This window comes from Lederbergia lenta NBRC 16444 (genome assembly GCF_001591545.1).
Taxonomy (GTDB): domain Bacteria; phylum Bacillota; class Bacilli; order Bacillales; family Bacillaceae_C; genus Lederbergia; species Lederbergia lenta.
Genome location: NZ_BCVC01000001.1, coordinates 692,054 through 749,724, shown reverse-complemented (window position 1 = coordinate 749,724; position 57,671 = coordinate 692,054). Strand labels below are relative to the sequence as shown.

At 37.6% G+C, this 57,671-nt stretch carries 56 protein-coding genes, 1 other RNA gene, 1 pseudogene and 3 other annotated features (2 of these 61 running past the window's edge); of the genes and pseudogenes, 7 read left to right on the top strand and 51 right to left on the bottom strand.

The annotated features are described in order from the left end of the window. The 7 genes and pseudogenes from recD2 to BLE01S_RS03315 form a co-directional block, all read right to left on the bottom strand. A protein-coding gene (gene recD2, locus BLE01S_RS03345) for an SF1B family DNA helicase RecD2 (RefSeq protein WP_066137283.1) crosses the window boundary here: on the bottom strand, window positions 1-1,496 show its 5' portion. Its footprint begins 904 nt before the window's first position; 1,496 of the gene's 2,400 nt are visible here — the first part of the coding sequence; its start codon is at window positions 1,494-1,496; the stop codon falls past the left edge of the window. 67 nt (window positions 1,497-1,563) lie between these two features. Continuing rightward, window positions 1,564-2,018 (bottom strand): annotated as a pseudogene (locus tag BLE01S_RS03340) (Imm30 family immunity protein). 51 nt (window positions 2,019-2,069) lie between these two features. Then, window positions 2,070-2,741: a tetratricopeptide repeat protein gene (locus tag BLE01S_RS03335; RefSeq protein WP_066137281.1), complete on the bottom strand. Its 672-nt coding sequence runs from the start codon at window positions 2,739-2,741 to the stop codon at window positions 2,070-2,072. Window positions 2,742-2,905: 164 nt separating this feature from the next. Continuing rightward, window positions 2,906-4,021 (bottom strand): tRNA 2-thiouridine(34) synthase MnmA, encoded by a 1,116-nt coding sequence (gene mnmA, locus BLE01S_RS03330; protein ID WP_066137279.1) that lies wholly within the window; start codon window positions 4,019-4,021, stop codon window positions 2,906-2,908. A gap of 16 nt (window positions 4,022-4,037) precedes the next feature. After that, complete coding sequence (locus tag BLE01S_RS03325; RefSeq protein WP_066137276.1) at window positions 4,038-5,180, bottom strand: cysteine desulfurase family protein; 1,143 nt, start codon at window positions 5,178-5,180, stop codon at window positions 4,038-4,040. Window positions 5,181-5,202: 22 nt separating this feature from the next. Beyond that, window positions 5,203-5,622 carry a cysteine metabolism transcriptional regulator CymR gene (cymR, locus tag BLE01S_RS03320; RefSeq protein WP_066137274.1) on the bottom strand — a complete coding sequence of 140 codons (420 nt, stop codon included), beginning with the start codon at window positions 5,620-5,622 and terminating at the stop codon, window positions 5,203-5,205. After that, complete coding sequence (locus tag BLE01S_RS03315; RefSeq protein WP_066137272.1) at window positions 5,619-6,278, bottom strand: YczE/YyaS/YitT family protein; 660 nt, start codon at window positions 6,276-6,278, stop codon at window positions 5,619-5,621. Before BLE01S_RS03315 ends, cymR begins: the two co-directional genes overlap by 4 nt. Window positions 6,279-6,399: 121 nt before the next feature. Between BLE01S_RS03315 and BLE01S_RS03310 the strand changes: the two genes are divergently transcribed. Further along, window positions 6,400-7,668 carry a replication-associated recombination protein A gene (locus BLE01S_RS03310; RefSeq protein ID WP_066137269.1) on the top strand — a complete coding sequence of 423 codons (1,269 nt, stop codon included), beginning with the start codon at window positions 6,400-6,402 and terminating at the stop codon, window positions 7,666-7,668. Between the two features lie 241 nt (window positions 7,669-7,909). Here the strand turns inward: BLE01S_RS03310 and BLE01S_RS03305 are convergent, their stop codons facing one another. The 5 genes from BLE01S_RS03305 to BLE01S_RS20680 all read right to left on the bottom strand — a co-directional run bounded on the left by BLE01S_RS03305 (window position 7,910) and on the right by BLE01S_RS20680 (window position 12,754). Further along, entirely contained in the window at window positions 7,910-8,677 is a 768-nt protein-coding gene (locus tag BLE01S_RS03305) for a tRNA threonylcarbamoyladenosine dehydratase (RefSeq protein ID WP_066137267.1), read from the bottom strand. Between the two features lie 183 nt (window positions 8,678-8,860). Further along, window positions 8,861-9,048, bottom strand: a non-coding RNA gene (ssrS, locus tag BLE01S_RS03300) — 6S RNA. Between the two features lie 80 nt (window positions 9,049-9,128). Beyond that, window positions 9,129-10,919, bottom strand: coding sequence for an aspartate--tRNA ligase (gene aspS, locus BLE01S_RS03295; protein WP_066137265.1), 1,791 nt, complete (start codon window positions 10,917-10,919; stop codon window positions 9,129-9,131). 14 nt (window positions 10,920-10,933) lie between these two features. After that, a complete protein-coding gene (hisS, locus tag BLE01S_RS03290) occupies window positions 10,934-12,205 on the bottom strand; it encodes a histidine--tRNA ligase (RefSeq protein ID WP_066137263.1) in 1,272 nt (423 codons plus the stop codon). A 70-nt stretch (window positions 12,206-12,275) separates the two neighbouring features. Then, window positions 12,276-12,509 (bottom strand) — a binding site (T-box leader). Between the two features lie 68 nt (window positions 12,510-12,577). Continuing rightward, window positions 12,578-12,754, bottom strand: a complete 177-nt coding sequence (locus BLE01S_RS20680) for a hypothetical protein (RefSeq protein ID WP_157419480.1) — start codon at window positions 12,752-12,754, stop codon at window positions 12,578-12,580. Between the two features lie 174 nt (window positions 12,755-12,928). Here BLE01S_RS20680 and BLE01S_RS03285 point away from each other — a divergent pair, with 174 nt between their 5' ends. Continuing rightward, window positions 12,929-14,197 (top strand): N-acetylmuramoyl-L-alanine amidase family protein, encoded by a 1,269-nt coding sequence (locus BLE01S_RS03285; protein WP_066137261.1) that lies wholly within the window; start codon window positions 12,929-12,931, stop codon window positions 14,195-14,197. Between the two features lie 399 nt (window positions 14,198-14,596). Here BLE01S_RS03285 and dtd read toward each other — a convergent pair whose 3' ends face one another. From dtd to BLE01S_RS03250, 7 genes are all read right to left on the bottom strand, one after another. Further along, window positions 14,597-15,034: a D-aminoacyl-tRNA deacylase gene (dtd, locus tag BLE01S_RS03280; protein WP_066137259.1), complete on the bottom strand. Its 438-nt coding sequence runs from the start codon at window positions 15,032-15,034 to the stop codon at window positions 14,597-14,599. Window positions 15,035-15,051: 17 nt separating this feature from the next. Beyond that, window positions 15,052-17,241, bottom strand: coding sequence for a RelA/SpoT family protein (locus BLE01S_RS03275; protein WP_066137256.1), 2,190 nt, complete (start codon window positions 17,239-17,241; stop codon window positions 15,052-15,054). Between the two features lie 394 nt (window positions 17,242-17,635). Beyond that, entirely contained in the window at window positions 17,636-18,148 is a 513-nt protein-coding gene (locus BLE01S_RS03270; protein ID WP_066137254.1) for an adenine phosphoribosyltransferase, read from the bottom strand. Continuing rightward, a complete protein-coding gene (recJ, locus tag BLE01S_RS03265; protein ID WP_066137252.1) occupies window positions 18,139-20,505 on the bottom strand; it encodes a single-stranded-DNA-specific exonuclease RecJ in 2,367 nt (788 codons plus the stop codon). Before recJ ends, BLE01S_RS03270 begins: the two co-directional genes overlap by 10 nt. A 94-nt stretch (window positions 20,506-20,599) precedes the next feature. Then, the gene (locus BLE01S_RS03260; protein ID WP_066137250.1) at window positions 20,600-20,890 is read right to left on the bottom strand and encodes a LapA family protein; all 291 of its coding nucleotides are present in this window, start codon (window positions 20,888-20,890) and stop codon (window positions 20,600-20,602) included. A gap of 111 nt (window positions 20,891-21,001) precedes the next feature. After that, window positions 21,002-23,272: a protein translocase subunit SecDF gene (secDF, locus tag BLE01S_RS03255; RefSeq protein WP_066137247.1), complete on the bottom strand. Its 2,271-nt coding sequence runs from the start codon at window positions 23,270-23,272 to the stop codon at window positions 21,002-21,004. A 136-nt stretch (window positions 23,273-23,408) separates the two neighbouring features. After that, window positions 23,409-23,723 carry a post-transcriptional regulator gene (locus BLE01S_RS03250; protein WP_066137245.1) on the bottom strand — a complete coding sequence of 105 codons (315 nt, stop codon included), beginning with the start codon at window positions 23,721-23,723 and terminating at the stop codon, window positions 23,409-23,411. Between the two features lie 121 nt (window positions 23,724-23,844). On the opposite strand from BLE01S_RS03250, the gene spoVB reads away from it, so the two are divergent. Then, entirely contained in the window at window positions 23,845-25,392 is a 1,548-nt protein-coding gene (gene spoVB, locus BLE01S_RS03245) for a stage V sporulation protein B (protein ID WP_066137242.1), read from the top strand. Window positions 25,393-25,395: 3 nt separating this feature from the next. Here spoVB and BLE01S_RS03240 read toward each other — a convergent pair whose 3' ends face one another. After that, complete coding sequence (locus BLE01S_RS03240) at window positions 25,396-26,046, bottom strand: DUF421 domain-containing protein (protein WP_066137240.1); 651 nt, start codon at window positions 26,044-26,046, stop codon at window positions 25,396-25,398. Window positions 26,047-26,212: 166 nt separating this feature from the next. On the opposite strand from BLE01S_RS03240, the gene BLE01S_RS03235 reads away from it, so the two are divergent. Beyond that, window positions 26,213-26,602: a TIGR04086 family membrane protein gene (locus BLE01S_RS03235; RefSeq protein ID WP_111703436.1), complete on the top strand. Its 390-nt coding sequence runs from the start codon at window positions 26,213-26,215 to the stop codon at window positions 26,600-26,602. 101 nt (window positions 26,603-26,703) lie between these two features. Here the strand turns inward: BLE01S_RS03235 and yajC are convergent, their stop codons facing one another. The 6 genes from yajC to ruvA form a co-directional block, all read right to left on the bottom strand. Further along, window positions 26,704-26,979 (bottom strand): preprotein translocase subunit YajC, encoded by a 276-nt coding sequence (gene yajC, locus BLE01S_RS03230; protein WP_066137236.1) that lies wholly within the window; start codon window positions 26,977-26,979, stop codon window positions 26,704-26,706. 32 nt (window positions 26,980-27,011) lie between these two features. Next, the gene (tgt, locus tag BLE01S_RS03225) at window positions 27,012-28,151 is read right to left on the bottom strand and encodes a tRNA guanosine(34) transglycosylase Tgt (RefSeq protein ID WP_066137233.1); all 1,140 of its coding nucleotides are present in this window, start codon (window positions 28,149-28,151) and stop codon (window positions 27,012-27,014) included. Window positions 28,152-28,171: 20 nt separating this feature from the next. Then, window positions 28,172-29,200, bottom strand: coding sequence for a tRNA preQ1(34) S-adenosylmethionine ribosyltransferase-isomerase QueA (gene queA, locus BLE01S_RS03220; RefSeq protein WP_066137230.1), 1,029 nt, complete (start codon window positions 29,198-29,200; stop codon window positions 28,172-28,174). 2 nt (window positions 29,201-29,202) lie between these two features. Continuing rightward, window positions 29,203-29,409, bottom strand: a complete 207-nt coding sequence (locus BLE01S_RS03215) for a DUF2905 domain-containing protein (protein ID WP_082788567.1) — start codon at window positions 29,407-29,409, stop codon at window positions 29,203-29,205. Continuing rightward, complete coding sequence (gene ruvB / locus BLE01S_RS03210) at window positions 29,406-30,407, bottom strand: Holliday junction branch migration DNA helicase RuvB (RefSeq protein ID WP_066137228.1); 1,002 nt, start codon at window positions 30,405-30,407, stop codon at window positions 29,406-29,408. Before ruvB ends, BLE01S_RS03215 begins: the two co-directional genes overlap by 4 nt. A gap of 96 nt (window positions 30,408-30,503) precedes the next feature. Continuing rightward, window positions 30,504-31,121, bottom strand: coding sequence for a Holliday junction branch migration protein RuvA (gene ruvA / locus BLE01S_RS03205; RefSeq protein WP_066137226.1), 618 nt, complete (start codon window positions 31,119-31,121; stop codon window positions 30,504-30,506). A gap of 325 nt (window positions 31,122-31,446) precedes the next feature. On the opposite strand from ruvA, the gene BLE01S_RS03200 reads away from it, so the two are divergent. After that, window positions 31,447-32,082, top strand: a complete 636-nt coding sequence (locus BLE01S_RS03200) for a YflT domain-containing protein (protein WP_066137222.1) — start codon at window positions 31,447-31,449, stop codon at window positions 32,080-32,082. Between the two features lie 54 nt (window positions 32,083-32,136). Here BLE01S_RS03200 and BLE01S_RS03195 read toward each other — a convergent pair whose 3' ends face one another. The 4 genes from BLE01S_RS03195 to safA all read right to left on the bottom strand — a co-directional run bounded on the left by BLE01S_RS03195 (window position 32,137) and on the right by safA (window position 36,017). Next, window positions 32,137-32,685 (bottom strand): intercompartmental signaling factor BofC, encoded by a 549-nt coding sequence (locus tag BLE01S_RS03195; protein ID WP_231955941.1) that lies wholly within the window; start codon window positions 32,683-32,685, stop codon window positions 32,137-32,139. A 455-nt stretch (window positions 32,686-33,140) separates the two neighbouring features. Then, window positions 33,141-33,869, bottom strand: a complete 729-nt coding sequence (locus BLE01S_RS03190; protein WP_066137216.1) for a YebC/PmpR family DNA-binding transcriptional regulator — start codon at window positions 33,867-33,869, stop codon at window positions 33,141-33,143. Between the two features lie 95 nt (window positions 33,870-33,964). Further along, window positions 33,965-34,984, bottom strand: coding sequence for a hypothetical protein (locus BLE01S_RS03185; protein ID WP_145981923.1), 1,020 nt, complete (start codon window positions 34,982-34,984; stop codon window positions 33,965-33,967). After that, window positions 34,932-36,017 carry a SafA/ExsA family spore coat assembly protein gene (gene safA, locus BLE01S_RS21250; RefSeq protein ID WP_066137212.1) on the bottom strand — a complete coding sequence of 362 codons (1,086 nt, stop codon included), beginning with the start codon at window positions 36,015-36,017 and terminating at the stop codon, window positions 34,932-34,934. The genes BLE01S_RS03185 and safA overlap by 53 nt, the downstream gene beginning before the upstream one ends. A gap of 205 nt (window positions 36,018-36,222) precedes the next feature. Between safA and BLE01S_RS03175 the strand changes: the two genes are divergently transcribed. Then, window positions 36,223-36,771, top strand: coding sequence for a transcription repressor NadR (locus tag BLE01S_RS03175; protein WP_066140823.1), 549 nt, complete (start codon window positions 36,223-36,225; stop codon window positions 36,769-36,771). A gap of 54 nt (window positions 36,772-36,825) precedes the next feature. On the opposite strand, the gene thrR is transcribed toward BLE01S_RS03175, so the two are convergent. The 20 genes from thrR to BLE01S_RS03075 form a co-directional block, all read right to left on the bottom strand. Then, a complete protein-coding gene (gene thrR / locus BLE01S_RS03170) occupies window positions 36,826-37,281 on the bottom strand; it encodes a transcriptional regulator ThrR (protein WP_066137211.1) in 456 nt (151 codons plus the stop codon). A 191-nt stretch (window positions 37,282-37,472) separates the two neighbouring features. Further along, window positions 37,473-38,765 (bottom strand): GTPase ObgE, encoded by a 1,293-nt coding sequence (gene obgE, locus BLE01S_RS03165; protein WP_066137209.1) that lies wholly within the window; start codon window positions 38,763-38,765, stop codon window positions 37,473-37,475. Between the two features lie 34 nt (window positions 38,766-38,799). Continuing rightward, window positions 38,800-39,354 (bottom strand): Spo0B C-terminal domain-containing protein, encoded by a 555-nt coding sequence (locus BLE01S_RS03160; RefSeq protein ID WP_082788564.1) that lies wholly within the window; start codon window positions 39,352-39,354, stop codon window positions 38,800-38,802. A 179-nt stretch (window positions 39,355-39,533) separates the two neighbouring features. Further along, the gene (gene rpmA / locus BLE01S_RS03155) at window positions 39,534-39,824 is read right to left on the bottom strand and encodes a 50S ribosomal protein L27 (protein ID WP_066137207.1); all 291 of its coding nucleotides are present in this window, start codon (window positions 39,822-39,824) and stop codon (window positions 39,534-39,536) included. 12 nt (window positions 39,825-39,836) lie between these two features. Next, window positions 39,837-40,169 carry a ribosomal-processing cysteine protease Prp gene (locus BLE01S_RS03150; RefSeq protein WP_066137205.1) on the bottom strand — a complete coding sequence of 111 codons (333 nt, stop codon included), beginning with the start codon at window positions 40,167-40,169 and terminating at the stop codon, window positions 39,837-39,839. Window positions 40,170-40,180: 11 nt separating this feature from the next. Further along, complete coding sequence (gene rplU / locus BLE01S_RS03145) at window positions 40,181-40,489, bottom strand: 50S ribosomal protein L21 (RefSeq protein WP_066137203.1); 309 nt, start codon at window positions 40,487-40,489, stop codon at window positions 40,181-40,183. A gap of 14 nt (window positions 40,490-40,503) precedes the next feature. Next, window positions 40,504-40,586: a sequence feature (ribosomal protein L21 leader region), on the bottom strand. Between the two features lie 46 nt (window positions 40,587-40,632). Further along, window positions 40,633-42,108 carry an Rne/Rng family ribonuclease gene (locus tag BLE01S_RS03140; RefSeq protein ID WP_066137201.1) on the bottom strand — a complete coding sequence of 492 codons (1,476 nt, stop codon included), beginning with the start codon at window positions 42,106-42,108 and terminating at the stop codon, window positions 40,633-40,635. Window positions 42,109-42,250: 142 nt separating this feature from the next. Then, a complete protein-coding gene (locus tag BLE01S_RS03135; protein WP_231955940.1) occupies window positions 42,251-43,042 on the bottom strand; it encodes a M50 family metallopeptidase in 792 nt (263 codons plus the stop codon). Window positions 43,043-43,109: 67 nt separating this feature from the next. After that, the gene (locus tag BLE01S_RS03130) at window positions 43,110-43,871 is read right to left on the bottom strand and encodes a M23 family metallopeptidase (protein WP_066137197.1); all 762 of its coding nucleotides are present in this window, start codon (window positions 43,869-43,871) and stop codon (window positions 43,110-43,112) included. Between the two features lie 159 nt (window positions 43,872-44,030). Then, window positions 44,031-44,837 (bottom strand): septum site-determining protein MinD, encoded by an 807-nt coding sequence (gene minD / locus BLE01S_RS03125; protein ID WP_066137195.1) that lies wholly within the window; start codon window positions 44,835-44,837, stop codon window positions 44,031-44,033. Then, the gene (minC, locus tag BLE01S_RS03120) at window positions 44,830-45,519 is read right to left on the bottom strand and encodes a septum site-determining protein MinC (protein ID WP_066137193.1); all 690 of its coding nucleotides are present in this window, start codon (window positions 45,517-45,519) and stop codon (window positions 44,830-44,832) included. Before minC ends, minD begins: the two co-directional genes overlap by 8 nt. Before the next feature lie 212 nt (window positions 45,520-45,731). After that, window positions 45,732-46,253 (bottom strand): rod shape-determining protein MreD, encoded by a 522-nt coding sequence (gene mreD, locus BLE01S_RS03115; protein WP_066137191.1) that lies wholly within the window; start codon window positions 46,251-46,253, stop codon window positions 45,732-45,734. Beyond that, window positions 46,250-47,101 (bottom strand): rod shape-determining protein MreC, encoded by an 852-nt coding sequence (gene mreC, locus BLE01S_RS03110; RefSeq protein ID WP_066137189.1) that lies wholly within the window; start codon window positions 47,099-47,101, stop codon window positions 46,250-46,252. The genes mreD and mreC overlap by 4 nt, the downstream gene beginning before the upstream one ends. Window positions 47,102-47,194: 93 nt before the next feature. Further along, window positions 47,195-48,217: a rod shape-determining protein gene (locus BLE01S_RS03105; protein WP_066137187.1), complete on the bottom strand. Its 1,023-nt coding sequence runs from the start codon at window positions 48,215-48,217 to the stop codon at window positions 47,195-47,197. A 170-nt stretch (window positions 48,218-48,387) separates the two neighbouring features. Next, window positions 48,388-49,077, bottom strand: a complete 690-nt coding sequence (gene radC, locus BLE01S_RS03100; protein ID WP_066137185.1) for a RadC family protein — start codon at window positions 49,075-49,077, stop codon at window positions 48,388-48,390. Window positions 49,078-49,107: 30 nt separating this feature from the next. Further along, the gene (locus BLE01S_RS03095) at window positions 49,108-49,677 is read right to left on the bottom strand and encodes a Maf family protein (RefSeq protein ID WP_066137184.1); all 570 of its coding nucleotides are present in this window, start codon (window positions 49,675-49,677) and stop codon (window positions 49,108-49,110) included. A gap of 183 nt (window positions 49,678-49,860) precedes the next feature. Continuing rightward, a complete protein-coding gene (locus tag BLE01S_RS03090; RefSeq protein ID WP_066137182.1) occupies window positions 49,861-50,886 on the bottom strand; it encodes a hypothetical protein in 1,026 nt (341 codons plus the stop codon). A gap of 139 nt (window positions 50,887-51,025) precedes the next feature. After that, window positions 51,026-51,772: a prepilin peptidase gene (locus BLE01S_RS03085; RefSeq protein WP_066137180.1), complete on the bottom strand. Its 747-nt coding sequence runs from the start codon at window positions 51,770-51,772 to the stop codon at window positions 51,026-51,028. A gap of 128 nt (window positions 51,773-51,900) precedes the next feature. After that, window positions 51,901-53,220, bottom strand: a complete 1,320-nt coding sequence (locus tag BLE01S_RS03080) for a bifunctional folylpolyglutamate synthase/dihydrofolate synthase (RefSeq protein ID WP_066137178.1) — start codon at window positions 53,218-53,220, stop codon at window positions 51,901-51,903. Window positions 53,221-53,304: 84 nt separating this feature from the next. Beyond that, window positions 53,305-55,950: a valine--tRNA ligase gene (locus BLE01S_RS03075; RefSeq protein ID WP_066137176.1), complete on the bottom strand. Its 2,646-nt coding sequence runs from the start codon at window positions 55,948-55,950 to the stop codon at window positions 53,305-53,307. Window positions 55,951-56,098: 148 nt separating this feature from the next. Then, window positions 56,099-56,331 (bottom strand) — a binding site (T-box leader). A 164-nt stretch (window positions 56,332-56,495) separates the two neighbouring features. Between BLE01S_RS03075 and BLE01S_RS03070 the strand changes: the two genes are divergently transcribed. Continuing rightward, on the top strand, window positions 56,496-56,687 hold the full coding sequence (locus BLE01S_RS03070; RefSeq protein WP_066137175.1) for a YszA family small membrane protein: 192 nt from the start codon (window positions 56,496-56,498) through the stop codon (window positions 56,685-56,687). Between the two features lie 40 nt (window positions 56,688-56,727). Here BLE01S_RS03070 and ysxE read toward each other — a convergent pair whose 3' ends face one another. After that, window positions 56,728-57,671, bottom strand: the 3' portion of a protein-coding gene (ysxE, locus tag BLE01S_RS03065; RefSeq protein WP_066137172.1) for a spore coat protein YsxE. Its footprint extends 97 nt past the window's final position; only the last 944 of its 1,041 coding nucleotides appear in the window; its start codon lies off the right edge, out of view; the stop codon is at window positions 56,728-56,730.

Below are 57,671 nucleotides of genomic sequence, written 5' to 3'. Positions count from 1 at the left end.
TCTTTTAGAACTTGTCCTGGACCCACGGATGGCAACTGATCTTCATCCCCAACAAAAATCACTTGAATTTGTACGGGGAGTGCTTTTAAAAGCTGATGTGCAAGCCATGTATCAACCATCGACATTTCATCGACGATGATAAGCTTTCCTTCAATTTCCCGTTCGTCTTCATTATCAAGGTTTTCCTGTCCAGTCATTCCAAGTAGACGGTGAATGGTCATCGCCGGTAAACCAGTGGATTCGGACATCCTTTTCGCCGCGCGACCAGTAGGAGCTGTTAATAGGATCGGGAAGGGTTCTTCTTTTTTATACGCATGTGGGTCAAGAGAACATCCGTGCAGTTCAGCGTAGAGTTCTACAATCCCTTTAATAACAGTTGTTTTTCCAGTCCCTGGTCCACCTGTTAATATCATCATTGGACTCATTAATGCGGTTTGAATCGCTTCCTTTTGGGATGGAGCATATTGCACATCTAAGCGCTCCTCTAACTCACCAAGCGCCATTAAAAACTCGGATTCTGGGAATTGTTCAGCATATTCCTTTTGTTCCAAAACTTGCTGAATATTCGTGACAATCCCTTTTTCAGAAAAGTAAAGAGATGGCATATATACCCGTTTGTTTTCACCAACGATTTTGCTTTCTTCCTCAAGTTTAATTAGCTCCGAAGAAATATCTTGATATGAAATTTCATTAGGTTGACTATCCTCCAACAATCTTTTTACTTCTTCTAGTAAATCAGCTGCATCGCAATACACGTGACCATTTTGTAAACATTCCTGTTCAAGTACGTATAGACAGCCTGCTTTTATCCGGTCTGGATGGTTTCCTTTTATACCCAATTGAGAGCCAAGTTCATCCGCTCTGCCGAAACCAATTCCCTCTACAGCTTCAATTAACTGATAAGGATTTTCTTGAATAATCTTCAATGTTTCTTCTTTATAAGCTTGATAAATTTTCATGGAGATTTGTGGACCAAAACCGTATTGGTTTAGTCCAATCATTACTTGTTCTAATCCTTGATGTTCAAGTAAAGAATCATATAATTCCTTCGCTTTTTCGGGAGCTAGCTTTGGTATGCTATCGAGAAGAGATGGTTGTTGAAGAATTTGGCTAATGGCATTTTCTCCTAGTGTTTCAACAATCCTTTCTGCTGTTTTTTTACCGATACCTTTAAACAGACCACTTGATAAGTATGTAGCAACCCCTTGTTTTGTCTGCGGCATTTCCTTTTTAAAATGAGTTGCATGAAACTGTGTCCCAAACTTGGGATGTTCTTTATATTGACCATAAAAAACATATGTTTCTTCCTCATGTATTTTCGGAAAATATCCTGTGACTACCGCTTCCTTATCTTTGTTTTCTTCATTCGTATCTTCCACCCTGACACGAATGACAGAATACAAATTTTGCTCATTATGAAAAATAGTCACCAAATGGCGACCTTTTATGTATTTTTCATTTTCTGAAAACAAATCAAGAGAATTTTGCTGTTCCATCACTGGAACCCCCTCTCATAGGAAAGGTATTGACCTCATTCGATACCTTTCCGTAAGACATTTTTAATCATTCTAATATTTCATTTACAGACTGCCCAAATCTCTCCAGATTCTCTCTTTTTATATCAATGAACAAATCTGAAATTACTGCTTTGGTTTGCGTATCAATTTTGTTAATTAGTTTTCCGTAGGATGACCGTGCTTGTTGATCATTTAATATCCTATAATGTAAGATTTCCATCCATTCTCTAGCTCTGTTGATAACTTTTGGACACTATACGCTATTATTTCAAGCCCTTCTATCAACTGCTCTTCGTATAGATGCTCTATTCCATGCACTAAACCAAACATTACTTCATGTATTTCTGTGCTGTCATCAAAGCTATTGCATAAATCACTTATTAGAGCAACATCACCAATGGAATTAATATTTTCTAGTGCTTGTTCAAATTCAATAAAGGCTTGTTCGGTTTGCAACAACCGATTTTGATAGACCTTATTCACTACATGCAATAGGTTCATATTCTACCTCATCATCAGGTTTAGCAAATATCCCATCCCATAAAACATCTTTTATTGAATGTCTTCTGCCAATGCCGATTCCATTAGTTTTTTTCCATTTCCAGCAAGTACATGATCAGGCTGAATGGCTAATGCTTTATTAAATGCTTCTAGTGCTTTTTCTGCATCCTCAAAATGGGCGGCATATGCAACGCCTAGATTATAATAGGCATCCGTATGTTCAGGCACCAATGCTATCACTCTTTCCAATTGTTTGATCGCTTCCTCATACACGCCATTTCGAGCTAGAGCTAGTCCGAATTGGAATGTCGCTTCTGTATCATTCTTATTAAGTTCTACGCTTCTTTGTAAATAAGGAAGTGCAAGCTCCATCTGTCCCAGATTCACCATAGACATTCCTAACATATAAAGTAAGTCATTTGATTCTGGTCCATTTAAAAGAGCCTTCCCAAACATGCTTGCAGCCTCTTCATATTTTTCTTGATTAAAATAAAGGTTGCCATAGCTATAATAAGCCGCAGATGCTTTATCATCTATTTCAATCGCACGCTTTAAAAATTCCTCTGCCCGCAATGGGTCACCAACAGATATTAGCACATTGGCAAAATTAACATATCCAACTGGATCTGTTGGATTTTCCTCGATTGCTTCTGTAAATAATTGAATTGCCTTTTCATAATTACCTTGCTGCAAATATTCGATACCTTGTAAATTCTTGTCCATTTGTCACACTCCGAGCAGTATTTGATAAGGGAATTATAGCATATAATTCATCCTTATATGTATCTTGAGTAAAGAGGTTAAAAAAGGGGCGTGATTATTTCATGATCGAATCACAATATACAAAAAGCCGTTCCCCGTTTTTCGGTGAACAGCTTTTTCATATTTTACCCTACAAAAGTCAATCTTTTGTCATCTTTATAAACTTCGTCGATTGTCCCTCCACCAAGACAGTCATCGCCATCATAGAAAACAACTGCTTGTCCTGGGGTAACTGCTCTTACCGGTCTTGCAAATAGGACATTTACTTCCCCATTTGGCAATACTTTTACAGTTACTTCTTCATCTGGCTGACGATAGCGGAATTTTGCTGTACATGTAAATTCTTGTGACTTTGCTTCGTTTGACACCCAACTAATATTCACTGCTTTTATCGAATCAGAGTATAGAGAGGGATGATCAAACCCTTGTTCAACATATAGGACATTCTTCTTTAAATCTTTTCCTACTACAAACCATGGGTCTCCTGCACCACCAATACCTAGACCGTGCCGTTGGCCAATTGTATAATACATAAGTCCATCATGATTGCCCATTTTTTCTCCTGCCAAGGTTTCCATTTTTCCTTTTTGCGCAGGTAAATAACCACTCAGAAATTCTTTAAAGTTCCGTTCTCCAATAAAGCAAATTCCTGTACTATCTTTTTTCGCTGCTGTAGCTAATCCTGCTTCTTTTGCGATTTCTCGTACTTGTGTTTTATCGATCGCACCAAGGGGAAACATCACTTTTTCAAGTTGCGTTTCTGTTAATTGATTCAAAAAGTATGTTTGGTCCTTGTTATTATCGACGCCTCTAAGCATTTTCACGCCATCCTCACGATGCTCCACACGCGCATAATGACCTGTTGCCAAGTAATCAGCACCAAGTTTTAATGCATGTTCAAGAAAAGCTTTAAATTTTATCTCCTTATTACACATCACGTCTGGATTTGGTGTTCTACCTGCTTTATATTCATCAAGAAAATAAGTAAAAACCTTATCCCAATATTGTTTTTCAAAATTAACCGCATAATATGGAATACCAATTTGATTGCAAACTCGAATGACATCGTTATAGTCCTCTGTTGCAGTACAAACGCCGTTTTCGTCGGTATCATCCCAATTTTTCATAAAAATACCGATAACATCATAACCTTGCTCTTTTAATAATAAAGCAGCTACAGAAGAATCAACTCCTCCAGACATACCTACTACTACCCTTGTATCTTTGGGTGCTTTTTTCATATTGCTCCTCTTCCTTTCAACGCCTCAGCCTATGAACAATTTTTGCTGTTTCTTTTGCTGCTTCCGCAATCTCTTCCTCCATATTTCCTAGACCGAAACTAAAACGTACAGAATTCCTCACTCGTTCTGAATTAGGCCCAAACATTGCTACTAACACATGCGATGGTTCAATGGATCCCGCGGTACACGCTGATCCACTTGAAACTGCAATACCCGCCATATCCAAGTTGACAAGCAGTGCCTCTACATCTGTCCCAGGAAAACTCAAATTTAAAACATGGGCTAGACTATTCTCTTGCGTACCATTTACTAGATAATCAATTTTTTCATTCGTCAATACTTGTATTAATTGATCTTTATACTGCAAGTACTTTTGATTTTTTTCATCCCGCGTTTTAAGCATCAATTGAACTGCTTCTGCAAACCCAGCAATGGAAGCTAAGTTTTCAGTACCCGCACGTCTTTTTAATTCTTGCTCACCACCGAATGCACTTGGAGTGATCTTCGAACCTGTTTTAATATATAAAAAGCCAATACCTTTTGGTCCATTAATTTTATGAGCAGAAGCAGACAGTAAATCAACTCCTAATTCCTTCACATCTATCTGTAAACTACCGTAGGCTTGGACAGCATCGGTATGAAATAACGTTTGATGACTGCCTAATAATTCTCCAATTTCTTTTATCGGCTGAAGCGTTCCGACTTCATTATTCCCATACATAACCGATACCAAAATCGTATCTTCTCGCAATGCCTTTTTTACGGCATCTGCGCTAATGACACCTGATTCATCTGGGGCTAAATATGTGACATCGAACCCTTCTTGTTCTAAATATTTACAGGCATGGAGAACGGCGTGATGCTCGATTTTTGTTGTAATAATATGCTTTCCTTTTTGCTTATTCGCATGTGCAGACCCAATGATCGCTAAATTATCCGCTTCTGTACCCCCACTAGTAAAAGTAATTTCAGCATATTGCGCATGAATACTATCGGCGATAATCGATCTTGCTTCATCTAAAACATGGCGTGCAGCACGACCAAATGAATGAATGCTTGATGGGTTACCAAATGTAGCGCACATTACTGAAGTTATTTTTTCTGCAACGATCGGATGTACGGGGGTAGTTGCTGCGTGATCTAAATAAATTCTATTCATGTTTTCCACCTGTCTTTAAATATTAAATATAGAACATATATGGTTCTGAACTTCCATCATCAGTGTGATTAGCTAAATCTTCAATTGTTGTGCTATCGAGGACATCTCTAACAGCATCACGAATTCTCATCCATAATTCTCTTTTTGCTGGCTCCTCGTCTTCAATTCCTTCAACAGGGCTAATTGGTCCTTCTAATACACGAATAATATCCCCTGCTGTAATGTTTGCTGGTTCATCAGCAAGTACATAGCCACCATACGCTCCTCTAATACTGCGAACAAGCCCAGCGTTACGAAGCGGCCCCGCTAGCTGTTCAAGATAGTGTTCTGATAGATTATGCGTTTGAGCAATTAACTTTAATGACGTAGGACCTTGACCATGTCTTTTACTCAACTCAATCATAATTGTTAGTCCGTATCTTCCTTTTGTAGATATTTTCATATATTTGCACTCCGATCTATTTCTTTATCTAATGTCCGTTTTTTCAATATCTTATCTGTAATCTTCCGGCACTGGGGTAATGCTAAGCCGATAAAAGAACCTGCTGCAATGCTAAATATGATCGTACCAATGAAAACTGGCCCCCCGAGTAACCATCCAATAATTAGCACTGTTACTTCCATCATTCGACGCGCATTGGAGACTTTCCAGCCCATTTTCTCCTGCAATGCTAGCATAAAACTATCACGTGGGCCCGCACCGAGTTGTGCCGAGAGATAAATCCCCATCCCATATGCATATATAACCATTCCTATAGTAAACATCATTATTTTCCCAAGCCAACTTACTGGCTCCGTGAAAAATGGTAGCAACATATACATATCGATAAATAGTCCAATCAGTATCATATTTAAATATGCACCAAATTGTGGCCACTCTTTCATCATAATTGCAGAACTTCCTAAAATGGTAAAACCAACAAGGATAGACCATGTTCCTATTGTCAATCCAAATTGATAATAAAGACCCACATGTAGTACATCCCAAGGTGATGCACCGAAGTCGGAAATAATCATCAGGACAATCCCCAATGACATAATAAGCAAGCCAACTGTAAATATAGCAAGCCTGGCAAATAAATTATCTGTTTTTCTCATTATAATATACCCCTTTGCATTGCTTTATTATAGCATAACGACCTAGTTATATGCATATAAGCGCCTGATTTGATATGATAGGTTTAATGAGATGATAGAACGTTAGTTTGGAGTGATAATTATGAAGAATCAACCGTTAGCATATAGGATGCGCCCAACATCAATTGAAGAGGTTTCTGGGCAACAACATTTAGTTGGCGAAGGAAAAATAATAGCTAGAATGGTCAAAGCTCGCCAGCTAGCATCAATGATTTTGTATGGTCCTCCCGGAATCGGAAAAACATCCATTGCTAGTGCAATCGCTGGCAGTACAAAATATGCCTTTAGAACATTGAATGCTGTCACAAATAATAAAAAAGATATGGAAATTGTTGCTGCTGAAGGAAAAATGAGTGGAAAAGTCATCCTTTTACTTGATGAGGTACATCGTCTGGATAAAGCTAAGCAAGATTTCCTATTACCTTATTTAGAAAATGGCACGATCATACTTATTGGTGCTACAACAAGTAACCCTTATCACGCGATTAATCCAGCCATTCGAAGCAGGTGTCAAATATTCGAGCTCTTTCCTTTGACCGAAGATGATATGAAGCTAACGATTAGAAGAGCGTTGTCTGACGAAATTCGCGGTCTTGGTAAGTACAATATTAATCTTGACAATGAAGCTTTCGAACACTTAGCAACAGCTAGTAATGGTGATGCAAGAAGCGCTTTGAATGCACTAGAACTGGCTATACTGTCAACTGAACCTGATAACGAAGGAATCGTTCATATTACGACGGCCATTGCGGAAGAGTGTTTGCAAATGAAAAGCCTTGCCCATGATAAAGATGGGGATGCTCACTATGATGTATTAAGTGGATTTCAAAAGTCCATAAGGGGAAGTGATACGAATGCAGCACTTCATTATTTAGGTCGATTAATTGAAGCTGGCGACCTGCCAAGCATATCAAGACGTCTACTCGTTATAGCTTATGAGGATATTGGACTTGCCAACCCACAAGCAGGGCCACGTACGCTTGCTGCCATCCAAACTGCTGAGAAGATTGGATTTCCTGAAGCCCGAATACCTTTAGCAAATGCGATTATTGAACTTTGTTTATCACCAAAATCGAATTCGGCGATTAGCGCTATAGATGCCGCACTTGCAGATATCCGCTCCGGCAGAAGTGGTGAAATACCTATGCATTTAAAAGATGCCCATTATAAAGGTGCAAAAGACCTTGGTAGAGGTATTGGGTATAAATATCCTCATGATTATGATACTGGTTGGGTAAAACAACAGTATTTACCTGACAAACTTAAAAATAAGCAATACTACCAACCGAAACAAACGGGTAAATTTGAACAAGCATTGGCAACAGTATATGAAAAAATTTTAAAAAGTTAAAAGACAAAGGAGACATCTTGGCATCTTGGACGTCTCCTTTGTCTTTTCTTAAAATGTAAGAAGGTTTAGAAACTATGTTAGTTATCGATTAGCACCAGTACCTAGCGCCTAGCAAACTTTAGGGCTCATCTTACAATAAGTCAACATCGGTGTGCCTTGCAGACTTACCGTGTTTTCTTTATCTCAGTTTCTCCGCCTATGCGTGGCCAGTTTGTACGTGGCTAAACGGGAGCTTTTGCTTTTATTTCTCATCTTTTACACGTTGAATATGAATATCCTTTAATATTTCCCTTACAACATAGCTAGCCATAATAAGCCCTGCTGTTGATGGTACAAACGCATTCGATGAAGGTGGCATCTGCGCCTTTCTAATTTCAGAGTCTTTTTTTCCAACCTCTTCTTTTACATCTTCCCTAATAACAATCGGACTTTCATCAGAAAAAACAACAGGTACGCCTTTTTTATATCCTTCTTTACGAAGTCTCGTTCTGATGACTTTTGCAATAGGATCCGTATGTGTCTTGAATATGTCCTTAATCATAAACCGTGTCGGGTCCATTTTATTTGCAGCACCCATACTGGAGATCATAGGAATTTCTCTCTTCAAACATTCTTTAATTAAATGAATTTTGTAAGCTATCGTATCTGATGCATCCACAACAAAATCAGGTTTATGCTCAAAAAACTTTTCATACGTTTCTTCTGTATAAAACATTTTCAATGTAACGACTTCACATTCAGGATTAATATCTTTAATACGCTCTTTCATTAAATCAACTTTCGGTTGCCCAACTGTTGATAACAGAGCAATCAGCTGTCTATTTACATTTGTAATATCGACGTCATCTTTATCAACTAAAATTAACTTACCAACGCCAGATCTTGCTAGCGCTTCGGCTGCAAATGTTCCTACTCCCCCAACCCCAAGAATAGCAACAGAAGTACCTTTCATTAAATCAAGACCTTTTTGGCCGATCGCCAATTCATTTCTAGAAAATTGGTGTAACATCCTATCAACTCCAAAGTTAAGTTAGTTCTATTCTTTTTCTACACTGACTAAGAATATAAGAAACATAAGCCGATATGCAACTTTTTTGATGAAATTTCATCTTCCCATTTCAGCCTTCAGCACTTATCACATAACAAAAAGCAACTAGCTTTTCAGCTAGTTGCATAATCATTTTAATAAATGAAAAGTCCCAATCGTGCCGTTCTTTAAATCCTTTGTTTTGAACCCGCTCTCGGCAGGTGGGTGCCCTGCTTCAGGCCTCATGCGTCCTCTCAAGGAGGCTTGCATTCAGTCTGAAAACTCCAGACTCCCGTATCAAAAAACTTGTCGGTCAAAACTAATAGGTACTAAAACGAACACATCAGGACTTTTCTTCTTGATTAAATATTAACATATCAAAAAAAATATATCAATCATTAACCTTAAAAAAATGAATCATTCTAAATATTCATTAAGCATTTTCCGGCTGCGCTTTTTTTACCTGCTCGATAGATAAATGCAATTCCTTTAATTGCGAATCGCTAACAGAATCAGGTGCCTTCATCAATAAATCACTCGCGCTAGCTGTTTTCGGGAATGCAATTGTGTCTCGTAAACTTGCTCTTCCTGCAAGGAGCATTACCATTCGGTCAAGACCCAAGGCAATACCGCCATGTGGAGGTGTCCCATATTCGAATGCTTCCAACAAGAAACCGAATTGCTCTCTCGCTTCTTCTTTTGTAAAACCAAGAGTAGCAAACATTTTCTCTTGAATATCTCGTTCAAATATACGTAACGAACCGCCACCAAGCTCAAATCCATTTAATACTAGGTCATATGCTTGTGCTCGAACATTCGCCGGATCAGTCTCCAACTTTCCAATATCTTCCCTAACTGGCATGGTGAATGGATGATGTGCTGCAAAATACCTGTTTGACTCTTCATCAAACTCTAATAGTGGCCACTCCGTAATCCATAAAAAATGGAATTTATTTTCATCAATTAAGCCAAGATCTTTACCTAACTTTAAGCGCAATGCACCAAGTGCGCTCGCGACAACTTTTTGACTATCAGCTACGAAAAGGATGAGGTCTTCATTTTTCGCATCTAGTACTTCACATAGTTGTTCTTGATCTTCTGCACTGAAAAATTTAGCAATTGGTCCTTTGATACCTTCCTCATCTACTTTCAACCAAGCTAATCCTTTTGCACCGTGACGAGAGGCAAACTCCCCTAATGCATCTATATCTTTTCTGGAATATTTAGCAGCATTCCCTTTAACAACAATTGCTTTTACTTGCCCACCTGACGCAACCGCATTTGTAAATACTTTAAAATCTGAATGCTCCACAAGATGTGAAATATCTTTCAGTTCCATCTCAAAACGAGTATCAGGTTTATCAGAACCAAATCTAGCCATCGCATCGTCATAAGTCATAATTGGAAATGATGTTTCAATTTCTAGCCCTTTAGCAACCAACATCACTTGCTTCATCATACGTTCTGTCATACTTCTAATATCTTCTTGACTCATAAAGCTAGTTTCAATATCGACTTGAGTAAATTCAGGTTGTCTGTCTGCTCTTAAATCTTCGTCCCTAAAACAGCGTGCAATTTGATAATATTTATCAAATCCTCCAACCATTAAAAGCTGTTTGAAGATTTGAGGTGATTGAGGTAAAGCAAAAAATTCACCAGGATGCACCCTGCTTGGTACTAAATAATCACGTGCCCCTTCGGGTGTACTTTTCGTTAACATTGGAGTTTCAATATCTAAAAAGCCTTCCCCATCCAAAAAGTTACGAATTGTTTTCGAAACGTCATGACGCATTTTAAACACGTCAAACATTTCCGGCCTACGTAAATCTAGGTAACGATACTTTAATCGAATTTCTTCTGCTGCTTCAGAGTTATTTTCAATCATAAATGGTGGTGTTTTTGCTTCATTTATAATTGACACTTCTTCAACCATAACCTCTATTTTTCCTGTCTTCAAATTCTCATTAAAAGTCTTAGGGTTTCTAGCAATTACCTTCCCCCGAACATCCAGCACAAATTCATTACGGACTTTTTCAGCATTTTCTAGCGCTTCTTTTGATGTCTCAGGGTTGAAAACAATTTGAACTATCCCTGTCCGATCCCGTAAATCAATAAAAATCAAGCCGCCTAAATCCCGTCTTCTTTGTACCCAACCTTTTAATACTACAGACTCTCCTATCGCCTGCTCTGATATTTCTCCACAGTAATATGTTCTTCCAAACATGAGTGTCCACTCCCTTATCGGTTTAAACTATTAAATTTTTCTATAAAATGATCAAGTGATAATTCTCTTTGTTCACCATCTTCTAACCTTTTTACTACAACTGTACCTGTCTCCAGTTCATTTTCACCAATAATAACGGTATATTTAGCACCTAGACGTTCAGCTGCTTTAAATTGAGCTTTCATTTTTCTGTCCATATAATCTCTTTCAGCAGAATATCCAGCCCTTCTTAACTCTTGAAGGAGTGTAACCGAGTAATCTCTTGATTCATCTCCTAGGGCAATAATATAACAGTCTATTTCCTCTGTTTTCGTTATATCGATACCCTCCGCTGTTAATGCGCTCAGCAAACGCTCGATACTTAAAGCAAAACCGATTCCTGGTGTGTTTGGTCCACCCATGTTTTCCACAAGCCCATTATATCGGCCACCACCACAAAGTGTCGTGATTGCCCCGAAACCTTCTGCTTCACTCATAATTTCAAAAGCTGTGTGGTTATAATAATCGAGTCCTCTTACTAGCGTTGGATCAATCACATAGTCAATTCCCATACCATCCAAATGTTGTTTTACCTTATCAAAATATTTTTTTGATTCGTCATTCAGGTAATCTAATACGGATGGAGCATTTTTCATTAATTCGTGATTAGAATCTTTTTTACAATCAAGAATCCGAAGTGGATTTTTAACTAATCTTTTTTGACAATCCTCGCAAAATTCTTCTATCCTCGGAGAGAAGTGATTAATCAATGATTCCCTGTGTGCAATACGACTCTCGGTGTCACCAAGACTATTCACTACCAGGCGAAGTTTTTTCAACCCTAGTTCTTGATACATTTCCATTGCTATCGAGATAACTTCAGCATCTATTGCCGGATCATTACTTCCAAGCGCTTCAATTCCAAATTGGACAAATTGCCGAAATCTTCCCGCTTGCGGTCGCTCATAACGAAACATCGGTCCTAGATAATATAGCTTTACTGGTTGATTTGCATATCCATACATCTTATTTTCAGCAAATGAACGCACAACTGAAGCAGTACCTTCTGGTCTTAGCGTTAGGTTTCTACCGCCTCGATCATCAAATGTATACATTTCCTTTTGAACGATATCCGTTGTATCACCTACTCCACGTTGGAAAAGTTCGGTATGTTCAAAAATCGGTGTTCTAATTTCTTTGTATTGATATTTACGGCAAATCACTTTTGCAGTCTCTTCAATCAACTGCCACTTTTCAACTTCTCCTGGAAGAATATCTTGCGTTCCTCTTGGTATTTGAATCGCCATATCCATAACCCCCTCTTTCATCAAAAGTAAAATAAAAAAATAAAAAACCCTCAGTCCCTTGTTCCGAAAAACAAGGGACGAGAGTTTTTCCCGCGGTGCCACCCTTTTTGAAGCTGAAATCCGTCAGCTTCCACTTAACCAGTTAACGCCTGGATTCGTCCGTCCTCTACTAAGCAATTACTGTTCGAAGCGGAAGCCTTCGGAGTGTGTTTCACTGAGTTTTTTTAAAGAAATGCTTTCAGCCACGGCATTTCATCTCTTTTTAAATTCCAAGCTCAATTACTTTCTCCATCATAAGCAACATATTCCATTTATATATTCATTAATCATACGTACCTATTCGAATTTTGTCAAATATGTTTTATCAATTATTTATGACTTTTCCAATTGTTTTTTTAACGCTTGTACATTATTTAACGATACACCTATTTCGCTAACAGCTTGGCCCGTCATCATATCATTTTCACCTTCCAAAGGTTGGCGAAAGTCCAAAGTAGAAAACTGGACAGCATTAGATGATGTTATTCGACTGTGGTCATTCACTCTCATTAAATATAAACCTCCTGAATTATCGTTACCTTCATTATGTCCATCAATAAATTTTTTATTGAATATGTTAAAGGATTATTGATATTTATCCCGAATATAGTACACTTGATTATTATTGCCTAAATTATATTTCGCATCCCCGTTGGCTAGAATGAAGAGAAAGGCGGTGCTAAGTTGCGAAAAAAAAGATATTTTGTAATTGCAATATTTATTCTTCTTTTAACTGGTAGTATGTATTATTTCCCTGCACTTGCAGCGGATGCAAATAAAGTGGTTATTACTGGAGATGTAGTTAATGTCCGCGAATTGCCAGGAACATCCTACTCTGTTATTACCCAAGTTCGTAAAGGCGAAACGTATACGATTAAAAGTCAGGAAAATGGATGGTTTGAAATTAAGCTCCCATCCGGTGAAAGTGGTTGGATCGCTGATTGGTTAGCTCAAAAGGTAATTACGGAGGATGACTCTAATCAGAAGGCTGTTGTTACTGTCGATGATTTAAATGTTCGAACAGATGCTAGTCTGTCTGGTTCTATCATTGGCAAGTTACATACAGGTGATCTAGTCCATGTAATGGAAGAAATGCAAGATTGGAGTCGTATTAATTTTAATGATAGTACTGCCTGGGTTAGCAGTAAATACCTAAAATCGGAACAGGCTAAGGCTAAATCTATCTCTAAAGATACAAACCAATCACAAATAAGCATACTTTACGATGGGACAAACATTCGCAAAAAACCGTCCATGCAATCAAAAGTTGTAAGCACTGCTTCTTCCGGAGAAGTCTTTACTGTAATAAAAAAAGACGGTGATTGGTATCAGATAGACTATGGAACTGGTAAAACCGGGTATGTTGCTAATTGGATTGTTTCCTACCCTAATCAGCATAAGTCTGGCTCTAAAGGCTTAGCGGGTAAAACAATTGTACTTGATCCAGGCCACGGAGGTCGAGATCAAGGAACAGAAGGTGCTAGAGGAACTTTGGAAAAAGAATTGACATTAAAAACAGCAAAGCTTCTCGCAAAGAAACTTCAAGCTAAAGGGGTAAATGTCGTTTTAACAAGAAATGCTGATGATTATATCGACTTAAGCAATCGAACCAACACTGCTTCACAGTATAACGCAGATGCATTTATTAGCCTTCATTACGATAGTATTAACGACAGCACAATACACGGCCATACTTCATATTATTATTATTTTTATGAAAAAGAGTTGGCAGATACGCTTCACAGTCATATATCCAATTCAATCGACATGAAAGACCGAGGAGTTCGCTATGGCAACTACTATGTCACTAGAGAAAATCCACAACCATCCGTTCTTCTGGAACTTGGCTATTTAAGTAATCCACGTGAAGAAGATCTAGTAAAAAGAAATAAATTTCAAGAAAGCGTAACACAAGCAATCGTAAGTGGCCTTAACGAATACTTTTCTAATTGATAAAGAAAAGCGGAATCGTCCGTTTAGCAACGTACAAACTGCGCCCACAGGATGTGGGTGCTTCGACGTTGCCACAGGACGTGGTGACCTTAGTCGAGGGACCTTTTTTATATGACGAGATAAAGGAAACACGGTAAGCCTGTAAGGCGAATCGATGTTGACTTATCGTAGGAAGAATCCTGAAGTTTGCTAGTCGCTGAGCGATAGAGCTAGACAATACAGAAAAGCGAAATCGACCGTTTAGTGACGTACAAACCGGGCCCTCGTTATGCGGTCCCCCTCGACGTGGCGGTTTTAGTCGGAGGAACATTATTGGTGAAAGTCACGAAGAACAGTGAAGAGAGCTGTTTGAGGATCAGGCTAGAAAAAAGCATCAGGAGAGACTCCCTGATGCTTTTTTTATTTTTCCAATATTAGTGTGACCGGCCCATCATTAATGAGTGATACGTCCATCATAGCGCCAAATATACCTGTTTGAACAGTTATATTTTTCTCCCGTAAAATTTCATTAAACCGCTGATAAAGCAGCTCTGCATGATCTGGTTTTGCTGCGTTCATAAAGTTTGGTCTACGGCCTTTATTGCAATCACCATATAATGTGAATTGAGAAACAGAAAGTATTTCACCTTTTTCCTCTAGTAATGATCGGTTCATTTTTCCTTGTCCATCTTCAAAAATTCTTAAATTAACAATTTTATCTGCAAGCCAAGAACATGCCTCTTCCGTATCATTATGAGTGATACCAACGAGAAGAACGAGGCCGGCACCAATTGAACCGACTTCCTTACCTCCCACTTTTACATTTGCTTCTTTGCATCTTTGCAAAACTACTTTCATTTTATTGCTTATCCCCTTTAGTTCATAATTCGGCGGACCGCATATATATCTGGAATCTGTTTAATTTTATCCACTACCTTATGAAGGTGACTCGTGTTTTCAATCGTAATGGACATCATAATTGTCGCCATTTTATTACGATCCGTGCGTCCAGACACAGCACTAATGTTTGTCTTTGTTCCACTCACCATTTGCATTACCTCATTAAGGAGACCTCTACGATCATATCCATTGATTTCAATATCAACATTATATTCCTTACGATAATTTGTTCCTAGTTCCCATTCCACAGGAATTAGTCTATCCTGTGTTTCATCAGATTTTAAATTAGGACAATCTGTTCTATGAACCGATACTCCGCGTCCTTTCGTAATAAACCCAACAATTTCATCGCCAGGAACTGGACTACAACAACGCGACAACCGAATAAGAAGATTATCAGCTCCTGTTACCTTTACACCTGCTTCATAACGTCCAGATCGATTCTCACTTTTGTGTTCAGTCGGGATCTCTTTTATTATCTCTTCCTCGTCACGTTTTTTCCTCCACTTTTCAGTGAGTCGATTGGCAACTTGAAGGGCTGAAATCCCATTGTAACCAACAGCAGCATACATATCATCTTCGTGAGAAAAATTAAATTTTTCCGCTACTTTATTTATATTTTCGGCAGTAAGGATCTCTTTAAGGTCAAATTCCATATCTTTAATTTCTTTTTCAATCAGCTCTTTACCTTTAACAATATTCTCTTCTTTACGCTGACGTTTAAAAAACTGTCTAATTTTGTTTTTTGCTTGTGATGTTTGTGCTAAATTCACCCAATCTTGACTTGGTCCATATGAGTGCTTAGATGTTAAGACCTCAACAATGTCACCTGTTTTCAATTTATAATCTAATGTGACCATTTTCCCGTTTATTTTTGCCCCAATCGTCTTATTACCAATTTCAGAGTGAATGCGATAAGCAAAGTCAATTGGAACGGAGCCAGAAGGAAGCTCAATTACATCCCCTTTAGGTGTAAAAACAAACACCATGTCAGAAAATAGGTCTATCTTTAGTGACTCCATAAATTCTTCAGCGTTTTCTGCTTCTTGTTGAAATTCAAGAATTTCACGAAACCAAGAGAGTTTTTTCTCAAAAGAAGCTTGCTGCCCCATGGACTTGCCTTCCTTATACGCCCAATGTGCTGCAACACCATATTCAGAAATCTTATGCATGTCAAGGGTTCTAATTTGCACTTCCAAAGGATCGCCCTTTGGCCCAATAACAGTCGTATGAAGAGATTGATACATATTTGTTTTAGGCATTGCAATATAATCTTTAAATCTCCCAGGCATTGGTTTCCAACATGTATGAATAATACCCAATACTGCATAACAATCTTTTATACTATTTACAACAATTCTCACTGCCAATAAATCATATATTTCATTGAATTGCTTGTGTTGAAGTACCATTTTTCTATAAATAGAATATATATGTTTTGGTCTACCTGAAACCTCTGCCTTTATATCTACTTCACCAAGACGCTTTTTCATTTCAAGCATCACATCTTCAAGATACTGTTCTCGCTCATTTCGCTTTCTCTTCATTAAATTTACAATACGGTAATATTGTTGAGGGTTCAAATAACGAAGGGATGTATCTTCCAATTCCCATTTAATTTTTGAAATCCCAAGTCGATGAGCCAGTGGAGCAAATATTTCTAGGGTTTCATTTGCTATTCTTCGTTGCTTTTCTGGTGGTAAATGCTTAAGTGTACGCATATTATGAAGTCTATCGGCCAATTTAATTAGGATTACTCTAATATCCTGTGCCATTGCAATAAACATTTTCCGATGATTTTCAGCTTGGAGCTCTTCATGGGATTTGTATTTTATTTTTCCGAGTTTTGTAACTCCATCGACTAGCATTGCAACTTCGCTACCAAATTCGCTCACCAAATCAGCAATTGTTACGGGTGTATCTTCCACTACATCATGGAGGAAACCCGATGCTACAGTGGCGGGATCCATCGTCAAATCAGCAAGTATTCCTGCTACTTGAATTGGATGAATAATATATGGTTCGCCTGATTTACGGAATTGTTCCTTATGGGCTTCATATGCATATTCGTACGCTTTTCGCACAAAGGATACATGCTCTTCATTTAAATATTCACTTGTTTTATCGATCACTTCTTCAGCTGTTAGTATTCGATCTTTTGCCATAAGGATCACCTTTTTAAAATTTATCTTTCTTATCACAAGAAATGCGCAAACAGTTTTAACTCATGATGTATCTAAATTACGCTGCACTCTCTGTAACAGCACATATGCCCTGCAACATGCAGACCAAACCTAAATTTCTATTCATCATTCCTCAAAACTTAGTTGGAAAACCTATTTTTAAACTGCATCTATAAAAAGCATATTTCTTATCTCTAAAAATGGAGTATGTTATCTATTATCAAGAATGAAACCAATCTTGTAAAGAAATAGACAATATTTTTCCATAAAAAGATCAAATAAAGTCATTTTTTAAGAAAAAATGTTTTAATTAACAGAATTTACTGTATGTAAAAAGCACTCTTTCATGAGTGCTCTACTTTTTATAAAGGGGTTATCAATATTTCATTAAGGACAGTAAATCATAATTATCGATTTTTTCACGGCCATTTAAATACGTTAACTCAATAAGGAAAGCAATACCAGCTACTACCCCACCTAACTTTTCCACGAGTTCAATAGTCGCTTGGATTGTACCACCTGTTGCTAATAAATCATCTGTTATTAAAACTCTTTGTCCCGGTTTAATTGCATCTTTATGAATCGTTAATAAATCCTTACCATATTCTTTACCATATTCAGCTTTAATGGTTTCACGGGGCAATTTCCCTTCTTTTCTAACTGGCGCGAAACCTATTCCAAGAGCATATGCAACAGGACATCCAATGATAAATCCTCTTGCTTCTGGTCCAACGATAAGATCAATTTCTTTTTCTCTAGCATATTCTACTATTTGATCGGTAGCATAATGAAATGCTTCACCATTGTCCATTAGAGTTGTAATATCTTTAAATTTAATACCTTCTTTTGGCCAGTTATCTACGATTGTTATATATTGTTTTAAATCCATGCTTCCATTTCCTCCTCGTCAAGCGCTTTTTGCGCAAGCCTATCATTAAACCATAGCTTTAATTGTTCGTATGATGAATAAAGTAATATATTTTCAATTTCTAATTGCTCTTGCTTTTGTTGATACGTTGGTGAAGCTGTCAAATCTTGTTTCGTTTTTACTGGATTTATTATTATTAAGCCATCCTTTATTGTAACAAAGTTTAGTTCAAAAAACACTTTTGACATAAAATTAATTGTTTCTTTCGTCCAACCACGATAAGAAGCAAGGTCAGCGCCATGCTTGATCACATCAAAGGTCTGTCGCTTTAATAAGAACGCATAAAACCATTTAAAATGGTCCCTCGTTGGCAATGTATCAAAGAATTCGCCTTGATCATGAATAAAACAGGCATAGATACGTGCGGGATTTTTACCATCGACTAGTTTTTTCAAAACATTAATATTAGATGGTAAATCTAGTAGCACAAGACTCTTATCATCAATATCCATTTTTTTTGCTTGGTCTACATCTGTTATTAAGACAGTATTCGTCTGTGTTGCCGGAAGTGACTTAAGATGACCTTCGTCAAAAACAATATTTAAACAATTTAATTTCGGTAAATGAGATAATCGTTGTTTCAACTGATTATTTCCGCGCATATCAAACAATTGCCATTCTTTCACAGCTATATCTTTTAAGAAAATCTGCGGTTTCCTCATATTATTCCACTCATTAATGGAGAGTTCACCAATCACGGAAACTTTTGATCCTGGGGATATTTCATCTGCTACATTTCCAAGATTAAAGCCAACACCGTCAAGGGCATGACCTTCCTTTTCTAAAGTTAGCTTTAAATGGTTTTTATTACTGCCAATTTTACGGACTCCAGAAATGGCTGTGTCTGCAATTAATACTTTTGGCTTAGGGTTTTTCATACCATATGGAGCAAGCATATCCAATTGATGAATTGTATCAATACTTACCTCATTGAGGGCAATGGAGGCATCTAGTTCTGTAACTGGTATAAAATCATTTGAAGAAAGTTGCTGTGTTGCTGCATCGTTTAATTTAATACGAAACTCATTCACATTTTTAATATCTAATGTCATTCCCGCAGCCATCGGATGTCCACCAAAGTGTGGAAGTAAATTAGATAAAGTAGATAGATTTTTAAATAAATCAAATCCCTTTATACTCCGAGCCGACCCTTTTGCTAGCCCCGCTTCATAATCGTAACTTAACATAATGATCGGTCGATAATAACGTTCTACTAACCTCGAAGCAACAATCCCGATAACACCAGCATTCCACCCTTCCTTACCGATCACAAGAACACTATTTTCATCGGCTGGGTATTCGGCCTCAACTATGTTAATTGCTTCTTTCTCTATTTCTTCCACAATCGCTTTCCGTTCTTTATTAATCAGATCTATTTCTTCAGATAATTGCTCTGCGATTGTGATATCTTGAGTCATCAATAATTCTACCGCTGGTCCTGCATGTTCTAACCTTCCAACTGCATTTAAGCGAGGAGCTATCGCAAAACCTACTGTTTCTTCATTCACTTCAGAAAGATTTGCCCCAGCGACTTTACAAAGTGCTTTCAATCCTGGTCTTGTAGATAAAGATAAATTTTTCAAACCTTTTTTGGCAATTAGGCGGTTTTCACCATGTAGTGGTACAAGGTCTGCAATCGTGCCGATTGTAGCCAAATCCAACAGATGGGTGGGTACATCATCACCAAGTAAAGCATGAGCAAGCTTAAACGCTACACCAGCACCTGCAAGGTCTGAGAATGGATATTTTGTACCTGGCAACTTTGGATGAATAATTGCATAAGCATCAGGTAGTTCAGGACCGGGTTCATGATGATCTGTAATGATCAAATCCATTCCAAGTTCTTTGGCCACTTTCGCTTCATGTAAAGCAGCTATACCATTATCAACTGTGATAATTAATTTAATCCCTTCATCAGCAACTTTACGAAAGGCCTTTTCATTTGGCCCATATCCTTCAGTAAACCGATTTGGTATGTAATAACTAACATTTGCACCTAGTTCTTGCAAAGTTGTCATTAAGATGGATGTACTAGTAACACCGTCCGCATCATAATCTCCGAAAATTAATATAGGTTCTTCCTTTTCTATTGCTTTTTTTATTCTGCTCGTACTTATACTCATATCTTCAAATAGAAACGGATCATGAAATGCTTCCTTTTCTGGAAATAAAAATTCCTTTGCTGTATCTATATTGTCCATTCCACGATTGACTAATAATGTAGCGACAAGTGGAGCAATATTTAATTGTTTTGCAAGTTCTTTACTGGTCTGATCATTCGTCTCCCGAATGCTCCACCGTGTTTTTGAATATAACATTCACTCACTCCTCTAGACTTATTAATTATACAAAAGTGTACCTCTCCTTTCAATGAATATAAAAACAGCAGCTAACATCGCTGCTGTTTTTATATTATTCCATACTTTTTTTCTTTTCTTTTCTTCCCTTTTCCAATGATTGTTTGTCTTTCGTTTCCGCTTGTAATCTTTTCACTTGTTTTTGCAAAGAATAGATACGAAATAAACCTACCGATCCTGTAATTACGCCCCCCATTAAAACAGAACCTAATATAAGTAAAATAAGAGGCCATTCTGCATTTCCAAATAAATAATTTACCGTTACTGGCTCGACATTAATAACAGCAAAAATAGCTACAATAAGTGCAAAAACTATTGCTAAAATTAATGTCCACTGAAATTTCAATAACTTCCCCTCCTTACCTTTACAGTAATACCCTTAATTTGAAGCATAAATCAGAATAGTAGAACAAAAAACCGTTATTTATACGGTTTTTTGTTCATACATTTTAACTTTTTATACTTGTGGTTCATCCGATGACCATTTCTTTTTCTCTTTTACAGTATCAATCGGTCCGTTTTTCCTTAATTCCTTTACTTTCAAATCATACCAAAGCTGAGCAGAAATAAAGACAGATGAATATGTCCCAGCCAGGAGTCCTACAAGCAATGCAATTGAAAAGTTTTGGATAGACTCACTGCCAAATATGAGTAATGCAACAACTGTTACGATGACAGTTAAAACTGTATTAACTGAACGAGTCAATGTTTGCTGCAACCCTTTATTTACGACTTCAGCAATATCTTCCTCCGTTTTAAAGCGTTTTTTCGCCACCATATTTTCCCTAATTCGATCGAATGTTACAATCGTATCATTGATCGAATAGCCTATGATCGTAAGCACTGCTGCAATAAAAGTTAAGTCTATCTCTAGCCTTGTTAGACTAAAGAAGGCTATGATGAAAAATGCATCATGGACAAGACCAAGGATAGACGATAATCCCATTGCAAATTCGAAGCGGAATGACACGTATATAACGATACCAATTGCCGCTATTAACAAGGCATAAAATGCATTCTTCAGTAATTCTTTACCTACAGTTGGAGAAACTGTACTTACGTTTGGTTCAGCTCCATACTTTTCATTAAAATGCGTTTTTAACGATGCGATTTCTTCAGCAGAAAGCACCCCTTTATAACGAGCTACTCCAATTTCATGATTTGTCCCCGATAACACTATATCATCCGTATCTAAATTGATCACTTTAAGTTCCTTCGTTACTTCCTGCGCAGTAAGCGGCTTCCCTGCATCAATTTCCACACGCGTCCCACTTGAAAAGTCAATCCCTAGATTAAAACGGAAAATCGATAAGATAATTAAACCACTTACTAATAATACACTAGAAATAATATAAAACTTTTTTCTGTGCTTCACGAAATCAAAGCGATCAAATCGTGTTTTTAAATCTTTCGCGGTCACATTTTCAGATAATTGATGAATAACCGAACGTTTGACTCCAAACCATCCAGGTTTATTTTTCATGAGCCCGCTGTTAATCAATAACCCTAATAACAATCTTGAGCCGAACACAGCCGTAACAAAACTTAAAAGAATACTAACAATCAATACCGTTGCAAAACCTTTGACTGAGCTATTCCCAAAGTAAAAAAGAACTCCTCCAGCAAGTAAGGTTGTAATATTAGCATCTAAAATAGCAACGAAGGAAGACTTATTGCCCGCTTGAAAAGCAGATTTTAAAGATCGACCAATTTTTATTTCTTCCTTCAAACGTTCATAAGTGAGAATATTCGCGTCTACTGCCATCCCGACCCCTAGGATTAACGCTGCTATACCTGGTAATGTTAAAACACCATTCATTAAATCAAAAATTAGCAGAATCAAGTAAATATAAATGGAAAGCGTGATCGTAGCTACAAGTCCTGGCACACGATAGTAAATTAGCATAAACAGAAATACTAAAGCAATACCAATTGCACCTGCGACGACCGTTTTATTCAACGCTTCCTCGCCAAATTTTGCACCCACTGACGTAGAATATACTTCTTTTAATTTTACCGGAAGCGCACCAGCATTCAGCAAATTGGCTAAGTTTTCCGCTTCCTCTTTTGTAAAGCTTCCTTCAATAGATACACTCGTTTGATTAAACACTTCATTTACATTCGGAGCTGATAATAATTTTGGATTATCCGTTCCATATGCTTCTTTAAAAGAATCTACACCCTCTTCAAAATCAAGCCAGATAACAAGCTGATTATTGGGAGCCATTTTAACAATTTTCTCAGTAACTTCGCGGAACTTTTCGCGATCTTTCATTTCAACTAAAACAATTGGTTGATTATTTTGTGATGAAAAAGTAAACTTCGCTGCACCTTCCACCAAATCTGTACCATCTAGCATAATATTGTCATTTACATCTCTGAATGTAAGCGTTGCTTGTGTGCCAAGAATTTCTCTTGCTTGGTTTTGATCTTCTACCCCAGCTAGTTGCACCCTTATTCTGTCATTACCCTCAATTTGAATATTGGGTTCACTAACACCTAACACATTCACACGCTTGTTTAAAGCATCTGTCGTATGTACAAGAGCGTCTCTATCAATTTTTTGATCTTTGTTGACAGGCTTAACATCGTATAAAACTTCAAAACCACCTTGAAGATCAAGGCCTAATTTGATATTTTTCACAATTGTATTTGATGTGCCGCCAATGATGCTTGCTATGAAAATAATAATTAGAAAAAAGGCGACAATCCTGCTTCTTTTTACCATTAAATAAATATCCCCCTCGTAAAAATAAACATCTATATGTAAGTACGTAGCAACTGATCAATTTTGCCTGAGATCTTTCGCCAATATGCTTATTATGAAGTAGATAAAAAATGCTGTCAATTCATAATCATATCGTTTATTTTTCTCGCGGATTCAGTAATTCCTGTAGTTCTTCACTTTCTAGCTCCGAAAGCCAATTAGGTGATTTAATAGCCTCAACAGCGGCAAAATTCATATATTTCCCAACGTTAATGGAAATCACATCTGATACTAATTCATACATTCGAATTCCTTCTTTCGGTTTTTTCCATACTTTCTTAGTCAAGTATTCCCAAAGATCAGTTTTTTCGACCTCTCCGTATCCAAGCACAGCGAATTCTTCTACCTTACTGATAAGAACCGGCTCGAGTACATGAAAATACGAATCATAAGGATGGCTCTGTTCACTCATATTCTATACGCCTCCAATGATAGTGTAATTTGTTCTTCGATAACTTGTCATGCTTTGTCCACTTACTAGCATATATATCATTGTAATCGAAAGGAACACATTTGAGAAGGCAGGGAGCGAGATGTCAAAGTTTATTAAAGGCACGTTAGTATTAATGGCTGCCGGGCTATTGACGAGAGTGCTAGGATTTATTAACCGGATTGTGATTAACCGTATGATTGGTGAGGAGGGTGTAGGGCTCTATCAAATGGTATTTCCTACATTAATTCTCGTTGTCACACTTACCCAAATGGGATTGCCAATTGCAATTTCAAAGGCCGTTGCTGAAGCGGAAGCAAGGGGCGACCAAAAAAAAATAAAAAAAATTCTTGCTGTTTCATTAGCTATTACGGTTTCTTTGTCGCTCATATTTACACCCGCTCTTATTTTTGCCGCACCCTTATTATCTACAACTCTGTTCACAGATCCAAGAACATACTATCCACTTGTAGCAATTACGCCTATCATACCTATCATCGCTATATCTTCCGTGATCAGAGGCTATTTCCAAGGCAAACAAAATATGAAGCCAGCAGCAGTGTCGCAAGTGTTAGAGCAGATCGTAAGGATTGTTTTGATTGCTTTTTTAGCGAAAAAATTTTTGCCTTTCGGTATCGAATATGCGGCGGTAGCAGTAATGGTTGCCTCAGTCCTTGGAGAATTGGCATCACTCGCTTATTTGTTCACCATGTTTAAAATTAAAAAAAGGTTTCCCATTCGCAGAAACTTTTTCCAATCAGTGCAAAATGGAAAAAAGACTTTACACGAATTAATGCGCGTAGCTATACCGGCTACTGGCAGCAGAATGATTGGTTCACTTTCCTGGTTTTTCGAACCAATCGTTGTCTCCCACAGTTTACTCTTAGCAGGTGTAGTTGCAGGAGTTGCCACTAAGCAGTATGGACTTTTGACCGGTTATGCGTTGCCATTACTTCAGCTTCCTTCTTTTATTACATTTTCACTTTCTACCGCTTTGGTTCCAGCAATTAGTGAAGCGAATGCTAGCAAAAACTTTAAACTAGTTGAACATAGACTTCAGCAAGCTTTAAAGTTTGCACTATTATCAGGAGGACTGGCTGTAGTTATTTTATACGTTTATGCTGAGCCATTGATGACAGTCATGTACGGCTCAGCAAATGGTTCGGAGTTCATTATATTAATTGCTCCTTTTTTTATTTTTCATTATTACCAAGGTCCATTACAAGCTATTTTGCAAGCATTAGATTTAGCTAGAGCGGCAATGATAAATAGCTTAATCGGTAATGTTATAAAAATAGGGGTGATTTTCATCTTGGCTTCTAGGCCAGAATTCGGGATAAATGGTGCGGCTCTTGGTATTGCAGCTGGGACAGTCCTTATTACGACGCTTCACTATGCAACTGTATTGAAACGCGTTCAATTTACTGTTTATTTACGGGATTATGCTAAGTTTTTCATCGTCGCTCTTTTAGCGGGAATGGCGGGCTCATTTCTTTCTTCACATTATTTTATCCATGCATCCGAGGTTCTTAATTTGTTAACGGGGATTATCGTGACTTCATTACTGTATATTATATTGTTATTGCTTTCAAAACTAATTCGGAAAAGTGATGTGGAAAATTTCCCGATTTTCCGATCAATATTTAAATAAAATTCACTTCATTTCATCCTTATAATCAATATAAAATTGTCCGTCCTGATGACTGCAAAAGCTAATATTCTCAATACTGTCATGACCTCTTGCTTTAAGTTCTTTTAGCAACCATTGCTCAGACTTTCCTGCTTCCTCTAAATGATCTAGTTGAATATCACCATCAATAATTAACGGAAGCGTATAGGATCCACTTTTACTTTTGTCTTTTTTAACAACCGATAGTACGCCAGATGTTTCCAAAATAGCAAATTCTACATCTGAGATATTATTAACATCCTTTGTACGAAGCTGCATAAGAAGATCATCGAAATTATAGCGGAGCTTTTTCATCAATTTTTCATCAATTTTCCCGTTCTTAATAATTATGCTAGGTTTCCCATCAACTAATTGCCGAAATTTACGACTTTTTAATGAACCATAAGCCATACTCACTTGTATTATAAGTAGGACAGCCATTGGTATTAAGGAGTGCAAGAGTGGATCTTTATGCTGCTCAATTGCTACGACTGCCATTTCACCGATCATAATAAAAACAACTAGGTCTAACACACTTAATTCGCCAATCTCACGCTTACCCATCAATCTAAAAATAACAAGAATTACACCATATAAAAGAATCGTCCGCAGGATAATAATGATATAAACCTCCATTGCTCCTCCTCCTGAACATACATTCATACCTTAGTATGTTCAGAAGACTAAAAAAAACAATGGGAAAAACAATCCATTTCGATTCTAAAATAAAAAAAATGGAATAAGTATAAGGGGGACAGGTATTAATCATATTGCACGACCGATAAGAAAGGAATGATGAGCAATCGCCATTAAAAAATTTGGAATTTCAATCATTTATGGAGTTGCTGCAATTTTGCTACTCGCGACCATTACAAGCTTAGTATTCTCCCTCATATTATTATTTACGGACACACAGGAACAATCGATTAGTTTAATTGTCACGATCATTTCTTATTTCGCTGTCTTCATAGGTGGCTTTATATGCGGGGGGAAAGGAAGGCAAAAGGGCTGGATGATCGGCGGCGCAACAGGATTAGTCTACAGTCTTATTGTTTTCATGTATCAATATTTGGGACATGGTCTTTTATTCTCACTTGAACAAATTATTTATTATACCTGCTATATATTGACAGCTATGATGGGCGGCGTATTAGGAGTAAATATTTTATCTGATAATAAGCATGATGCCTAATTACAGAAGAATAACCTCAGCATTACCATTCTAATTTAAATCCTATAAAATTAAAAAAGAAGCATTGTCATATGTTTGACTAGCTTCTTTTTTAATATTTTTTAATTAGCTGAAGAGGTTGATTCTACAACATCACGAATTGCTGCGCGATCATATGTAAGTCTGCTACCATCTCCACATAAAATGATAATTTTCCCTTCATCTAATGCGTCAACTGTGCCGTGAAGGCCACCTATAGTAACAATCTTATCTCCCTTTTGCAAATTACTTTGCATCGTTTGAACATTTTTTTGGCGCTTTTGGTTTGGTCTGATTAAAAGAAAATAAAACAGAACAAACATCAAAAGTAAGGGCCATAAACCAGCGATACCTTGCATTTATCAAATTCCTCCTTTCACTTTTTACTTTATTAGAAATTTTTTGCGTCAGGACGATTAAATCCATATCGCTCAAAAAATTCTTCTTTGAAGTCACCTAAACGATCTTCTCTTATCGCATTTTTGACTTGCTCCATCAATTTTAACAGAAAATGCAGGTTATGGTAAGTCGTAAGCCTAATTCCGAACGTTTCGTCACATTTTAACAAATGTCTAATATATGCGCGTGTATAATTTTTACACGTATAGCAATCACAATTTTCATCAATTGGCCTAAAGTCGCGGGCATATTTAGCATTTTTAACAACAAGTCGACCTTCACTAGTCATTAATGTACCATTTCGAGCAATTCTTGTTGGTAATACACAATCGAACATGTCCATACCACGGATAGCCCCATCAATTAATGAATCGGGAGATCCAACCCCCATTAAATAACGTGGTTTATTTGCTGGTAATAGTGGGGCCGTAAACTCAAGCACTTTATTCATTACATCTTTCGGCTCACCAACAGATAATCCTCCGATTGCGTATCCTGGAAAATCTAGAGAAATTAAATCACTTGCACTTAGTTTCCGCAAGTCTTCATATTCTCCACCTTGAACAATCCCAAATAAACCTTGGTCTTCAGGACGATTATGAGCTTTTAAACATCTTTCTGCCCATCTAGATGTCCTTTCAACCGATTTTTTCATATATTCATGTGTTGCTGGGAATGGCGGACACTCGTCAAATGCCATCATAATATCGGCACCAAGCGCATTTTGTACCTCCATTGATTTTTCAGGGGACAAAAATAATTTGTCACCATTTAAATGATTGCGAAAATGGACTCCCTCTTCTTTAATTTCGCGGAAATCGCTTAATGAGAATACTTGGAATCCTCCTGAATCAGTTAAAATTGCCTGATCCCAATTCATAAATTTATGAAGCCCTCCCGCTTCCTGTACTATGTCATGCCCCGGTCGCAACCATAAATGATACGTATTGCTTAAGATAATTCCAGCACCCATTGTTTTTAAATCTTCCGGTGACATCGTTTTTACCGTTGCTAATGTTCCAACAGGCATAAACATCGGTGTTTCAAATGAACCATGAGGTGTGTGAATCATTCCTAATCTAGCACCTGTCTGCTTACATGTTTTAATTAACTCATATTTTATCGCTGACACATTATCCACTCCTTTCTAAATTACTTAATCAACATTGCATCTCCGAAACTAAAGAAACGATAGCGCTCTTTCACCGCTTCATTATATGCCTGTAATACGTTCTCTCTACCCGCCAAAGCACTAACAAGCATAATTAGTGTTGACATTGGCAAATGAAAATTGGTAAGCATGCCGTCAATTGCTTTAAATGAATATCCCGGATAAATGAAGATATCTGTCCAGCCGTTACCAGCTTTGAATTCTCCATTATTTTCTGCAGTAATCGTTTCAAGTGTTCGTGTAGACGTTGTCCCTACTGTGATAATTCTTCCTCCACTACGTCTTACATCATTTAGTAATTCTGCAGTTTCCTCCGATACCCGATAAAACTCTGAGTGCATTTCGTGCTCATTGATATCCCCGACACTTACCGGTCTAAAAGTTCCTAGACCAACATGAAGGGTAATAAATGTGATGATCACGCCATTTTCCTTTAGCTCCTCCAATAACTCTTTTGTAAAATGCAAACCTGCAGTAGGAGCTGCTGCTGACCCACGTTCTTTTGCAAACACAGTTTGATAGCGAGCTTGGTCTTCTAGCTGTTCTTTTATATATGGCGGAAGGGGCATTTTACCCAATTCTTCCAACACTTCATAAAAAATACCCCCATAACGAAATTCCAGAATACGCCCACCGTGCTTCTCTACACCAACGCATGTAGCTGTCAGCTTTCCATTCCCAAATGAAATTACCGTCCCTATCTTCACTCTTTTTGCTGGTTTGACAAGTGTCTCCCATTTATCCCCTTCGAGCTGTTTCAGAAGCAGTACTTCAATTTTAGCGTTTGTATCCACCTTTGCTCCTAGTAACCTTGCAGGTAGTACCTTTGTGTCGTTTAAAACGAGGCAGTCGCCCTTCTGTAAATAGTTCTTTATATTTTTAAAAATCTCATGGCGAATAGAGCCGGTTTGTTTATCTAGAACCATTAACCGACTTTCCGTCCTATTTTCGAGAGGGACTTGCGCAATTAACTCTTCTGGTAATTCAAAATCAAACATATTAACTTTCAAAATTATTTAAGCCTCCCGACAATATAAAAAATAGCAGATAAAATAATACTAATAATAATAGACGTTACAACTGGGAAATAAAATGTTGTATTTGCTTTTTTCACAACAATATCACCAGGTAATTTACCGAGTTTCAAAAAGTGAATCAAAAATCCAACACTAAAAATAACTGCACCTAAAACCATCAATAGCTTTGCCATTCCATTCATTTATCTGGCACCGTTAGTTTAAAATGTTCATATACTTGATTGGTAACAACTCTTCCCCTCGGTGTTCTTTGTAAAAAGCCTATTTGTAGCAAATATGGCTCATATACATCTTCTATAGTTGTTGATTCCTCACCAATGCTTGCGGCGATTGTATCAAGACCCACAGGCCCACCCCTGAACTTCTCAATTATACCTGTTAATAATTTATGATCAATATGATCAAGACCAAGCTTATCCACTTGTAAAAGCTCAAGAGCTTCATCAGCTAATGACAAGGTAATAATACCATCCCCGCGAACTTGAGCAAAATCTCGCACACGTCTGAGTAACCTGTTAGCAATTCTTGGTGTGCCTCGCGAACGTCTCGCAATCTCTACGGCTCCATTCCAATCAATTTCTGTTTCCAAAATAGCCGCAGTTCGCACGACTATGTCCGTCAACTGCTGTTCATCATAATATTCAAGCCTACTTAAAACACCAAATCGATCACGAAGTGGTGCGGAGATTGCACCGGCTCTCGTAGTCGCCCCAACAAGTGTGAAAGGTGGCAGATCAAGTCTAACAGACCTTGCTTCAGGTCCCTTACCAATTACGATATCGAGACAATAATCCTCCATTGCTGGGTAAAGCACCTCTTCAATCGCCCTTGGCAAACGATGAATCTCATCAATAAATAGCACTTCACCAGGCTCAAGGGATGTTAGAATGGCAGCTAGATCCCCCGGCCGCTCTATCGCTGGCCCAGATGTGGTTCTCACGCCTACTCCCATCTCATTAGCTATTACTACAGCTAGCGTGGTTTTACCGAGGCCTGGCGGTCCATATAAAAGTACATGATCCAATGTCTCTTTTCTCATTTTTGCTGCTTCAATAAAGACAGATAAATTATTCTTTATTTTGTCTTGTCCAATATATTGGGATAGCGTTTGCGGACGGAGACTCTGTTCGAAAGATTGATCATTCATCAACGCTTCTCCTGACAATACCCTTTCTTCCATTTCAATCATCTCCTTTCACGCCGTATTACCACAATGGGAAGTAGTATCTTGACAGCCTTTTTCATGAAGAAGACTTGATATACCTGAATAAAAAGCTCACTTGATAAGCAATTTTAGTGCTCTTTTTATATATTGATCAGTAGTCGTTTCCTCACCCTTTAGCTTCGGTTCAAGTCTTTTTAGTTCACGCTCTGAATAACCTAGCGCAGCCAATGCTAACAAGGCATCCTCTAATTCTCGATTAGCAGCAGAATCAATTTGTTGTTCATCTGGTAGAGTCTCAGTAAATAAGTCTGGCACACTTTGTGGCACGACATCATGAAGTTTTCCTTTTAGATCTAATATCATTTGTCGAGCTGTCTTCTTACCGACTCCTGGGAATTTCGTTAAAAACTTTTCATCTTCATTTTCAATGGCTTGAATAACTTGTATTGGCTCCCCAAATGCGAGAATTGCCATTGCGCCTTTTGGTCCAATCCCTGAAACACCAATTAGTTTCCTAAACATCATTTTTTCTTCCATCGATTCAAACCCATATAACGCTAGAATATCTTCTCTCACATGTTGATATGTATAAATAATGATTTCATTACCTTTTTTAGTTGAAAACACAAACGGATTTGGTGTCAAAATCTGAAACCCAACTCCACTATTATCAATAACAACATATTCTGGTCCAATATGTTCTACCGTACCTTTTATATACTCGTACAATATTTTCGCTCCTCTTCCATGCTATCCAATATTGTACCATAAAAACCGCTGAATCTCGAAAGAAGAACCGTGACAGCTTCATTATTAATCTGCTTATATGAATGCATGGCAACTATATTTGAAGCACTCCTCTAACACCATTCTTAATCTCTGGGTACGCACTTAATAGATATATTTTGTTACTAATTTGTCATATACTCGTTACATCGAAAATGGTTTACATAACTAAAGGTAGGGGTATTTATTAGGCAACATAGCTACAGGCATGATTGACCCTACCTTATGCCTGTATACACTTAAAACTATTATTCAGGAGGTTTTGTTCATGAAGAATGTTGTCGGAGTATTTAATTCTAGTTTTGAAGCTGTGAAAGCAATCGATTCCATGAGACAAGACGGTATTGATAGAAGTCATATTCACGTTATTGTGAATGATGATTTTGGTTCTAATTTGATTGAGGAGAAAACAGGTGTCGATGTAGAGCAGGCTCTTCAGCATTCAAAGGAAGAGCAAAAAGGCTTCTGGCAAGAATTAAAATCTTTTTTTTCATCTGATACACATGAACATACACAACACTCAGATTATCTACATGACATGGGTCTAACAGCAAGCGATGTAGATACCTATGCAACTGATTTAGAGAATGGAAAAATCCTCGTGCTTGTCGACAGTGACCTTGATATTGGTAGGAACAGAAATGTAACAACAGATGATCCACTTGAAGATAACGAACTGAACAATCACAGTTTAAACACTTTATCAGCTAATGATGAAACAATCCGTAACGCAGAAATGCCTGATTCACTTGAATCAGCATTACTTCAAAAAAGTGAGAACAAAACACAACGTGAAAAAGAATATGAAGAGGAAGAAGACTTATTTTACAAGCGAGATCTGCTTGGACAAGTTGGTGCTGAGCGTTCTAATAAATCGGATGAAAATACAGATTCTAGATCTTGATTTCATTAAAAAACAGCCCGTTTGTCAATCTCGGGCTGTTTCTTCATACCTTCTTTACTTATCTATTGAATAATGTTTCATTGTTTCCAATACATCAGAATAATCCTCTTTTGTTTTCACAGGTATCCCCTGCTGTAGCTCTAAATGTTTATTTCCTTCTAGCTTTTTAATATCAATTTGAAAAAAGGATTGAATAATATCTTCCTGTTGAGGATTTCCATTATATATAGACAATGTACCATCATTTGATACACCAAAAAATCCATTCACTTTAAGTAATGGCGAAATATCATCCACCTTCAATTCAAATAACACCATCTCGTCACTCATATCCACAAGTTGCCACGCTTCATATTTCGCCCAAAAATCTTCAAGCGCCCATACTGTTTCAGATACCTTTTCTTCACTTATTTCTCCATCTAAATATACCCGTCTTAAAGTTATATTTAGTTTAAGTGGTTTTTCTGGTATTGATTCTGAGATATCCTCTTGAGGACTAGCTGCAATTACCTCATTATTTTTTAGCGTTGCACTCTCTTGTAAATAAATACAACCCACAGTACCTATAATTAGCAAGCTAGCAAACACCATTCGTGTAACCACAGTCAATATTCTCACCCCTATAGCCTTAAATTCACTTTACTTTAGCTATAGTATGTCCTAAAAATAACATGACTATCCTTGGTGTTTGGGTTCCGCTTAAGAAACTTAGATTTTGAGCGTATATTGACTTACGCAAAATCATCAATAAATAGTTATCAGGAATTACACTTAATTTACCTTAGCAGGTTAATAAACTAGAAAATCTTATTATGGTTTTTATTCAACAGAATTGGTTGAGCGGTTTTTCAAATAATAGTCTTAATAACTTTTTATAAAGGTAGGCATGGCTGTTAATATCTGTATTAGTTATTAATATTTTTTGGGAATCATTTGAACCTTCACTTTGATTCTTCTGTAACTATGCTTTTTAAAAAATTATAAGAAAGACCGAGTGCGTCAACACCCGGTCAATAGGTTAAAATGCCGAAAACGGCTTGCCAAATGTAATAAAGTTATTAGTGATTATCAAAATTATGATGAACGTCTTGCACATCATCGTCATCTTCTAGCATATCAAGCATTTTTTCCATTTTAACTGCCTGCTCTTCATTTAGTTCCGCTATTGTTTGCGGAACCATGGTTATCTCAGCTGTCACAAAGCTAAAACCTGCTTCTTCAAGTGAATTTTTCACTTCCATAAAGCTTTCTGGATCTGTGTAAATTTCAAATACCTCTTCCATTGTTTCAAGATCCTCTCCACCCGCCTCTAGCACTTGCATGAGCATTTCATCCTCATCTATTTCATGGTCTTCTCTATCAATTACTAAATATCCTTTACGATCAAACATGTAAGATACACATCCGGATTCCCCAAGATTTCCACTATGCTTATTAAAAGCAAGTCGCACATTAGACGCAGTTCTATTTTTATTATCCGTTAAGCACATAACCATCACAGCTGTTCCACCTGGGCCATATCCTTCATAAATAATTTCTTCATAGTTTTCCGAATCCTGGTTTCCAACTTCTTTATCAATCGCCCTTTGAATATTGTCATTAGGCATATTAGCTGCCTTTGATTTATCCACAACAAGCCTCAATGAAGGGTTTAATTCGGGGTCAGGTCCACCTTGTTTTGCTGCCACATATATTTCTTTCGCAAGCTTTTGAAAAACTTTTCCCCGCTTAGAATCCTGAGCATTTTTTCTATTTTGTATATTCTTCCATTTCGAATGTCCTGCCACTACAAATTACCCCTCTCTTCGATCTCATATCTCACTAATATAACAAATAGTTACTAAATGGTAAATTAAGCAGCATTCTACTAGCTTTAGTCTTTCTAAAGGGTGTCGATTTTTTTCATCATGGCTTTGTAAAAATGGAGTCTCTCTTTTAGTAATTCAAATGTCATATTTTCCAAATAAATTAGTTGAGTTTGTCGCTTCCTCGAATTTTGCCTAAAAAATTGGTTCCACTCTCGAAATATGTCTGTAGGATAAACAAGCGCAGTTAAAAATGCTTCGCATTCACGATAAGGACGGAGTTGAGGAAATTGAAATAGTGCATTTTCATTCCATTGTAGGGATGGTAATATCCGATTACAAAATTGGATAATATCTATTTTCGAAGGGGCTATCGCTATTAGATCAAAATCAATCAAATGAAGCTTATTATTTTCGTCCCTAATAAAATTATGGTAGGCAACATCACCGTGTATGATGCAATGGGGCTCTTTCATAAAATACAATGAATTGCATTTCATCCGCTCAAGTGCCCATTCGCCTATATACGAAAAACTTTTTAATGTAGAATAATAACGCGCTTGTTGATGCTGACTTAAAAGTTCATTAAAAACTTTTAGTCTTTTTTCCCATTTTATAATTTGATCAAATAACGGAATTTCCTTTATAAATGAAGATACAAATTGGCTTGTTGAGCAATGAAAATTTTCCATCAGCATAAAAGCATCATTTATATTCGTAGTGGAATGATAATGGAATTCATTCATTCGAGACGGTTTAATATATTGAATAAGGCCAAATATTCGATCCTCTACGATTAGTGGTTGCGGATAAAAAATATAACTTTGCTTAAATTCGTTTTTTGCTAACGCTGCTGTAAAAGCCATTTGTAATTTAAGTTTTGATAAGGATACAAATTCTTTAGCAATCCATGTTTCACTTTTACCTACAAGTAACCATACTCCTTTTTTCAGTTGTTTTATACGCGTAAAGGGAAACCCAACATTTTTTTTCATAAAAAGAAGGAGACGGCTAGAAAATCCGTCTCTCTTCATCTTATTACGCTTATTCATCATCTTCCTCATCATCTCTTGCAGGCATTGCGTATGTTCCAGCACCTTCTTGCATCCCTGCTCCAAACCCGTAAGGGTTCATTTGCTGTGGCATGGCCATCTGCTGATTTAAATATGGATAGGCTTGCGGTTGGGCATACCCACCTCCATGTGCTGGTGACATTCCTTGCATCATCGGTTGGTGGTATGGCGGCGCTTGATAGTTTGGCATTTGTCCATATGGAGAAGGTTGTGCCTGACCATAGGATGGATATTGATTCATTGGCATTTGCGGATAGTGGGAAGACTCATCATCCCATTGCTGTGCTGTTTCTGGAAATGATGTGCTTGGCATTCCAGGTAGGAAAGCCGGCATTTGTTGTGCTGGCTGCATATGATTTGGCTGCATCATTGCTCCTTGTACTTGAGGCATCCATTGGTGCGGATGCATGTGCATATTTTGGTGCGGATAAGGCTGTGGATACGGATAACAAGGATCACAACTTGGCATGACTGGTTGCACCGGATAACAGTAATTTGGATACATCGGTTGCGCATATTCGGCCGGCGCTACTTTTTCTGGCATTTCTTGCTTGGGTGGCGACTCAACTTCCTGTTTTACTGGCTGCGGCGGAAGCGGCTGCTGAACTTGTGACTGTAATTGGCTCATATTCATCATATAATAATTATTAATATCTATTTCTGATGGAGTTTGTGGCTGCGGCATAATTGGTTGATAAATAGTATGCGGCTGCTCTTTTGGATGTTCTTTTTTTACTTCTTTTGGCGGTTTTGCGACATGTTTCGGCGCCTCTTTTTTCGGTAAATAAGGATGTTGTACTTTAGGCATTTCTTTGTGCACTCCTTGTTGATGATGTGGCATCTCTTTGTGTACTCCTTGTAGGTTATGCTGTGGATGATGTGGTATTTCTTTTTTGTGCCCCCCACCCACTTCTGGTACTTTAATTTTCATTCCAGGCATCACCATTTCTGGATTTGATAATTGTGCATTCATCTTTTTCAACTCTTCGAAATCAACACCATGTTTTTGGGCGATTTTCCAAAGCGTATCTCCTTTTTGCACGATATGGATCTTCACTCTATATCCCTCCTCAGGCATAAGTCCATATAGTGTATGAACATATAGGCAAAATGCTATCATTCTTCTCAAAAACTTATGATTGTTACAACACAAATATGCAAAAACAAGCTTATTTGTAATGATCACAAAAGAAGTTGACTTCCTAAATGTATGGTAAAATTTAAAGATATGAAAGATTGATTGCGATTGGAGGAAATACATGATGAGTACAGATTCCGGAAAAAAAATGCTCGGTGAAGAAAGAAGAGAATGGATACTAAAGCTTCTAAAAGATAGTGGAAATCCGATTACAGGAGGCATCCTTGCTAAAAACACAAATGTTAGTCGACAAGTAATAGTAGGAGATATTACATTATTAAAAGCTAGGGATGAACCAATTATTGCAACAAGCCAAGGCTATATGTATATGCCAATCCCCGAAGATAAGAAACGATTCGAAAAAACGATTGCTTGTTTCCATCAACGTGACCAAGCAGAAGAGGAATTAAATATTATTGTGGATCTAGGAGTAACCGTTAAAGATGTAAAAGTAGAACACCCTGTTTATGGTGATTTAACCGCTTCGATCATGGTTTCAAATCGACAAGAAGTACAAGCATTTCTTGGTCAAATTGCAAATACGAATGCAGCCTTATTATCTGATCTCACTTCTGGCTTTCACCTTCATACACTCACTGCCACAAATGAAAAGGCAATTCTAAAAGCAGAGCAACATTTAAAATCCGCTGGGATCCTTATAGAGGAAAATTAAACTAAGCTTGAGCGCATCATTGCACTCAAGCTTAGTTTTCTAATGCATATTCATTCATCCACCAGAGCTTAAAACATCTACCCTATCTACAAACTCTAACCTACGTAGTTTAATAAGCAATTCGTCAAGATCTATAGACATATCTGCTACATCTAGTGTGAGCGTTACATTCGCTCTTCCTTGTAATGGTATCGTTTGATGAATAGTTAATAAATTACATGAATTAGAAGCAACAATTCCGAGTAGTTTTGAAAGAGCGCCTGGTTGATCTTCCAAATAGAAAAATAAAGAGATTATTTTTTCTTTTACAATCTTATGAAAAGGAAACACAGTATCTTTATACTTGTAAAAAGCACTACGACTTAAATCTACTTGTTGTACTGCATCCCAAACAGATTCAGATTTCCCATGGTCAATCAACTCTTTGGCTTCTAGTGTTTTTTTCATGGCTTCTGGTAAAACATCTTCCCTTACTAAAAAAAACTTGCTATTTCTATCTCTTTTTCTCATTGTATTCCCCCACCAAGAAAGCGCCAGGCGCCCGTTATACAATATACAAACTGAACCTGAGCCCGCAATCATGCGGTATTCCTTCATTTTTCCACTGGACATAGTAACGCAAGGTTCCTTACCGAATAAGGGAAACATGATGAGTCTGTAACGCGGATTTAATTAATTATACTTAGCTTTACAAAGACGAACTAATCAAGAAACTCAAACTCATACTCAAAGAGCTTTACTGTATCTCCATCTTTTGCCCCACGTTGACGCAGCGCTTCATCTACACCCATCGTTCTTAATTGACGCGAGAAGCGACGTACTGATTCATCCCTTGAAAAATCAGTCATTTTGAAAAGCCGTTCTAATTGATCACCACTTACAACAAAACTACCATCAGGCTCTCGAGTAATTATAAACTGTTCACCTTCATGTTCATGTCGATAAATAACGCGATTAACGCTGTCATCTTCTAGTTGTTCTTCTACTAGAGGGAACTCAGGGGTATTTTCCACTTGATCCGCAATCTCAAATATCAATTCTCGTAGACCTTGTCTTGTAATAGCAGAGATAGGGAAAATGGGATAGTTTTCTTTTAATTTCTCTTTGAATACTTGCAAATTTTCTTCTGCTTCTGGCATGTCCATTTTGTTCGCAACGATAATTTGTGGTCTTTCTAACAAACGCAAATTATATTCCTCTAATTCTTGATTAATCGTCACAAAATCTTCATGTGGATCTCTTCCTTCCATACCAGACATGTCAATCACGTGAACAATTACTCTCGTCCTTTCAATATGGCGCAAAAACTGATGTCCTAGTCCAATTCCTTCATGCGCTCCCTCAATCAATCCTGGCAAGTCCGCCATCACAAAACTTCTATGATCATCCGTCTCAACAACACCAAGATTTGGCACAATTGTTGTAAAGTGATATTCCGCAATTTTTGGTTTTGCAGAGGATACGACAGAAAGCAGAGTTGACTTACCAACACTTGGAAAACCAACAAGACCTACATCTGCAAGCACTTTAAGTTCAAGAACAATATTTCTTTCCTGTCCTGGCTCCCCATTCTCTGAAAGTTCAGGGGCAGGGTTAGCTGGTGTAGCAAATCGTAAATTTCCTCTTCCACCTCTTCCACCTTTGGCAATTACAGCCCGCTGTCCATGTTCTACTAAATCCGCTATAACTTCTTTCGTATCTTCATCCGTTACTACCGTTCCTGGCGGCACTTTCAAAACAAGATCCGTCGCTCCTTTTCCGTGTTGGCTTTTCGACATTCCATGCTCACCACGATGCGCCTTAAAATGTCGTTGGTAGCGGAAATCCATTAATGTTCGTAAACCTTCATCTACTTCAAAGACAACACTGGCACCTTTTCCACCGTCTCCTCCAGCAGGCCCCCCCATTGAAACATACTTTTCTCGGCGAAATGCAACCATCCCATTACCGCCGTCGCCACCTTTAACAAATACCTTTACCTGATCGACAAACATATACATCTCACTCCATTCTGATCCATAAACCTTTTCATGTAAAAACTGCTACTATCATTAGTTCCGTTTCATTTATCTTGTTTAAGGAAACTGTATCAGGATAGCTCTTATTATATGTAAGCCACTTTTCCAAATCATCTACATTCTCTATTATTCCGTTTAAATGAAAATGAAAACAAAATTCTTCATTCTTTTTTTCTACAGTCAAATATAAATTGTTATCATGAATTGGGTGAACAGTTTGATTTAGTTGATTTAAAAATGCGCCTACCCACCGTGTCAATTTTTCGTCATCAAGAGCGAACGTCCCACGCTCATCAAGAATTTCATACTCCAACTGATAGGCATGTGATTCCCAATTATGCGTAAGGAGCAAAGCAGCAAATTTAGGCAATTTCAGATTTGTAAGTCTTGCTTCTTGTTGCATGTTTTGGACAATTTCATCCATGATGCGCTCCGCTTGCTCTATTTTCCCTAATGAAATATTTCCTTTAATTAGCTGAAGCCTATTAAGCCAGTCGTGGCGTGCATGTTGCAATACTTCAATTATGCTCCACTTTTCACTCATCATTTCATCCTCACAGTTCATTTTCAATCATCTATATAGTATAACAGAAATTGAACAAGATGTAATTTTGACGTACCTGACAATTAAAAAAAGCTCTAACCAATTAAGGTTAGAGCTTTTGCATCGCTTGGATGCAGATCATCCGAGTTAACGCAACCGCAAAAACATGAATGATACTTGGATCCAGCGAAGCTAGGTATTTACGCTTCTTGAGCTTGTGGATAAACACTTACTCTTTTCTTGTCGCGGCCTAGACGTTCAAAACGAACTACACCGTCAATTTTTGCGAAAAGTGTATCATCACCACCGCGTCCTACGTTTTCACCAGGGTAAATTTTAGTTCCGCGTTGACGGAAAAGAATTGAACCACCAGAAACAAACTGACCGTCTGCACGTTTAGCACCTAAACGTTTAGATTCTGAATCACGTCCGTTTCTAGTAGATCCTACTCCCTTTTTCGATGCGAAAAACTGAAGATCTAATCTTAGCATGTGTTCCACCTCCTATTTTTGAAAAGTAACTTGAATATATTTCTGATAATCTCGTTCAATTGTCTGCAAGGAAATGATCATACCTTCTAATAAAAGTTGAACCTTTTCAGAAGACTCTTTATCAAGATGATCGGGTATCGTACACTTAAGAAAACCACCTTCAGATTGCTCTATATCAGGTTCAACCCCTGTTAGAGCGAATACTGAATTAATGCTTCCAAACGCTACTGCCGATGCTCCAGCGCAAACAATATCTTGTCCACGCTCGGCAAATTGGGCATGACCCTTCATCATAAACGAAACAATTTCCCCGTCATCTTTTCTTATTACCTGAACTTTAATCATAAATCACCATATTATGCGTTGATTTTTTCAACGATAACTTTCGTGTATGGTTGACGATGACCTTGTTTTTTGTGGTAGTTTTTCTTCGCTTTATATTTGAATACAACAAGTTTCTTTTGACGACCTTGTTTTTCAACTTTAGCTGTGACAGTAGCTCCTTCAACTAAAGGGCTGCCCACTTTCACGTCTTCGCCACCAACAAAAAGAACTTTGTCAAAAGTAAATGTATCACCTTCAACTGCATCCAATTTTTCAATGTAAATAGCTTGACCTTCTTCAACTTTAAGTTGTTTTCCGCCAGTTTCAATAATTGCGTACATGCATTGCACCTCCTTAATAGACTCAGACTCGCCAAGATAAGGTGTTTTGTCAATAGACAAAATCTTATAAACCAGTCTTGGGCGGTTGTAGCACGGGTGCTACAATCTAACATAAAAATACTATCATATTTTATTGACTATTGTCAACGGTTTTCGCCAGTAAGTTTTGCCTGAATATTTTCCACTGTGTCAAACTGACGAAGATAATACTCATACTTCCCATTATTAATCACTTTGAATAAAATTTTCATATGTAGGCTTTCCTCTATTCTCTTTAAATCTCGATTATTTTCCCCTGCAAAAGTAGATCTTGTTATGTTATCACACTCAACTAACACTGCTTCAAATTCCCCTCTTGGTAATCCGTGTAATTCTCTTTCAAGCCTAAAAGCTATTGTTTCAGGGCTATCCACTTTTCCAGACCCTCTGCACACAGCACATTCAGTCTGTGTGGTATCTGATAGCGACTGTTTTGTCCGTTTCCTAGTTAACTCAAAAATGCCAAGCGGCGTAAAACCAACCACACGAATATGTTTGGGATCCGTTTTTAATGCTGTTACAAAGATTTCTTGTACTTTATTTCTATCTCTTATGGACTTCATATTGATAAAGTCAACTAATATAATGCCACCATAGTCCCTGATCCGCAGTTGTCTTGCAATTTCGTGCGAGGCCGCAAGATTCGTTTTCCTAATCGTGTCTGCCGCCAATTGCTTTCCGGTAAATTTCCCCGTATTTACATCGATAACGACAGCCGCTTCTGTTTCATTAATCACAATATATGCACCATCATCCAAATAAATCATTTGCCTTTGAGCTTTCTCAAGTTCGGTTTCAAGTTGATGTTTGGAAAAAATATTCTCTCGTTGATGATGAAATTGAAAGGACCAATTAGAGCTGTTCGTTAAACGCAGAGGCTCGATTACATTCCGTGTGTTTGAGAAAACAGTTCCGGATTGTAAGCGACTTAACTCATGTCTTAATTCTTCGGTAAAATTAGACATTTCCACTAAGATAGCAGGAGCTTTTCTTGTGTTAGCCAATGTTTTCAACTGCATATACTCGCTCCGTAGTGCAGCTATTTCCTGTGAAATTTCCTCTTCACTACTGTTTATCACTGCTGTTCGGATAACGAAACCTTCTTGACCACATCTCTTCTTTACGATTAAATTCCGCCATGTATTTCTTTCTTCTTCTTCCAATTTTTTAGAAACGGAAATATATTTTCCTTCAGGCATATAAACTATGTTCGAGCTTGTAAATTCAATAATAGCGGTTAATAACGGACCTTTTGTTCCTGTTTCATCTTTTTTTATTTGTACAAGTATTTTCTCGCCTTCTTTTAGAAAATGAGATATAGGTTTTATATTCTTTGTTTCACTTGTAGAGTGGATAAATGCTGGAATCTGATCCTTTTGTAGAAATCCATTCTTTTTAGTCCCAATATTTATAAACGCAGCATTCATACCAGGTCTTACACTTTCCACTCGCCCTAAATATATATTTCCTACATCTGAACGGTCCGTTGGCTGCTCAATAAATAAAGTAGTCACCAAACCGTCCTCCTTCACTGCAAATCGTTTTTCAGCTACACTTGCATCAATTATAATTTCATTCAATCTATTTCTCACCTTCCTGAAGAAAGCGCAAGGCGCCTGCATCTCCTAGTCATCATAAATGGGAATACAAAAAAAGGACCAGCCTTCTTCTGCGGGCCCCTACATGAGCTTGCTTATAATGTAACTTTGAAAATAGGCATAGTCAATCATAATAAACAATCTCTTTCAACTTTGCGTTTACCTGTTTTTCAGTAAAATAAGCATACATTAGCTCATTTTCATCCAATTTTCCAAGGAGTGTATTCCCACCTCCAACATGGATAATATGCTTACAGTCTCTACGAAATTTTTCCATCGAATGATATAAAAAATCTTCGCCATTTGCATCTATAGGCTGAAGGAGTTTAAGGTCTTGTTGCTTACCATAATGTCTTTCCAGTAAGAATCGCATAAATGTAAAGTGGTGCTGTTTCCACTCCATCCACAGCCCTATATACAAATAAACGAGGACTAGCCATAACTGCATATTAAAGGGGGCAAACAATAAAACAATCGCATGAAGTCCAAGTAGGATAATGAAGGAACTAATGACAGATTGTTTATAGGCATCTAAATACGGTTTTCGTGAGGCAAGAAATAATTGAACTAACTTTCCTCCGTCGAGTGGCCAAATTGGGAGAAGATTGAATAATAGTATCATCAAATTAAACTGGAATAGAAGTTGTGTGTATTCCGGTGTGATAATTGAAAAATATTGTAAAACAATTATTAAAATAGCTATTGCACCATGCTGCATCGGTCCAGCCATTATAATGATTAACTCTTCTTTCATTGGCTTGTTTCCATGTTCATCCACTTCGCATATTCCACCAAAAGGAAGAATTTTTATTCTTTGTATTTTCCATGCGAAATATTGAGCAGCTATCGCATGTCCCATTTCATGTAAGAATACAATACCAAATAATGCAAGTAACTCCCAAAAGTATCCCGTCATAATTGCCAAACCAGTAACTCCCCAAAAAAGAGGATGTATATAAATCTTCTGCACAAGTTGAAAATATTTAATCAAAGTTCATCACCTGAATAGGATCAATAAATTTGTCCTCTCGCTTAATCGCGAAGTAAAATTCTCCAACTGTACCGTCTTGCCCAGTAGAAACTGTGCCGACTGTCTTTCCAGATGAAACCTTCTCATATGGTTTCACTGTAATTTCATCCAATTTCCCGTACCAAGATTCTGATTTATCCGGATGTTGAATGATTACTGTATTCCCGATATCCTCTTGTTTTCCAGCAAAAATGATTCTCCCTTCTGTCATTGCTTCCACTTCCACTCCAGAACTAGTTTCAAGAATAATGCCCCGTCCATCATCTGCAAATTGCGCTAACACTTTACCAGCGACGGGTTGTAATACCTCCTTATCAGGAGTTGCAACTGATTGTTCGGGAGCTGTTGGAAATAGCGCAAGTGGCTTGCCAAATTTCCCCTCATACCACTTTCCAACAGCAGCAAACTGAAATTCCTTCTCCATCGTTACCTGTACACTAGATCTTGCTTGTTCAAACATGGGTGAAGGTGTTTGATAAATAATGGCTACGATTAATACGATAAGAGCTGAGCCTAATATTTTCATGAAAAATAATTCTTTGTTCCAAAGTGGATGAATTGTAGTATCAGGTTCAGAATGAAATATAGATTGTTCCTCATCTATATCACGTTCGTGTATTGTTGGATGCTTATGCAATTCACTATTATTATTCATGGGATACTGCTTACGGCGCCTAGCAAGCCGTTTGCGAATTTCATCAGCTCTCTGATTCATCCCTCACCATCCCCCTTACTATTTTCTACTACAATATGACTCGTCCAGAATAAATATGCTTTTCTCTTTCAAATACAAAAAAGCTCTCCTCGGCAACCCTTCAATATAACTGAAAAGTCTGGCACTTAGAGGAGAACCTTTTTATATCATTATTTCAATTTATGAACGAACACCAAAAAATTTCTTTATGCGAGCAAACATACCTGAATCTTCATCTTCCAGTGATTGAAGAGGTACAGATTCACCAAGTATTCTTCTTGCAATATTCCGGTAAGCTATGGAAGCCTTACTGTTTGGATTTAACGCAATAGGCTCTCCTTGATTTGATGACTTAATAACCTGTTCATCATCTTGGACAATCCCTATCAAATCGATCGATAAATGCTGTGCGATTTCATCTACGTCTAGTACATCACCATTTTTCATCATTTGACTGCGAATTCTATTAATGATCAGCTTTGGAGATTCTACATTTTCCTCTTTTTCAAGCAAGCCAATAATCCGGTCGGCATCACGAACAGCAGAGATTTCTGGCGTTGTTACAACAATTGCGCGATCCGCACCAGCTACTGCATTTTTGTACCCTTGCTCAATACCTGCCGGACAATCTATTAATATATAATCATAATCTTGTTTCATCTCAGTGACAAGCTGTCTCATTTGATCAGGACTAACTGCTGTTTTATCACTCGTCTGAGCTGCCGGAAGTAAAAACAACTTATCTTCAAAACGCTTATCCTTCACAAGCGCTTGATGAGGTTTGCAGCGTCCTTCAACCACATCAACTAAATCATAAATAATCCGGTTTTCAAGCCCTAACACAACATCAAGGTTTCTTAGCCCAATATCTGTATCAATTAGACATACCTTTTTCCCCTGTAGGGCAAGTGCAGTCCCCAGATTTGCGGAGGTAGTAGTTTTCCCAACTCCTCCCTTACCGGAAGTGATTACAATCGCCTCACCCATAGTAATGTCCCCCTTTGAATCTAGTAATATCCGGCCTTATATGTTTCAAAACTTGTAAACGATCTATAACAATTTGATCATTTTTGTCTATATAAGCACACTCCATATGATGTTGATCTTCATGTTCATAATGGTCTGGAGCACGGCTAATACTATCAAAAATTCTTAATTGAGATGGAGTCATAAATGATGCAACAATTACAGATTCCTTTTTACCAGTGAAACCTGCATGTGCCACACCTTTTAAGGCGCCCATAATAAATATATTGCCTCCAGCTTTCACCGTTCCTCCAGGATTTACATCGCCTACTAGAAGTAGATCCCCTACCACTTCCAATACTTGACCCGATCTAACAATGGTTGATACAGAAGTAATGTCTTGTTCATCAATAAACTGATAAGCTTCATTTTTCGTCATGACATTACTCTCAATGTCTTCTACGATCAAATAATGCTTTTGCCGTATCAATTCTTTTAATTCTTCTTGTTGCTCCGTATCTAAATAGCGATTTCCTGATTGAATGCGGACAGAAATTAGCGGACCTTCTGAGTCCACACCTTGCAAGTCCGCAAGTTTGTCTTCTAGCTCTATTACTAGATCTTCATATGAACACCGATCATCTAATTGCAGTGAAAGACCACTTTTCGTGCCTTTTATCATCACATATTGTCTATTTTTCATGTAGTCCGGGCAAAAAGATTAAGAAACGCGGAATTGCCTTTTTCTTAATTTAATCAAACGATCATATGCCCTCATGTCTCCTTTCAACAACAAGCATCGAGTTCTCTTTATATTATCTCATATTCATTCCCAAGTCATCTCTTGGTGCATTCGACAAAGGGGACTATTTTCCCTCTATTCACAAAAAAGTGGATATAAATTTGTAATTACGATTAATCTTCGACAATGTCTTTTTTCGTTTTTTGAAGAAATTTCGTAAATGGGAAAAAAATCAAGATAAAAGAAGCAAGGTTTAAAATGAGCGTTGGCAATAATCTAACCATCCCAAATTCACTTGGTATTATATTAATTCTAAATACGAGCACGGTAAATATGTAGACAAGGATTTCAACAAATGCAATATTCACTATTAAGGCGATCGCTGCAGTAAAAATATTAACATGCAAAATCCTCATCATTTTCGATGCTAGATAGACGGCAATCGGGAATAAGAACAGATATATGCCGATTATATCCATATAATAAACGTCAAATAGCAAACCGAATAGCGCTGCGTATAGTAGCGCGTGATTACGTAAGTAATATATTCCCATAATAATTAATAAAGTAAGTAAAAAATGTGGAACAACAATTCTTTCACTTCCAAATGCTTCGGGTGGTAATAAGTCTACAAAGATGCTTTCCAGATAAAAGGCCAGAGTTAAAAGTAAAGGAAGAATAATGTTTCTCATCATTCCCCCTCCTTTATTCCGTCTTCTGGACGAACAATGACCATCACATGTTCAAAGCCATAAAAATCCGCAGAAGGTTCTATATATGCGATTTGAGTTAAACCATATTGATCCACCTGAAGTTCTTTTACTTTTCCAATATCTAATGTTTTCGGAAAAACGCCGCCTAAACCTGATGTAATCACATTTTGTCCTTTTTTTATTTTCTTATCAATTGGTAGATCCTTCATCATAAGTAGTTTTTTTTCACGGTCATAGCCATCGATCAGCCCGTAGACTTCACTTCCTTGTATTTGCGCCGATACTCGATTTTTAGTATTATCTGAACTTAATAACTCTATTGTTGCAGTCATCTTCGAAGTATTAATTACTTTTCCAACTAAGCCCTTTGCAGTAATAACGGCCATATCAGGTTTTACTCCACTTTTTTCGCCTTTATTTATAATTATCTTGTCATACCAACGATCAGGGGTACGACTAACTACAGTTGCCTGTATAGCAGTATAATCACGAAGATTATCTGTTTTCCCCAATACATCCCTTAATTCATCATTGTCTCTTTTTAAATCTGATATTTCCTGTTCAAGCTTTGCCAGCCCTTCTAAACGAGCTTTCAATTTTTTATTTTCTGTGTATGTATTTTGCAGATCCTTCATATTTGTGAACATATTTGCAATCCCCTGAGCAGGCTTCGCTACAAGCGAATGGCCAAATCCCACAACATCTTTAATAAACTGTTCTGGTCGAGAAATATTTTCTCGATCTCGTAATGAAAATCCGATCAAAGACACAAGAATAATAATGCTGACGAGCAGGATAATCAGACGTTTATTAAGAAAAAAATGCGGCATCATTTCCACCTCTAATTTCTGATTAACCGACAACTGTTGTAATAGCTGTATGAATGGATGGCGTCTGCATAATATTTAGACGCCACCATTACCTTATCGAGATTCTTTTGCTTTATTTTTGAAGAGATCTATATGTTCTAATGCCATACCCGTTCCTATTGCCACACAATCAAGGGGTTCCTCAGCAATTAATACCGGCATTTGTGTTTCTTCACTAATTACCTTATCTAAATTATGCAACAAGGCCCCTCCACCTGTAAGTACAATCCCTCTATCCATTATATCCGCAGAAAGTTCAGGTGGAGTTCTTTCAAGTGTATTTTTCACTGCATCAATAATTGTAAACACAGTATCATGTAATGCACCAGAAATTTCTTTAGCTGTAATTTCAATCGTTTTTGGTAATCCTGTCAGTAAATCACGTCCGCGAATTTCCATCGGCGCAATCCCTTCTGTATCCCCTGCAGAACCAACCTCTACTTTAATTGCCTCAGCAGTTCGATCACCAATGAGTAAGTTATATGTCTTTCTAATATAGGCAATTATTGATTCATCAAAATTATCTCCTGCCGTACGAATAGAAATACTCGTTACAATTCCTCCTAAAGAGATAACTGCGACTTCTGTTGTTCCACCACCAATATCTACGACCATGCTTCCTGTTGGTTCCCAAACAGGTAAGTTCGCACCAATAGCTGCAGCAAAGGGTTCTTCTATTGGATATGCATCACGCGCGCCTGCTTCTCTTGTTGCATCAAGGACAGCCCTTTGTTCAACAGCAGTAATGCCCGATGGGACACATACCATAACATGGGGTTTTCCACCAAAAGATCCTTTGCCTTTTGCTGCATGTTTTATATAGTACTTCATCATCGAAGCAGTTGTTTCATAATCCGCAATAACTCCATCTTTCATAGGGCGTAATGCGACGATATTTCCAGGTGTTCGTCCAATCATATTTTTCGCGTCATTTCCGACCGCAACAATCTTCTTCGTATCTGTTTGCAATGCAACTACTGATGGTTCACGTAAGACAATTCCTTTACCTTTCGCAAATACCAATGTATTTGCAGTCCCCAAGTCAATTCCCAGGTCTTTCGCCCCGAATCCAAACATTATATGTATCTCCCTTTCTGATGCTAATTGTCAATTTTCAGCAAACTAACCTTCATTTTCTTTATTATGATTACCTTCGCTATTGTATCGTATTCGCGTGAATCTACAGCATAATCCGCAAAAAAAATCATACTTCCAATTATAACGTAAGACCTTGCAAAATCATAGTATCACATATGCCCTTTTTCTTTCATACTGACATATTTTTTGTCTCCAATAATTAAATGATCGAGAATTTCAATACCAACCATTTTTCCACATTCGACAAGCCGTTTAGTCACTTCAATATCTTCTCTAGATGGACTGGGATCTCCACTTGGATGGTTATGGAAACAAATAATTGAAGCAGCAGAGCGTCGGAATGCCTCTTTGAACACTTCGCGCGGATGTACGATCGAGGCATTTAGACTACCGATGAAAACAGTCTGGCGGTGGATAACTTGATTCTTGGTGTTTAAATAGAGGCACACGAAATGTTCCTGTGTAAGGAAGCGCATGTCATTCATCACATAATTTGCCCCATCTTCGGGGCTGCGGATTACATAGCGATCATCGTATGAGAGGTTACTAATTCTTCTTCCTAATTCGACTGCCGCGGCAATTTGGACTGCTTTTGCTTCACCAATTCCTTTTAAATCAGTCAATTCCTCCAAGACAGCATCTTTTAGCCACATGAGACCGCCAAACTGTGTGAGTAATCTGTTCGCTAACTGAATAACCGACTCCGATTTTGTTCCAGTTCGAAGTAGTATAGCTAGCAACTCTTGATTAGATAAGGCTTCAGCGCCGCTATTGATTAGTCGTTCACGCGGACGTTCGTCGACTGGAAAATCACGAATCATGAGCGATTCTGTTTTCATTTATTTCCCTCCTTTTATAAGGGATGCTCATTAAAGGAGGGGTAAACCCATTTCTGACAAAACACGGGATAAGCGTGAAATTGGTAACCCAACAACTGAATAGTAGTCACCGGAAATGGATTTTACAAGTAATGCACCACGTCCTTGAATTCCGTATGCACCAGCTTTATCAAAGGGTTCACCGCTGTCCAAATATTGATTAATTAGAGCTGCGGACAGTTCCCAAAACTCTACATCCGTTCTTTCATAAAAAATCTTCATTGCGTTTGCACTTACGATCGCCACTCCTGTATAAACGGAATGCGTACAATTAGATAATTGATGAAGCATTTGGCTCGCCTCTTCCCTGTTTTGAGGTTTGCCTAGTACATTGCCCTTACAGACCACAATGGTATCAGAACCAATAGTATATGCTTCGGGAAATTTCTGAGCTACATGCAAAGCTTTTCGTAATGCAAGGGTCTTTACAATTTCATTAGGTAGTAGATCTTTTGAAACTTTCTCGTCCACATCTGGTGAATACGTAGTAAATGGAATAGATAGCTTTTGAAGAAGTTCTTTTCTGCGAGGAGATGATGAAGCAAGTATGAGGTTTGACAATTATTATTCCTGCCTTTCTAATGATCGGGAGATACACATACATCATATCAAATAGCCATGGATGGAACAACTATATTCATCAAGGCTCTTTGAGATATGAAACTTGTAAATTCTCAACAGAAATAAAACAATGCAAACTGGAAAATAAAAAAACGAGGCCGTCAATTACCTCATATATGGTAACTATTGACGGGCCCCTTCATACAACTTTATGTAATCCAATAAATGTTGTTGCACTTTTTTTAGTACGCTCTTGTCATCGGCATTCGATTGATACTGTCTAAGCCCTTCATAGGCTGCATAAAGTTCACTATAAAGTTCATGCACCACCCCATCTTCTGACCGTGTTCCTTCACCTGTATCAAGTTGTTTCCCTATATCAGCCACACTTGTTTCATTCACCTTACCAGACATTATTCCACTCATTGCCTCTCCAGCTAACAACTGAAACAACTTTCCTTCACTTGCAAACAGTTCTGCCTCTTGTTTCGATGTAAATTTCATTTCTACCTTTTTCATCGAAAGTTCCTTCGCCCAAACATTCATCCCTTTATCTTTTAAATCCTGCTCCCACGCTTTAGCTTTAGTGATATTGTCGGCAATACCTACAAACACATAATATTTTCCTTCCGTTTCCATCATCATTGTGCCAAACCCTTGGGCATCATACTCCGCCATTCTATTTTCTGCCGCACTTTTTGACGAGTAGACGTCCCCCTGAATAACGGCAGTAGTTAAAGCTGGTAACTCTGCAATATATGGCTCCACCGTTTGTTTTTTCACATCATCGTTAGAAACAACTGGAGGAGCTGCGATTGAATCATCACCAGATACAGGTTGTTCATCTGGATTCATCACCATTTTCAATAAAAATGTTCCTAATAATAGGCCAACTGCTACTGCGAGAAAAATCGATAATATCATCGTTGCTACACCATGAACTGATTTCCGTCTCCAATATTGGGAAGGGTGTTTTTTATGTTTACTAGGAAAATAATTTACCTTTTGAAACTCTGAAACTTCCTTATATTCCGTTTCAGGTAGTACCCAATCAAAAACGTCTTCTTCATCCGCTTTTTCAGCTGATGCCGATGTCTCTTCTGCTGCCACTTGCCAATCATTTACAGTGATTTCTTCCTCAAACGGACGTTCTTCTCCATTGATTTTTATTTTGATAGCTGGTTGCTGCGTCTTTTTCTTCTTGTCCATGCGTATCAGCCTCCGCTTGCAAAGTTTGCTTAATGCTAACATATGAACAAAGAAAATAGACAAGACATTTGTCGTCTCGTCTAAAAAGGTTTTCGTCATTTTTTTCATTATAAATCTAGCATAAACATATGGTATTCTATTAAAACTGAAATAGTGAATAATACCATGCTAGGATATGATTATTAAAGAAATATACGAATAATGTACCAACCGCGATAAACGGACCAAAAGGAATCGGTTTCTTCCGCTCTACAACTCCGATTGCCATTCCTAGCACTCCTATGATTGCACCTATCAAATTCGCAAAAAAGAAAGAAAACAAAACTAGTTTTAAACCAAGAGCAAGACCTAAAACAGCATAGAGTTTTATATCCCCTCCACCTATACCACCTTTACTTAACACTGTAATTCCCATTAAAATAATAAAGATAACAGCGGCACCAAGGTATGAATCCCACCAAGGAGTTAGCGGCTGAATCAAGCGTTCTATTAAAATAATTCCTGTGAAAACGAGCAATACTTTGTCTGGGATAAGCATATATGTAATGTCTGATACAGAAATGATTACAAGTAATGAAATGAATGTCCACGCAATAAAAAGCTCAAAAGACCATCCAATATGCGTATATGCGTAGACAAATAAGCAGGCAGTAATGAGCTCAGTTAGTGGAGTAAATGGAGAGATCCATTTCTTACATTGGCGGCACTTTCCACCCTGTATTACATAAGAAATTACAGGGATAAGATTCCAGAATGATAATGTTCTCTTACAACTTGAACAGGCAGAACGCATTCCCAATATTGGTTCTTTCATTGGAACCCTTATACCAACAGTTTTATAAAATGAACCAAGTAGAAGGGCACAGAGGAAAATGATCAGTTTCATTTACGAGATAATCCTTTCATTCTTTCAGTAATAATCTATACCTACATATTTACTTATGATGACTCCATTTTAGTCATCATAAGTATTATCTTGTTTTATCATAACGACCATGTCGGTGAATAGCTACATTATTCGATATTTAACTTCGCAATTTGATCTTTTAAAAAAGGCCTCACCAATGAAATGAAATATAATGAACCTGTGACCACTAGTACCTCGTTATATTGCATTGTATTTTTAAGGTTATTGATTAATATTTTCCAATCAGAATGCGTGATTATTGTTTGATTTCCCGTCATTTTTTTGAATTCCTCTGCTGTAGCAGCTCTAGGAAAATCAAACTCTGTTACATATAGTTCCGCATTCATGTCGTTTAAAATAGTACACATTTCTGTTAAATCTTTATCTTTCAGTGCAGCAAAGACCACTTTTAACTTTTTACCAAAAAATCTATTTTCTAACGCAGCAGTTAATGCCCTTAGACCTTCTGGATTATGGGCACCATCAACCATTATGGTTGGCTCTTTTTGTAATACCTCTAATCTACCAGGCCAGTTAGCTTTAACAAGACCAGCTCTAATGACTTCCTTATTCAGCCTTATTGTACCTTGACCGTGTAACCATAGTAAGGCTGCAACGGCTCCAGCAGCATTTTCGATTTGATGATGACCTAATAATCGGATTTCGAGGTTTTCAATCGTTTCTGTGACTGATTTATATGCAAACCTTTCTGAATACTCAGTCGATAAAATATCTTTAACAACGAAATCATGGCCTAGTTGCAATAACTGAGCCTCTTTTTCTTTAGCTTCCTTTTGAATCACTTTAAAAGCTCTATCATCTTTAACAGCTGTAAATATTGGTGTACTTTGTTTAATAATACCAGCTTTTTCATAAGCAATTTCTTCTAAACTATTCCCTAGAATTTGAGTATGATCCATTCCTACGTTGGTAATCACAGTCAATATTGGTTCTATGACATTCGTTGAATCATAACGACCACCAAGTCCGACTTCAAAAACAGTAATATCAACGGGATTCATAACGCCAAAATAATAGATCGCCATCGCCGTGATAATTTCAAACTCTGTTGGTGACCCTAACTCAGTTTCCTCTAGTTCATCTGCGAGTGGCTTGATAGTATTTACTAAACTGGTTATTTCATCATCAGAGATCGGTCTTCCATTCAAACTAATTCTTTCATTAAATTGCTCAATATACGGCGAAGTAAATGTACCAACTTCATAACCGGCTTCAACTAAAATTGAACGACAATAAGCCACAGTCGAACCTTTTCCATTCGTTCCACCGACATGAACCGCCTTTATTTTTTTTTGAGGATGATCGAGTTTTTCAAGCATCCACTTCATTCTATTCAACCCTGGTTTTATACCAAAGCGTAGACGGGAATGAATCCAATCAAGAGACTCATCATATGTATGAAACAACTTGTACACCTCCGACAAAGCGTCATAAATATAGAGCCGGCACCTCCTTCATATTATAAGGAGATGCCAAATACTCTTTATTACTTAAATATTTTTTAATTCTTTCATACGTTCTTCAACAATTGATCGTTTTACAACGTAATCCTTTTCTTTCGCTCTTTCTTCCTCCACTACGGCTTCCGGAGCTTTACTTGTAAACTTCTCATTAGATAATTTTTTCTGCACACGTTCTACTTCTTTATTCCACTTTTCCCATTCTTTTTCTAGGCGCTTAATTTCTTCATCAATATTGATTAGTCCAGCTAGCGGAAGAAATAGTTCCACACCTGTTACAACAGCGGTCATTGATTTTTCTGGCGTTTTCATGTCAGTTGAAATTATAAGCTCTTCTGGATTACAGAATTTCTCAATAAATGATTTGTTCTTTTCTAGCGCTGCGAGTGTTTCTTCATCTTTTGCCTTAAGCATTAATTTAATCTGCTTACTCATAGGTGTATTCACTTCGGCGCGTATATTCCGTACTGCCCGAATGATATCCATTAGTAATTTCATTTCTCCTGCGGCTTGATTATCAGTAAATTGCTCATTTACTGTTGGCCACGCTGCCACTGTAATAGATTTCCCTTCATGCGGAAGGTTTTGCCAAATTTCTTCAGAAATAAATGGCATAAACGGATGTATGAGTCTCATTGTGTTATCTAATACATACGCCAAAACAGACCGTGTCGTCTTCTTAGCTGCTTCGTCCTCACCATATAACGGAAGCTTCGCCATTTCAATATACCAATCACATAAATCATCCCAAATGAAATTGTATAACGCTCTACCAACTTCGCCAAATTCATATTTATCAGCAAGTTTTGTTACAGTATCGATCGTGTCATTCAGACGGGTTAAGATCCATTTATCCGCAACATTTTTTTCGCCTGTCAGGTCAATTTCTTCCTGCTTTAACCCATCCATATTCATTAATGCAAATCGAGATGCATTCCAAATTTTATTAGCGAAGTTCCAAATGGATTCAATCTTCTCCATGCTGAACCTGAGATCTTGACCAGGTGAGCTTCCTGTTGCTAGAAAATAACGAAGGGAATCTGCACCATATTGATCAATAACATCCATTGGATCAACACCGTTTCCAAGCGATTTACTCATTTTTCGTCCGTCTTCCGCTCGAATCAAACCATGAATCAATACATCATTAAATGGACGCTTCCCTGTAAATTCAATTCCTTGAAAAATCATTCTAGAAACCCAGAAAAAGATAATATCATAACCTGTAACAAGTGCATTATTTGGATAATATCGTTGAAAATCTTCCGCATTGGGATCTGGCCAACCCATCGTTGAAAATGGCCATAATGCAGAGCTAAACCATGTATCTAGAACATCTTGATCTTGTTCCCAATTTTCTTCATCAGCAGGTGCTTCATTTCCAACATATACTTCTCCAGTTTCTTTATGATACCATGCCGGAATACGATGTCCCCACCATAATTGGCGTGAAATACACCAGTCACGAATGTTTTCCATCCAACGCAAATACGTCTTCTCAAAGCGATCTGGAACAAAATTCACTTTTTCCTCTTGTTTCTGTAATTCAAGTGCTTGATCTGCGAGCGGCTGCATGTTCACGAACCATTGTGTCGATAAATATGGCTCGACTACTGCACCACTTCGCTCTGAATGACCAACCGAATGCATATGGTCTTCAATTTGGAATAAAACCCCTTGATCCTGCAAATCTTTAATAATTTGTTTACGGCAATCAAAACGATCCATCCCTTGATATTTTCCAGCATTTCCATTCATCGTACCGTCTTCATTCATAACAAGTACGCGTTCTAAGTTATGGCGATTCCCGATCTCAAAGTCATTAGGATCATGAGCTGGAGTAATTTTCACAGCACCCGAACCAAAATCTTTATCCACATAATCATCTGCAACAATCGGTATTTCACGTCCAACGATTGGCAAAAGGACTGTTTTTCCAATTAAATGTTGATAGCGTTCATCATCTGGATGGACGGCAACTGCCGTATCACCTAGCATTGTCTCAGGTCTAGTAGTTGCTACTTCTATGGCCCCAGTACCGTCTGCAAGTGGATAATGCATATGATAGAATGCACCTTGTACGTCTTTATGAATTACTTCAATATCTGAGATAGCTGTTTTCGTAACAGGATCCCAGTTGATAATATACTCGCCTCTGTATATAAGCCCTTTTTTATAAAGCTTAACAAAGACTTCTCTTACTGCTTTCGAAAGACCTTCATCAAGTGTAAAACGTTCACGCGAATAATCTAAACCAAGTCCGAGCTTTGCCCATTGTTGGCGAATAAAATCTGCATACTCTTCTTTCCATTTCCATGTTTCTTCCACAAACTTTTCACGCCCTAGGTCATAACGTGATGTTCCTTCTTCACGTAGCTTTTCTTCCACTTTTGCTTGCGTGGCAATTCCTGCATGATCCATTCCAGGAAGCCAAAGAACATCATAACCTTGCATTCTCTTCATTCTCGTCAAAATATCTTGCAAAGTAGTATCCCATGCATGACCTAAATGCAGGCGTCCCGTTACATTTGGTGGCGGGATAACAATTGTATATGGCTCTTTATCCGGATCATTATTCGCTTCGAAAAATTTTCCATCTAACCACCATTGATAACGGCCTTTCTCTATTCTTTGTGGTTCATATTTAGTTGGCATTGTCATTTTATTATCTTCCATTATTATCCTCCCTTTAATCGCTACATTTGTACCAGTTAGTGTCTAATTATAGGCACTAAGGGGCGCTGCCACATACTGCGGTTCCAGTTTGTTCATCGTTAAACGGCCGCTTCCGCTTTTCTTATAAAAACACAAAAACTCCCCTCGTCAAAAGGACGAAGGGAGCGGATTCGCGGTACCACCTTTTTTCGCAGACATGCAATTATCACATGTGTCTGGCACTTAATTTGTTAACGGCTCTTCACCGGCCTCTACTACTAAAGTTTCACAGAAGCTGCTCAAGGGTGACTTTCCAATGTTTCTACTTAAGAAATCTCACAGCAATGATTTCTCTCTCTGAAAGTAGATTGCCAATGTACTCTTCCCTGTCAAAGCAATTAGTCGATTATTCTCTTATTATAATATTAGCTAATATCATATGTGAATGTCAATTATTTTTGTACTCTTAAATAGGATGGACCAATATCTTTCAATTTATACTATATAGGCACCGATTAACTTCTTTCACATATTTTATAGCAAGAGTGATTCAAGGAGGTATGATGATGAGCAAAAGATTTAATCAGTATACATTTCAATCTTGGAAGAGAAATTTCAAAGGGGTTTGTAGACAGCTAATTATTCCATTCACCATATTTCAAGGGATTCGCACTTTTATTTTCCCAACAGTTTTTGACGTTTTATTATTAGCTATTTTTATTGGATTGGCCTTATCTTTTCATTATGAATGGATGTAATTTATTCTCTTCAACTTAAATTACAATCCCATCCTTTAGTTTATTCAGAAGGGTGGGATTGTTCTTGTTCCATTTGTTTTTTTCTTTCTTCTATTTCATTTAATCTCATAACAATAAATTCCTTATTTTTCATTTGCCAATAATGTCGCTGTAGATCACGTACAAATTGCATTTCATTTTTTTCATTTGTTGTGGAAAAATATTTCTCTATTACCCTGTAAATGGGACCGGGCTGCGCTAAATAACTAAGAAATAAATGCATTTCCTCCGATTTAAATGGAAAATGCCGAAAGTATGCCTCTAACCACTCCACACTTTCATTAAACTGTTTTGGATGGGTATTCAGCATTCTTGACAAAAATGGCAGTAAATCATGAATAGGGGAAGCAATACTCGCTTTTTCAAAGTTAGAAAAATAACCTATCCCCTTTTCATTGTATAAGAAATGTTCCGTAGAAAGTTTACCGTGTACAATCACACTCCTTGCCTTCGTCTCTTCTAGGGAAGCTTCGTGCCAATCGTTTAATTTTCTAAGCGCATAACGTTGTCCACCACTTATTTCACTAAAAAAAGTACAAAACATTAGTTGAAAAGGGGACATATACCATGTTTTCTCACTTACTTCCATATATGTCTCCATCGCTTCTTGCTCTTTTTCCCAGCGATTTTGCGTACGATCAAAATGCTCTTTTCGTTCTTCTTTACTTACAGGAACCTCTCGCACCGACAGCATATGAAACCGTGCCAGTTCACGGAACAGATCGTGATGCTTTTGAGTATGATCTTCTTTTAGCTTATTTTCTAACCATGGCATTAAATAATAAACATATTTCCCTTCTAAAATAGCAAAACGACCATCTGCTGTCGGAAAAATAGGAACAATTCGATTGTATCCCCGTTGATAAAGAAATTGCATATAGTAAAGAAAATCAAGACCATTTTCGACTTTCATTCGCTTTAGTGCAAATTCACCTTTGTTCGTAT

Excerpts from the sequence above, each read along its gene's own strand:
- BLE01S_RS03335 (WP_066137281.1), bottom strand. The coding sequence starts at position 2,741 with ATGGACAAGAATTTACAAGGTATCGAATATTTGCAGCAAGGTAATTAT.
- mnmA (WP_066137279.1), bottom strand. The coding sequence starts at position 4,021 with ATGAAAAAAGCACCCAAAGATACAAGGGTAGTAGTAGGTATGTCTGGA.
- BLE01S_RS03325 (WP_066137276.1), bottom strand. The coding sequence starts at position 5,180 with ATGAATAGAATTTATTTAGATCACGCAGCAACTACCCCCGTACATCCG.
- cymR (WP_066137274.1), bottom strand. The coding sequence starts at position 5,622 with ATGAAAATATCTACAAAAGGAAGATACGGACTAACAATTATGATTGAG.
- BLE01S_RS03315 (WP_066137272.1), bottom strand. The coding sequence starts at position 6,278 with ATGAGAAAAACAGATAATTTATTTGCCAGGCTTGCTATATTTACAGTT.
- BLE01S_RS03310 (WP_066137269.1), top strand. The coding sequence starts at position 6,400 with ATGAAGAATCAACCGTTAGCATATAGGATGCGCCCAACATCAATTGAA.
- BLE01S_RS03305 (WP_066137267.1), bottom strand. The coding sequence starts at position 8,677 with ATGTTACACCAATTTTCTAGAAATGAATTGGCGATCGGCCAAAAAGGT.
- aspS (WP_066137265.1), bottom strand. The coding sequence starts at position 10,919 with ATGTTTGGAAGAACATATTACTGTGGAGAAATATCAGAGCAGGCGATA.
- hisS (WP_066137263.1), bottom strand. The coding sequence starts at position 12,205 with ATGGCGATTCAAATACCAAGAGGAACGCAAGATATTCTTCCAGGAGAA.
- BLE01S_RS20680 (WP_157419480.1), bottom strand. The coding sequence starts at position 12,754 with ATGAGAGTGAATGACCACAGTCGAATAACATCATCTAATGCTGTCCAG.
- dtd (WP_066137259.1), bottom strand. The coding sequence starts at position 15,034 with ATGAAAGTAGTTTTGCAAAGATGCAAAGAAGCAAATGTAAAAGTGGGA.
- BLE01S_RS03275 (WP_066137256.1), bottom strand. The coding sequence starts at position 17,241 with ATGGCAAAAGATCGAATACTAACAGCTGAAGAAGTGATCGATAAAACA.
- BLE01S_RS03270 (WP_066137254.1), bottom strand. The coding sequence starts at position 18,148 with ATGGATTTAAAACAATATATAACAATCGTAGATAACTGGCCAAAAGAA.
- recJ (WP_066137252.1), bottom strand. The coding sequence starts at position 20,505 with ATGTTATATTCAAAAACACGGTGGAGCATTCGGGAGACGAATGATCAG.
- secDF (WP_066137247.1), bottom strand. The coding sequence starts at position 23,272 with ATGGTAAAAAGAAGCAGGATTGTCGCCTTTTTTCTAATTATTATTTTC.
- BLE01S_RS03250 (WP_066137245.1), bottom strand. The coding sequence starts at position 23,723 with ATGAGTGAACAGAGCCATCCTTATGATTCGTATTTTCATGTACTCGAG.
- spoVB (WP_066137242.1), top strand. The coding sequence starts at position 23,845 with ATGTCAAAGTTTATTAAAGGCACGTTAGTATTAATGGCTGCCGGGCTA.
- BLE01S_RS03240 (WP_066137240.1), bottom strand. The coding sequence starts at position 26,046 with ATGGAGGTTTATATCATTATTATCCTGCGGACGATTCTTTTATATGGT.
- yajC (WP_066137236.1), bottom strand. The coding sequence starts at position 26,979 with ATGCAAGGTATCGCTGGTTTATGGCCCTTACTTTTGATGTTTGTTCTG.
- BLE01S_RS03215 (WP_082788567.1), bottom strand. The coding sequence starts at position 29,409 with ATGAATGGAATGGCAAAGCTATTGATGGTTTTAGGTGCAGTTATTTTT.
- ruvB (WP_066137228.1), bottom strand. The coding sequence starts at position 30,407 with ATGGAAGAAAGGGTATTGTCAGGAGAAGCGTTGATGAATGATCAATCT.
- BLE01S_RS03200 (WP_066137222.1), top strand. The coding sequence starts at position 31,447 with ATGAAGAATGTTGTCGGAGTATTTAATTCTAGTTTTGAAGCTGTGAAA.
- BLE01S_RS03175 (WP_066140823.1), top strand. The coding sequence starts at position 36,223 with ATGAGTACAGATTCCGGAAAAAAAATGCTCGGTGAAGAAAGAAGAGAA.
- thrR (WP_066137211.1), bottom strand. The coding sequence starts at position 37,281 with ATGAGAAAAAGAGATAGAAATAGCAAGTTTTTTTTAGTAAGGGAAGAT.
- obgE (WP_066137209.1), bottom strand. The coding sequence starts at position 38,765 with ATGTTTGTCGATCAGGTAAAGGTATTTGTTAAAGGTGGCGACGGCGGT.
- BLE01S_RS03160 (WP_082788564.1), bottom strand. The coding sequence starts at position 39,354 with ATGAACTGTGAGGATGAAATGATGAGTGAAAAGTGGAGCATAATTGAA.
- rpmA (WP_066137207.1), bottom strand. The coding sequence starts at position 39,824 with ATGCTAAGATTAGATCTTCAGTTTTTCGCATCGAAAAAGGGAGTAGGA.
- BLE01S_RS03150 (WP_066137205.1), bottom strand. The coding sequence starts at position 40,169 with ATGATTAAAGTTCAGGTAATAAGAAAAGATGACGGGGAAATTGTTTCG.
- rplU (WP_066137203.1), bottom strand. The coding sequence starts at position 40,489 with ATGTACGCAATTATTGAAACTGGCGGAAAACAACTTAAAGTTGAAGAA.
- BLE01S_RS03135 (WP_231955940.1), bottom strand. The coding sequence starts at position 43,042 with ATGACGGGATACTTTTGGGAGTTACTTGCATTATTTGGTATTGTATTC.
- BLE01S_RS03130 (WP_066137197.1), bottom strand. The coding sequence starts at position 43,871 with ATGAATCAGAGAGCTGATGAAATTCGCAAACGGCTTGCTAGGCGCCGT.
- minD (WP_066137195.1), bottom strand. The coding sequence starts at position 44,837 with ATGGGTGAGGCGATTGTAATCACTTCCGGTAAGGGAGGAGTTGGGAAA.
- minC (WP_066137193.1), bottom strand. The coding sequence starts at position 45,519 with ATGAAAAATAGACAATATGTGATGATAAAAGGCACGAAAAGTGGTCTT.
- mreD (WP_066137191.1), bottom strand. The coding sequence starts at position 46,253 with ATGATGAGAAACATTATTCTTCCTTTACTTTTAACTCTGGCCTTTTAT.
- mreC (WP_066137189.1), bottom strand. The coding sequence starts at position 47,101 with ATGCCGCATTTTTTTCTTAATAAACGTCTGATTATCCTGCTCGTCAGC.
- BLE01S_RS03105 (WP_066137187.1), bottom strand. The coding sequence starts at position 48,217 with ATGTTTGGATTCGGGGCGAAAGACCTGGGAATTGACTTGGGGACTGCA.
- radC (WP_066137185.1), bottom strand. The coding sequence starts at position 49,077 with ATGAAAACAGAATCGCTCATGATTCGTGATTTTCCAGTCGACGAACGT.
- BLE01S_RS03090 (WP_066137182.1), bottom strand. The coding sequence starts at position 50,886 with ATGGACAAGAAGAAAAAGACGCAGCAACCAGCTATCAAAATAAAAATC.
- BLE01S_RS03085 (WP_066137180.1), bottom strand. The coding sequence starts at position 51,772 with ATGAAACTGATCATTTTCCTCTGTGCCCTTCTACTTGGTTCATTTTAT.
- BLE01S_RS03075 (WP_066137176.1), bottom strand. The coding sequence starts at position 55,950 with ATGGAAGATAATAAAATGACAATGCCAACTAAATATGAACCACAAAGA.
- BLE01S_RS03070 (WP_066137175.1), top strand. The coding sequence starts at position 56,496 with ATGAGCAAAAGATTTAATCAGTATACATTTCAATCTTGGAAGAGAAAT.